The organism is Lysobacter soli, assembly GCF_003382285.1.
In the GTDB taxonomy this organism is placed as follows: Bacteria; Pseudomonadota; Gammaproteobacteria; order Xanthomonadales; family Xanthomonadaceae; genus Lysobacter_J; species Lysobacter_J soli.
On the sequence record NZ_QTJR01000016.1, the window covers coordinates 1 to 55,448 of the forward strand.

General features: G+C 68.2%; 52 protein-coding genes and 2 pseudogenes (1 of these 54 running past the window's edge). 21 read left to right on the forward strand and 33 right to left on the reverse strand.

The window, feature by feature from the left end:
• Window positions 1–181: 181 nt before the first annotated feature.
• Entirely contained in the window at window positions 182–1,408 is a 1,227-nt protein-coding gene (tyrS, locus tag DX912_RS16440; RefSeq protein WP_233433629.1) for a tyrosine--tRNA ligase, read from the reverse strand.
• A 192-nt stretch (window positions 1,409–1,600) separates the two neighbouring features.
• Here tyrS and DX912_RS16445 point away from each other — a divergent pair, with 192 nt between their 5' ends.
• Window positions 1,601–3,043 carry a peptidoglycan DD-metalloendopeptidase family protein gene (locus tag DX912_RS16445; protein ID WP_115844294.1) on the forward strand — a complete coding sequence of 481 codons (1,443 nt, stop codon included), beginning with the start codon at window positions 1,601–1,603 and terminating at the stop codon, window positions 3,041–3,043.
• A 1-nt stretch (window position 3,044) separates the two neighbouring features.
• A complete protein-coding gene (locus DX912_RS16450) occupies window positions 3,045–4,214 on the forward strand; it encodes an anhydro-N-acetylmuramic acid kinase (protein WP_115844296.1) in 1,170 nt (389 codons plus the stop codon).
• Window positions 4,215–4,241: 27 nt separating this feature from the next.
• Here DX912_RS16450 and DX912_RS16455 read toward each other — a convergent pair whose 3' ends face one another.
• From DX912_RS16455 to DX912_RS16465, 3 genes are read right to left on the reverse strand one after another with little or no spacing between them, the layout of a single operon-like run.
• Window positions 4,242–4,577, reverse strand: a complete 336-nt coding sequence (locus DX912_RS16455; protein ID WP_181902872.1) for a hypothetical protein — start codon at window positions 4,575–4,577, stop codon at window positions 4,242–4,244.
• 28 nt (window positions 4,578–4,605) lie between these two features.
• Window positions 4,606–5,997 carry an AmpG family muropeptide MFS transporter gene (locus DX912_RS16460; protein WP_115844298.1) on the reverse strand — a complete coding sequence of 464 codons (1,392 nt, stop codon included), beginning with the start codon at window positions 5,995–5,997 and terminating at the stop codon, window positions 4,606–4,608.
• Window positions 5,987–6,760 (reverse strand): exodeoxyribonuclease III, encoded by a 774-nt coding sequence (locus tag DX912_RS16465; protein ID WP_115844300.1) that lies wholly within the window; start codon window positions 6,758–6,760, stop codon window positions 5,987–5,989. Before DX912_RS16465 ends, DX912_RS16460 begins: the two co-directional genes overlap by 11 nt.
• Window positions 6,761–6,876: 116 nt before the next feature.
• Here DX912_RS16465 and DX912_RS16470 point away from each other — a divergent pair, with 116 nt between their 5' ends.
• The 3 genes from DX912_RS16470 (at window position 6,877) to DX912_RS16480 (ending at window position 8,834) form a co-directional block, all read left to right on the forward strand.
• Complete coding sequence (locus DX912_RS16470) at window positions 6,877–7,398, forward strand: GNAT family N-acetyltransferase (protein ID WP_115844302.1); 522 nt, start codon at window positions 6,877–6,879, stop codon at window positions 7,396–7,398.
• Window positions 7,395–8,060, forward strand: a complete 666-nt coding sequence (gene pyrE, locus DX912_RS16475) for an orotate phosphoribosyltransferase (RefSeq protein WP_115844304.1) — start codon at window positions 7,395–7,397, stop codon at window positions 8,058–8,060. Before DX912_RS16470 ends, pyrE begins: the two co-directional genes overlap by 4 nt.
• A 102-nt stretch (window positions 8,061–8,162) precedes the next feature.
• The gene (locus DX912_RS16480) at window positions 8,163–8,834 is read left to right on the forward strand and encodes a hypothetical protein (RefSeq protein ID WP_181902873.1); all 672 of its coding nucleotides are present in this window, start codon (window positions 8,163–8,165) and stop codon (window positions 8,832–8,834) included.
• A 100-nt stretch (window positions 8,835–8,934) separates the two neighbouring features.
• On the opposite strand, the gene DX912_RS18740 is transcribed toward DX912_RS16480, so the two are convergent.
• The 3 genes and pseudogenes from DX912_RS18740 to coaBC all read right to left on the reverse strand — a co-directional run bounded on the left by DX912_RS18740 (window position 8,935) and on the right by coaBC (window position 13,031).
• Entirely contained in the window at window positions 8,935–11,253 is a 2,319-nt protein-coding gene (locus tag DX912_RS18740) for a phosphomannomutase/phosphoglucomutase (RefSeq protein WP_115844308.1), read from the reverse strand.
• Window positions 11,254–11,267: 14 nt separating this feature from the next.
• On the reverse strand, window positions 11,268–11,726 hold the full coding sequence (gene dut / locus DX912_RS16490; protein ID WP_115844310.1) for a dUTP diphosphatase: 459 nt from the start codon (window positions 11,724–11,726) through the stop codon (window positions 11,268–11,270).
• 82 nt (window positions 11,727–11,808) lie between these two features.
• A pseudogene (gene coaBC / locus DX912_RS16495) lies at window positions 11,809–13,031 on the reverse strand (bifunctional phosphopantothenoylcysteine decarboxylase/phosphopantothenate--cysteine ligase CoaBC).
• Window positions 13,032–13,277: 246 nt separating this feature from the next.
• On the opposite strand from coaBC, the gene radC reads away from it, so the two are divergent.
• The 4 genes from radC (at window position 13,278) to DX912_RS16515 (ending at window position 17,370) form a co-directional block, all read left to right on the forward strand.
• On the forward strand, window positions 13,278–13,973 hold the full coding sequence (gene radC / locus DX912_RS16500; protein WP_115844312.1) for a RadC family protein: 696 nt from the start codon (window positions 13,278–13,280) through the stop codon (window positions 13,971–13,973).
• 63 nt (window positions 13,974–14,036) lie between these two features.
• Complete coding sequence (argS, locus tag DX912_RS16505) at window positions 14,037–15,725, forward strand: arginine--tRNA ligase (protein ID WP_115844314.1); 1,689 nt, start codon at window positions 14,037–14,039, stop codon at window positions 15,723–15,725.
• Window positions 15,726–16,586 carry an SPOR domain-containing protein gene (locus DX912_RS16510; RefSeq protein ID WP_115844316.1) on the forward strand — a complete coding sequence of 287 codons (861 nt, stop codon included), beginning with the start codon at window positions 15,726–15,728 and terminating at the stop codon, window positions 16,584–16,586.
• A gap of 388 nt (window positions 16,587–16,974) precedes the next feature.
• Entirely contained in the window at window positions 16,975–17,370 is a 396-nt protein-coding gene (locus DX912_RS16515; RefSeq protein WP_115844318.1) for a hypothetical protein, read from the forward strand.
• 9 nt (window positions 17,371–17,379) lie between these two features.
• On the opposite strand, the gene DX912_RS16520 is transcribed toward DX912_RS16515, so the two are convergent.
• The 3 genes from DX912_RS16520 to speA are packed head-to-tail and all read right to left on the reverse strand — an operon-like array spanning window position 17,380 to window position 20,448.
• Window positions 17,380–18,255, reverse strand: coding sequence for an NAD(P)-dependent oxidoreductase (locus DX912_RS16520; RefSeq protein WP_267896528.1), 876 nt, complete (start codon window positions 18,253–18,255; stop codon window positions 17,380–17,382).
• A gap of 19 nt (window positions 18,256–18,274) precedes the next feature.
• Complete coding sequence (locus DX912_RS16525; protein WP_115844322.1) at window positions 18,275–18,544, reverse strand: YciI family protein; 270 nt, start codon at window positions 18,542–18,544, stop codon at window positions 18,275–18,277.
• Window positions 18,541–20,448: an arginine decarboxylase gene (gene speA / locus DX912_RS16530; RefSeq protein ID WP_115844325.1), complete on the reverse strand. Its 1,908-nt coding sequence runs from the start codon at window positions 20,446–20,448 to the stop codon at window positions 18,541–18,543. Before speA ends, DX912_RS16525 begins: the two co-directional genes overlap by 4 nt.
• Window positions 20,449–20,635: 187 nt before the next feature.
• On the opposite strand from speA, the gene speE reads away from it, so the two are divergent.
• Together speE and DX912_RS16540 are read left to right on the forward strand one after the other, a co-directional pair.
• Window positions 20,636–21,490, forward strand: a complete 855-nt coding sequence (gene speE, locus DX912_RS16535) for a polyamine aminopropyltransferase (RefSeq protein ID WP_115844327.1) — start codon at window positions 20,636–20,638, stop codon at window positions 21,488–21,490.
• A gap of 229 nt (window positions 21,491–21,719) precedes the next feature.
• A complete protein-coding gene (locus tag DX912_RS16540) occupies window positions 21,720–22,379 on the forward strand; it encodes a phosphotransferase (protein ID WP_115844329.1) in 660 nt (219 codons plus the stop codon).
• Between the two features lies 1 nt (window position 22,380).
• Here the strand turns inward: DX912_RS16540 and DX912_RS16545 are convergent, their stop codons facing one another.
• Window positions 22,381–23,493, reverse strand: a complete 1,113-nt coding sequence (locus tag DX912_RS16545; RefSeq protein WP_115844331.1) for an acyltransferase family protein — start codon at window positions 23,491–23,493, stop codon at window positions 22,381–22,383.
• A 55-nt stretch (window positions 23,494–23,548) separates the two neighbouring features.
• Entirely contained in the window at window positions 23,549–23,887 is a 339-nt protein-coding gene (locus DX912_RS16550) for a P-II family nitrogen regulator (protein WP_115844333.1), read from the reverse strand.
• 190 nt (window positions 23,888–24,077) lie between these two features.
• On the opposite strand from DX912_RS16550, the gene ubiK reads away from it, so the two are divergent.
• Together ubiK and DX912_RS16560 are read left to right on the forward strand one after the other, a co-directional pair.
• Window positions 24,078–24,374, forward strand: coding sequence for a ubiquinone biosynthesis accessory factor UbiK (ubiK, locus tag DX912_RS16555; RefSeq protein WP_115844335.1), 297 nt, complete (start codon window positions 24,078–24,080; stop codon window positions 24,372–24,374).
• Window positions 24,375–24,386: 12 nt separating this feature from the next.
• Complete coding sequence (locus DX912_RS16560; protein WP_115844337.1) at window positions 24,387–25,901, forward strand: YifB family Mg chelatase-like AAA ATPase; 1,515 nt, start codon at window positions 24,387–24,389, stop codon at window positions 25,899–25,901.
• Window positions 25,902–26,023: 122 nt separating this feature from the next.
• Here DX912_RS16560 and DX912_RS16565 read toward each other — a convergent pair whose 3' ends face one another.
• The 3 genes from DX912_RS16565 to DX912_RS16575 form a co-directional block, all read right to left on the reverse strand.
• Window positions 26,024–26,503 (reverse strand): hypothetical protein, encoded by a 480-nt coding sequence (locus DX912_RS16565; protein ID WP_115844339.1) that lies wholly within the window; start codon window positions 26,501–26,503, stop codon window positions 26,024–26,026.
• Between the two features lie 68 nt (window positions 26,504–26,571).
• Window positions 26,572–27,045, reverse strand: coding sequence for a hypothetical protein (locus DX912_RS16570; RefSeq protein WP_115844341.1), 474 nt, complete (start codon window positions 27,043–27,045; stop codon window positions 26,572–26,574).
• Window positions 27,046–27,182: 137 nt separating this feature from the next.
• Window positions 27,183–28,355 carry a putative peptide maturation dehydrogenase gene (locus DX912_RS16575; protein WP_115844344.1) on the reverse strand — a complete coding sequence of 391 codons (1,173 nt, stop codon included), beginning with the start codon at window positions 28,353–28,355 and terminating at the stop codon, window positions 27,183–27,185.
• Between the two features lie 133 nt (window positions 28,356–28,488).
• Between DX912_RS16575 and DX912_RS16580 the strand changes: the two genes are divergently transcribed.
• The 4 genes from DX912_RS16580 to DX912_RS16595 all read left to right on the forward strand — a co-directional run bounded on the left by DX912_RS16580 (window position 28,489) and on the right by DX912_RS16595 (window position 30,251).
• Window positions 28,489–28,842, forward strand: a complete 354-nt coding sequence (locus DX912_RS16580) for an NHLP-related RiPP peptide (protein WP_181902874.1) — start codon at window positions 28,489–28,491, stop codon at window positions 28,840–28,842.
• 105 nt (window positions 28,843–28,947) lie between these two features.
• A complete protein-coding gene (locus DX912_RS16585) occupies window positions 28,948–29,298 on the forward strand; it encodes an NHLP-related RiPP peptide (RefSeq protein WP_115844346.1) in 351 nt (116 codons plus the stop codon).
• 99 nt (window positions 29,299–29,397) lie between these two features.
• Complete coding sequence (locus tag DX912_RS16590; protein ID WP_115844348.1) at window positions 29,398–29,748, forward strand: NHLP-related RiPP peptide; 351 nt, start codon at window positions 29,398–29,400, stop codon at window positions 29,746–29,748.
• 155 nt (window positions 29,749–29,903) lie between these two features.
• Window positions 29,904–30,251 (forward strand): NHLP-related RiPP peptide, encoded by a 348-nt coding sequence (locus DX912_RS16595; RefSeq protein ID WP_115844350.1) that lies wholly within the window; start codon window positions 29,904–29,906, stop codon window positions 30,249–30,251.
• Between the two features lie 37 nt (window positions 30,252–30,288).
• On the opposite strand, the gene DX912_RS16600 is transcribed toward DX912_RS16595, so the two are convergent.
• The 4 genes from DX912_RS16600 to aceB form a co-directional block, all read right to left on the reverse strand.
• Window positions 30,289–32,772, reverse strand: a complete 2,484-nt coding sequence (locus tag DX912_RS16600) for a putative peptide modification system cyclase (protein ID WP_115844352.1) — start codon at window positions 32,770–32,772, stop codon at window positions 30,289–30,291.
• A gap of 22 nt (window positions 32,773–32,794) precedes the next feature.
• Window positions 32,795–33,847, reverse strand: a complete 1,053-nt coding sequence (locus DX912_RS16605) for a GGDEF domain-containing protein (RefSeq protein WP_115844355.1) — start codon at window positions 33,845–33,847, stop codon at window positions 32,795–32,797.
• A gap of 234 nt (window positions 33,848–34,081) precedes the next feature.
• Entirely contained in the window at window positions 34,082–35,383 is a 1,302-nt protein-coding gene (gene aceA / locus DX912_RS16610; RefSeq protein ID WP_115844358.1) for an isocitrate lyase, read from the reverse strand.
• Between the two features lie 66 nt (window positions 35,384–35,449).
• Window positions 35,450–37,069, reverse strand: coding sequence for a malate synthase A (gene aceB, locus DX912_RS16615; protein ID WP_115844360.1), 1,620 nt, complete (start codon window positions 37,067–37,069; stop codon window positions 35,450–35,452).
• A 110-nt stretch (window positions 37,070–37,179) separates the two neighbouring features.
• On the opposite strand from aceB, the gene DX912_RS16620 reads away from it, so the two are divergent.
• Window positions 37,180–38,148 (forward strand): LysR family transcriptional regulator, encoded by a 969-nt coding sequence (locus tag DX912_RS16620; RefSeq protein WP_115844362.1) that lies wholly within the window; start codon window positions 37,180–37,182, stop codon window positions 38,146–38,148.
• A 40-nt stretch (window positions 38,149–38,188) separates the two neighbouring features.
• On the opposite strand, the gene DX912_RS16625 is transcribed toward DX912_RS16620, so the two are convergent.
• The 8 genes from DX912_RS16625 to oleD form a co-directional block, all read right to left on the reverse strand.
• Window positions 38,189–38,794: a lysophospholipid acyltransferase family protein gene (locus DX912_RS16625; RefSeq protein WP_115844364.1), complete on the reverse strand. Its 606-nt coding sequence runs from the start codon at window positions 38,792–38,794 to the stop codon at window positions 38,189–38,191.
• 38 nt (window positions 38,795–38,832) lie between these two features.
• Window positions 38,833–39,252: an alternative ribosome rescue aminoacyl-tRNA hydrolase ArfB gene (gene arfB, locus DX912_RS16630; RefSeq protein ID WP_115844366.1), complete on the reverse strand. Its 420-nt coding sequence runs from the start codon at window positions 39,250–39,252 to the stop codon at window positions 38,833–38,835.
• A gap of 48 nt (window positions 39,253–39,300) precedes the next feature.
• Window positions 39,301–39,981, reverse strand: a complete 681-nt coding sequence (locus DX912_RS16635) for a pseudouridine synthase (protein ID WP_425477962.1) — start codon at window positions 39,979–39,981, stop codon at window positions 39,301–39,303.
• Between the two features lie 98 nt (window positions 39,982–40,079).
• Complete coding sequence (locus tag DX912_RS16640; RefSeq protein ID WP_115844369.1) at window positions 40,080–40,424, reverse strand: endonuclease domain-containing protein; 345 nt, start codon at window positions 40,422–40,424, stop codon at window positions 40,080–40,082.
• 112 nt (window positions 40,425–40,536) lie between these two features.
• A complete protein-coding gene (ubiB, locus tag DX912_RS16645) occupies window positions 40,537–42,213 on the reverse strand; it encodes a ubiquinone biosynthesis regulatory protein kinase UbiB (RefSeq protein ID WP_115844371.1) in 1,677 nt (558 codons plus the stop codon).
• On the reverse strand, window positions 42,210–42,857 hold the full coding sequence (locus DX912_RS16650; RefSeq protein WP_115844373.1) for a ubiquinone biosynthesis accessory factor UbiJ: 648 nt from the start codon (window positions 42,855–42,857) through the stop codon (window positions 42,210–42,212). Before DX912_RS16650 ends, ubiB begins: the two co-directional genes overlap by 4 nt.
• Before the next feature lie 147 nt (window positions 42,858–43,004).
• The gene (locus tag DX912_RS16655; RefSeq protein WP_115844375.1) at window positions 43,005–43,163 is read right to left on the reverse strand and encodes a DUF1328 domain-containing protein; all 159 of its coding nucleotides are present in this window, start codon (window positions 43,161–43,163) and stop codon (window positions 43,005–43,007) included.
• A 96-nt stretch (window positions 43,164–43,259) separates the two neighbouring features.
• Window positions 43,260–44,258 (reverse strand): 2-alkyl-3-oxoalkanoate reductase, encoded by a 999-nt coding sequence (gene oleD, locus DX912_RS16660; RefSeq protein ID WP_115844377.1) that lies wholly within the window; start codon window positions 44,256–44,258, stop codon window positions 43,260–43,262.
• Window positions 44,259–44,574: 316 nt separating this feature from the next.
• On the opposite strand from oleD, the gene DX912_RS16665 reads away from it, so the two are divergent.
• Window positions 44,575–45,537, forward strand: coding sequence for a serine hydrolase domain-containing protein (locus DX912_RS16665; protein WP_115844446.1), 963 nt, complete (start codon window positions 44,575–44,577; stop codon window positions 45,535–45,537).
• Here the strand turns inward: DX912_RS16665 and DX912_RS16670 are convergent.
• Window positions 45,521–47,071, reverse strand: a complete 1,551-nt coding sequence (locus DX912_RS16670; RefSeq protein ID WP_115844379.1) for a tetratricopeptide repeat protein — start codon at window positions 47,069–47,071, stop codon at window positions 45,521–45,523. The genes DX912_RS16665 and DX912_RS16670 overlap by 17 nt on opposite strands.
• A gap of 3 nt (window positions 47,072–47,074) precedes the next feature.
• Window positions 47,075–48,727 (reverse strand): olefin beta-lactone synthetase, encoded by a 1,653-nt coding sequence (oleC, locus tag DX912_RS16675; RefSeq protein WP_115844381.1) that lies wholly within the window; start codon window positions 48,725–48,727, stop codon window positions 47,075–47,077.
• Between the two features lie 114 nt (window positions 48,728–48,841).
• Between oleC and DX912_RS16680 the strand changes: the two genes are divergently transcribed.
• A complete protein-coding gene (locus tag DX912_RS16680; protein ID WP_115844383.1) occupies window positions 48,842–49,225 on the forward strand; it encodes a YkgJ family cysteine cluster protein in 384 nt (127 codons plus the stop codon).
• A gap of 101 nt (window positions 49,226–49,326) precedes the next feature.
• Here DX912_RS16680 and DX912_RS16685 read toward each other — a convergent pair whose 3' ends face one another.
• From DX912_RS16685 to DX912_RS16700, 4 genes and pseudogenes are all read right to left on the reverse strand, one after another.
• Window positions 49,327–50,226: an alpha/beta fold hydrolase gene (locus DX912_RS16685; RefSeq protein WP_115844385.1), complete on the reverse strand. Its 900-nt coding sequence runs from the start codon at window positions 50,224–50,226 to the stop codon at window positions 49,327–49,329.
• Window positions 50,227–50,423: 197 nt separating this feature from the next.
• Window positions 50,424–51,446 carry a 3-oxoacyl-ACP synthase III gene (locus DX912_RS16690; protein ID WP_115844387.1) on the reverse strand — a complete coding sequence of 341 codons (1,023 nt, stop codon included), beginning with the start codon at window positions 51,444–51,446 and terminating at the stop codon, window positions 50,424–50,426.
• Between the two features lie 197 nt (window positions 51,447–51,643).
• Window positions 51,644–51,952: pseudogene (locus DX912_RS16695) on the reverse strand (DUF4156 domain-containing protein); the annotation flags it as partial.
• A gap of 223 nt (window positions 51,953–52,175) precedes the next feature.
• Complete coding sequence (locus DX912_RS16700) at window positions 52,176–55,031, reverse strand: M16 family metallopeptidase (RefSeq protein ID WP_115844389.1); 2,856 nt, start codon at window positions 55,029–55,031, stop codon at window positions 52,176–52,178.
• A gap of 173 nt (window positions 55,032–55,204) precedes the next feature.
• Between DX912_RS16700 and DX912_RS16705 the strand changes: the two genes are divergently transcribed.
• Window positions 55,205–55,448: the 5' portion of an SDR family oxidoreductase gene (locus DX912_RS16705; RefSeq protein WP_115844391.1), read on the forward strand. The gene runs 467 nt beyond the window's last position; 244 of the gene's 711 nt are visible here — the first part of the coding sequence; it begins with the start codon at window positions 55,205–55,207; the stop codon falls past the right edge of the window.

Below are 55,448 nucleotides of genomic sequence, written 5' to 3' on the forward strand. Positions count from 1 at the left end.
AACCGCCCTTCGAAAACCGCCGCTTCAACCGCGTCCCGCGTCAGTGATTCACCTCGGCGGGGCGCGCATTGTGCACACGCACAATCGGAATTGGAAGAGGTTTGCGAAGAAATTTTTTGAAGCTTCATGAACGACGCGCGCAACATCAATGCGTGCGTTCAACAACGCACGCAGTACGACGTCAGGCCGCGATCAGGCGAACGCGCGCAAACGTGCGCTTGCCCACCGCAAGCACGCCTTCGAAGCCCGGCACGAACACACGCTGCACGTCTTCGATGACTTCGCCGTCGAGTCGCACCGCACGTTCCTTCAGCTTGCGGTTCGCCTCCGAATTGCTCGGCGTCAGGCCCGCCGCCGTCAGCAACGCCGCGATGCGCACGCCTTCTGCGGGCACGGCGACGTCGTTGATGGGCAGCGACGCGATATCGCCCTCGCCGCGCACCGCGGCATTCCACCCGGCGATCGCCAGCTCCGCAGCCGATTCCCCGTGGAAACGCGCAGCAAGCTCGCGCGCCAGGCGCAGCTTCAGGTCGCGCGGATTGAGCTGTCCACCCTCGATATCGCGCTTGAGCTGCGCGGCTTCGGCGATGCCGATCTCGAAGCTGAGCAGGTCGATCCAGCGCCACATGAGCACGTCGTCGATCTTCATCGTCTTGGTGACCATGTCGATGGCCGGCTCGTTGATGCCGATGTAGTTGCCCAGCGACTTGGACATCTTGTTGACGCCGTCCAGGCCTTCGAGCAACGGCATCGTCAGCACGATCTGCGGCGCCTGGCCGTAATGCTCCTGCAGGCCGCGCCCCATGAGCAGATTGAACTTCTGGTCGGTACCGCCGAGTTCGACGTCGGCCTTCAGCGCGACCGAGTCGTAACCCTGCACCAGCGGATACAGGAACTCGTGGATGGCGATGGACTGCTGCGCCGCGTAGCGCTTGGCGAAATCGTCGCGTTCGAGCATGCGCGCGACCGTGTGCTGCGCGGCGAGCTTGATCATGTCGGCCGCGCCCATCTGGCCGAACCATTCGGAGTTGAAGCGCACTTCCGTGCGCTCCTTGTCCAGCACCTTGAAGACCTGGTCGGCGTAGGTCTGCGCGTTGGCGAGCACGTCTTCGCGGGTGAGCGGCTTGCGGGTGACGTTCTTGCCGGTCGGGTCGCCGATCATTCCGGTGAAGTCGCCGATCAGGAAGATCACCTGGTGCCCGAGGTCCTGGAACTGGCGCATCTTGTTCAGCAGCACCGTGTGGCCCAGATGCAGGTCGGGCGCGGTCGGGTCGAAGCCGGCCTTGATTCGCAGCGGGCGGCCGAGCTTGAGGCGGGCCTCCAGCTCCTCGCGCTTGAGGATCTCGTCGGCGCCGCGGCCGATGAGGTCGAGGGCATCTTGGACAGGGGCGGAAATCTGGGGGGACAAAGTGAGACTCGCTGGTGAATGGTGAACGCGCAATGCGATCACGATCATGGATTCGGGTTAAATCATGGTTAAACATAACCGCCGGGGCACGTGAAGAAAAACCCTATTCAGTTCAAGGGTTTGACGCACACTGCTCGCGCCTCTATGGTAACGCCGCTACATCGCCTTCACACCTGCGCGCGGGACACACACATGACGACTTCCGAGACCGGTACGGATCGGCGCCAACGACTTAAGGCGCTGCGTGAAGCCGCTCTGCACCGTCCGGTCGCCGCAAGCCAGGTGTCCCGGGGTTTCAATGGCCGCTGGACGCGCCGCCACTGGGCGCACGCAAGCCTGTTTGCGACCCTTGGCGTGCTTGTTGCCGCGATCGTGCCCGGCTTCGGTCCCACTTCCAATGTCCCGGCGCCGGCCCATGCCCAGCGCAGCTCGCTGGCGCTGGCGCTGCCGCCGCTCCCGCTGTCGCGCCTGAAGGGCCACAGCGGCGACAGCTGGCAGATCGTGCGCGTGGAGCGCGGCCAGACGCTCGGCGCGGTCTTCGAGGACATGGACCTCCCGGCTTCGACGATGCACCAGATCCTGGAGGCCGTTCCCGGCGACAAGTCCGTCCTGACGCGCCTGAAGCCCGGCACCGAGCTCGCCTTCGACCTGCCGGTCAGCGGTGAACTGCGCACCTTCCGTTACGACCGCGACGACAGCCACCGCGTCGAGCTGGCGATCGCCGGCGACAAGGTCACCGAGAAGGTCACCGTCCGCCCGACCGAGACCCGCACCGTGGTGATCAGTGGCAAGGTCGGCAAGTCGCTGTTCCGTTCGGCCCGCAAGCTGGGCCTGTCGGGCAACAACATCAACACCCTGACCGACGACATCTTCAAGTACGACATCGACTTCAACGAAGACGTCGGCGCCGACGACCGCTTCAGCGTGGTCGTCGAGCAGACCTGGCGCGAAGGCGAACTGCTGCGCACCGGTCCGGTGCTGGCGGCGACCTTCACCACCGGTGGCAAGCTGCACACCGGTTTCCGCTTCGAGCGCGACGGCAAGGCCGAGTACTTCACCGGCGACGGCCGTCCGCTGAAGAAGAGCTTCATCCGCATGCCGATCCCGTATGCGCGCCTGACCTCGAACTTCGGCACGCGCAAACACCCGGTCCTGGGCCGCACGCGCATGCACAAGGGCGTGGACTACGCGGCCCGCACCGGTACGCCGATCATGGCCGCCGGCGACGCGCGCGTCGTCTCGGCCGGCTGGCAGGGCGGCTACGGCAACGCCGTCGTGCTGGACCACGGCCGCGGCTACAGCACGCTGTACGGCCACATGTCGCGCATCGGCAAGATCCGCCCGGGCCAGCGCATCGCGCAGGGCACGGTGATCGGCTACGTCGGCAGCACCGGCATGTCGACCGGTCCGCACCTGCATTACGAATTCCGCGTCAACGGCGTGCACCGCAACCCGCTGTCGATCACCATGCCGCCGCCGGAGCCGCTGTCGGGCAACGCGCTGGCGCAGTTCCGCGCGCAGACGTCCGTCGCGCTGGCGCGGATCCAGAAGGTCGAGAACATCATCTACGCCGACGCGTCCGAGCCCTCGCCGGCCGCGCGCAAGCCGGCCAAGACCGCGAAGACCAAGGCCTGACGTGCCGGCTTCCGCGGCCGGGTCTTCGGGCCCGCCGGTCGACGGACTCTTCGTCGGCCTGATCTCCGGCACCAGCGCGGACGGCATCGACGCCGCGCTCGTCCGCTTCGAACGACACCCCGACGGCCGCGACGCCGTCGAACTGCTGCTGGGCCGCACCTACGCCTGGGACGACGCGCTGCGCGAGCGCCTGGTCGCGCTGGGCCAGGGGTCCGATGCGCAGTCGCTGGACGAACTGGGCACGCTGGACGTGCAGATCGCCGAGTCCTTTGCCGACGCGACGCAGCGCCTGCTGGCCGAAGCCGGCGTGCCGGCCGGCGACGTGCGCGCCATCGGCTCGCACGGCCAGACGGTTCGCCACCGCCCGGAAGGGGCGCGCTTCGACGGCCGCCATCCCTTCACTTGGCAGATGGGCGACGGCGGGCTGATCGCCGAACGCACCGGCATCGCCACCGCGGCCGATTTCCGCCGCCGCGACGTCGCCGCTGGCGGCCACGGCGCGCCGCTGCTGCCCGCGCTGCACGCGGCGCTGCTGGCCGACGCGGACGAAGACCGCGCGGTGCTGAACCTCGGCGGCATCGCCAATTTCACCCTGCTGCCGGTTGACGGCCCCGTGCGCGGCTTCGATACCGGCCCGGCGAACTGCCTGCTCGACGCGTGGTGCCTGCGCCACACGGGCGCCGCGTACGACGCCGGTGGCGCCTTCGCGGCGCAAGGCGAACTCGATGCCGAGCTGCTGGCGCGCCTGCTGGATGAGCCCTGGTTCATGCTGCCGCCGCCCAAAAGCACCGGCCGCGAGCAGTTCCACCTGCGCTGGGTCGAACGCCGCCTCGATGGCGACGAGTCGCCTGCGGACGTGCAGGCCACGCTGCTGGAACTGAGCGCCATCACCATCGCCGACGCGTTGCGCGCGCACCAGCCGACTACGCGTCGCGTGCTCGCCTGTGGCGGGGGCGTGCATAACCCGCGCCTGCTGGAGCGTATCGGCGCGCATCTGCCGGAGGCGGTCGTCGAATCCACGGCGCGTCATGGCGTGGATCCGGACTTCGTCGAGGCGATGGGGTTCGCGTGGCTGGCGCGGCAGACGCTGTCGGGCCTGCCCGGCAACCTGCCCAGCGTGACCGGCGCGCGCGGCCTGCGCGTGCTCGGCGTGGTGCATCCGGTCGCCTGAGGCGGTGGCCCCGCAGTTCCGCGGGGATCAGCTCTTCTGCGCGTAGGCCATCAGGTCGCGGTCGACGTCGGTCAAGCCGGCACTGTCGAGCGGGGCGACGCTGACGTCCGACGGCCGCTCCATGCGGCCGATCTTCGAGAAACCCGGATCGCTCGGAATGTGCTCCAGTGCGGCGATGGCGGCCTGCAGCGCCATCGCATCGGAGTCGGTGAAGCGCGCGGCGAGCTCGGCCTCGCACGCGAACAGGCCATGTTCGAGCAGATGCATCAGCGCTTCCTGCAACGGCCAGCTGCGTGCCTGCGCGACGCGCTTGACGCGGTCGAGCAGCAGCGGGTCGATGTCGTGAAGGATGATGTCGGTCATTCGGATTTCCTTCCAGGCCGGTGCCTGGTCATTCCACCGCAGGTGCGCGGGCGCCCGTGCGGCGAGCGGCCAGGACCAGGCACAGTAGCAGTGCGGGTATCCCGATCAGGGCCGTTCCGGCGAAGAATAGCGAATACGCCTCGAGCAAACTGCGGCCCACTTCCAGTTGTTCGATCGTCCAGCCGGACATTCCCTTCAGTACCTTGCCCGGCAGCGCGTAGAACGAGCTGAGCAGGGCGTACTGCGTGGCCGTGTAGCCAGCGCTGGTCAGGCTGGACATGTAGCCGATCAGCGCGACGCCGGCGAAGCCCGAGCAGAAGTTGTCGATCACCATCACCGCCGTGAAGACGCCGGCATCGGCGCCGTGCAGCGCCAGGTACGAGAAGGCCAGGTTCGATCCCGGACCGAGCACCGCGCCCGCCATCAGGGTCGTGAAGAAGCCGAAGCGCACCGCGCACAGGCCGGCGGCGGCGATGCCCAGCGTGGTCGCCAGCAGGCCGAAGCTGCCGCGGACGGCGCCGACGGTTTCCTTGTCCATTCCGAGATCGGCGTAAAAGGGATTTGCCATCGGGCCGAGCACGAAATCCGGCAGGCGATACAGGCTGATCGCCAGCAGCATCACCAGCGCCCACTTGCCGTGCTCGCGGAAGAACACGACGAACGGGGCAACGATCGCGTCGTAGATCCCCTGCGCCGACAGCATCGAACCATGCGATGCAGCGGCGGCCTGCACGCTGGCGGCGGGCTCGCGCGCCAGGAAGGTGGCGAGGATGCCTACGCCCATCAGCGCCGCCATCACCTCGTACGACAGCGACCAGCCGATGTGCGCGGCGAAGATCAGGATCAGCGAGTCGGTGACCAGCAGCGCGCCGCGGTACCCGAGCGCGGACGTCGCCGTCAGCAGGCCCTGCTGCTCGTTGCTGGAGGCGATCTCGATGCGCCAGGCGTCGATCACGATGTCCTGCGTTGCCGATGCGAAGGCCACCACCAGCGCCAGCACGCCGAATACCACCAGCTGGTCCAGCGTCTGGGCCCACAGCACCAGCTGGCCTTCCTGCGGCTGCACGTTCGCCATGCCGAACAGCGCGATCGCCACGATGACCTGCGACAACAGCATCCAGCCGCGACGACGCCCCAGCCACTTCCCGAGCACCGGCGCGTCGAGCTTGTCGATGAGCGGCGCCCACAGGAATTTCAGCGAATACGCGAGGCCGACCCACGAGAGGAAGCCGATCGTCGACAGCTCGATCGCGTTCTCGCGCATCCAGTAGCCGAGCGTGTTGCCGACCAGGTAGATCGGGATGCCCGAGCTGAAGCCCAGCAGCAGCATCACCAGCACTTTCGGCTCGCGCAGGTTCGCGGCGACCAGGCGCCAGCCCTTCAGTTTCGGCTCGGCAGCCGGCGCCGCTTCAGAAGTCATAGTCGACGCTGAAAGGCGCGTGGTCGGAGAAACGCGGCTCGCGCAGGATCGAACACGCCTTCAGCTTCGAGGCGAGCGACGGCGTGCACAGCTGGTAGTCGATGCGCCATCCGACGTTATTTGCGCGCGCGGCGCCGCGGTTACTCCACCAGGTGTAGTCCTGGCCCTCGGCGTGCAGCGCGCGGTAGGCATCGATCCAGCCCGAGGTGTCCACGCACAGCCCGTTGAGCCACTCGCGCTCGGGCGGCAGGCAACCGGAATTCTTCTGGTTGCTCGTCCAGTTCTTGATGTCGAGCTTCGAGCGCACGATGTTCCAGTCACCGCACAGCACGTAGTCGCGGCCGCTGGCGAGCCACTGGTCGAGATGCGGCTTCAGCCATTCCATCACCTCGAACTTGAAGCCCTGCCGCAGTTCGCCCGACGAGCCCGACGGGATGTAGAACGACACTACGCTCAGGTTGCCGAAGCGCGCCTCGATGTAGCGGCCTTCGTCGTCGAACGGCGCCCAGCCCATGCTCGTGCGGACTTCATCGGGCTCGCGCCGGCTGTAGATCGCCACGCCGCTGTAGCCCTTCTTCGTGATCGCGTCCTTGAACCACGCGCGATACCCCTCGGGCAGGAACTGCGGGCCAGCGAGCTGGTGCTCCTGCGCCTTGGTTTCCTGAACGCACAACACGTCGGCGTCCTGCGTGCGGAACCAGTCGAAGAAGCCCTTGTTGGCGGCCGAACGCAGGCCGTTGGCGTTGAAGCTGATGATGCGCATGCGCACTCCACGACGATGTGCCGGCGATCATAGCCCCTCGCGCGTCGGCGTCGGCCCGGCGTGCGGTAACGGCGCGGCGGGGCGGTTCAAATGGCCCCGGGGCTATCATTCCCGCCATGTCCGCCGTCACCGCCCGCGTCCGCGTCGAACCGATCGTGGATCCCGACTCCACCGCAGCGCGCGCCGTGCGTGCGCTGCGCGTGGCGCCGGACCAGTACCGCTACGTCGGCGACACGGCCTTCAATCTCGGCGACACGCTGCGCGACCCGATGAGCGAGGCGATCGCCGTGATCGCCGACGACGCGATCGTCGGCTTCTACCGGCTCGATTTCGCGCCCAATGCCGTCGTCGGCCGTTCGCTCGGCATGCCGAGCGTCGGCCTGCGTGCGTTCGTGATCGATCACCGCCAGCAGGGCCGCGGCTACGGCCGCATGGCGATGAACGCCTGCTGCGACGACCTGCGCGCGCGCCATCCCGGCCGCGAGGTGCTGGTGCTCACGGTCAACTGCATCAACGCGCCGGCGATCTCGGCATACCTGAAGTCCGGTTTCATCGACACCGGCGAGCTTTTCCACGGCGGCAGCGCCGGCCCGCAGCACGTGATGCTGCAGTTCCTCCACCCGCACACGACGACATGACCCAAGACCACCGCGCCCGTTTCCTCGACCTCGCCCTGCGCGCCGACGCCCTGCGTTTCGGGGACTTCACGCTGAAGTCCGGGCGCCAAAGCCCGTACTTCTTCAACGCGGGACGCTTCGATTCCGGCGCCGCGCTGGCCGGCCTGGCCGCGTGCTACGCCGATGCGATCGATGCGCACGGCGTCGGGTTCGACCTGCTCTTCGGCCCGGCCTACAAGGGCATTCCGCTGGCGACCGCGCTGGCGTGCGAGTACGCGCGTCGCGGCCGCGACCTGCCGGTGGCGTTCAACCGCAAGGAAGCCAAGACCCATGGCGAGGGCGGCAACCTGATCGGTGCACCGCTCCAGGGCCGCCGCGTGCTGATCGTCGACGACGTGATCACCGCCGGCACCGCGATCCGCGAGGCGCTCGGACTGATTCGTGACGCAGGTGGCGAAACCGCCGGCATTGTCATTGCACTCGATCGGCAGGAAGCCATCGACCCGGCCAAAACCCGACGCTCAGCGGCACAATCGGTCGCGGCCGACCATGGCTTGCCGGTCATCGCGGTCGCAACGCTGTCCGACCTGCTGGACTTCGCCGGCGGCAACGCGGAGCTGTCGGCGCAACGCGAGCGCCTGCTGGCCTATCGGCAGGCCTACGGCAGCGACTCGGCCGGCTGATGCCGGGCGCCGTCGTTGCGGCTGATGCTGGCGTGACTCTTGCATGATTCTGGGGGAATCCCGACAGATCCTTCGGACTTTGCTGACGTGACGAACCGCAACGTGATCCATCGCACCCTGCTGAGCCGCACCGTGCCGCTGTTCGTCTGCACGCTGATGTTCGCCACTGCAGGCGCAGCCGTCGCCCAGAAGAAGCCCGCTGCGGCAGGCGGCGCCAAGAAGCTCTACTGCTGGAACGAGAACGGCGCCCGCGTATGCGGCGATGCGCTGCCCGCGCACGCGGTGGACAACGCACGCACCGAGATCAATGCCAAGAGCGGCCTGGCTACCAAGCAGATCGCCCGGGCGCTGACGCCCGAGGAGCGCGCCGCCGCCGAGGCGCAGGCGAAGCTCGACAAGGAGAGCGCCGCGGTCGCCGAAGCGAACAGCCGCCGAGAGCAGGCGATGGTCGAGTCCTACGCCACCGAGGACGACCTGCGCCGCGCATTCGGCGAACGCCAGGCGGTGATGGACGAGGCGATCAAGGCCTCGCGTCTGGGCGTCGTGGGCCGCCGCGACACGCTCGTCGCCCTGCTTCGTCGCGCCGGCGAGAACGAGCTGTCCGGCAAGCCGGTGCCCAAGCCCGCGCAGCAGAACGTGCGCATCCAGCACGACCAGCTGATCCGCCAGCAGGAACTGCTCGTCCAGCAGCTCGCCGAACGCGAGATGATCGACGAGGAACTCGCCGCGGCGCTGGAGCGCTACCACGCGCTCAAGCAGCCCTCCAAGGGCTGAGTCCGGACGGTCCGCATCGGGATCGTTCAAACCAGCGCGGAAAGAAAAAGGCCGGCGGTTCGCACCGTCGGCCTCTTCGTTCCGGGGTGGCGCAGCCACCTTAGAACGGCAGCGCCAGATCCGGCCGCAGCGCCAGCAGCTGGGTGCGGAAGTCGGCCTTGATGCGCGCGAGCGCTTCGGGCGAATCCGCATCGAAGCGCATCACCAGCACGGGCGTGGTGTTGGACGCGCGCACCAGGCCCCAGCCGTCCGGGAAGTCCACGCGCAGGCCGTCGATCGTCGACAGGCGCGCGCCCTCGAACTTGGCCTCATCGCGGAACCATTCCACGAAGCTGTGCGGGTCGCCATCGGGCGCGTCGACCTTGATCTCCGGCGTCGAGATGCCGTTGGGCAGCGCGCCGAGGGTCTCGCTCGGACTGCGCGGCGACGCCGCCAGGATCTCCAGCAGGCGCGCCGCGGCGTAGATGCCGTCGTCGAAGCCGTACCAGCGTTCCTTGAAGAAGAAGTGGCCGCTCATCTCGCCGGCCAGCTCCGCGTCGGTCTCGCGCATCTTGGCCTTGATCAGCGAATGGCCCGTCTTCCACATCAGCGGGCTGCCGCCGTGGCGCAGGATGTGGCCCGGCAGGCGACCGGTGCACTTCACGTCGAACAGGATGACCGCGCCCGGGTTGCGTTCGAGCACGTCGGCGGCGAACAGCATCAGCAGGCGGTCCGGGAAAATGTTCTCGCCCTCGCGCGTCACCACGCCCAGACGGTCGCCGTCGCCGTCGAAGGCGATGCCGACGTCCGCTTCCAGGCGCTGCACCATGCGGATCAGGTCGGTGAGGTTGTGGGGCTCGCTCGGGTCCGGATGGTGGTTCGGGAACGTGCCGTCGATGTCGCAGTACAGCGGCGTCACGTCGGCGCCGATGGCGGCCAGCACGCGCGGGCCGATCTCGCCGGCCACGCCGTTGCCGGCATCGACGACCACGCGCAGCGGGCGGTCGATCTGCACGTCCGACGCGATGCGCTGGACGTAGTCCTCGGAAATGTCGCGCTGGACGAGCGAGCCGAGGTCGCCCAGGTGCAGGCGGTCGTCGGCGATGCGCGCGTAAAGGTCGGTGATGGTGTCGCCGGAGAGCGTCTCGCCGCCGACCACGATCTTGAAGCCGTTGTAGTCCGGCGGATTGTGGCTGCCGGTCACCGACACGCAGGAGCCCGCGCGGAGGTGGTAGGCACCGAAGTACACGACCGGCGTCGGCGCCAGGCCGATGTCGATGACGTTGCGGCCGGCCTTGCGCAGGCCGGCGATCAGGCCTTCAACCAGCGCCGGACCGGACAGGCGGCCGTCGCGGCCGACGACGATGTCGGTCAGGCCCTTCTCGTGCATCAGCGAACCGATCGCATGGCCGATGAGCTCGGCGACGCCCGCATCCAGCGTCTGCCCGACCACGCCGCGGATGTCGTAGGCGCGGAAGATGCCGCGGTCGATGGCGATGGAGGGAACGGGTGCGGCGGGCTTGGGCGGAGTCACGGGTGCGGTGGCCTGGACAGGGGGATTGGCCTCAATGCTCTCCGCCAGCGTCTGAACGGCTCCTTCATCTTCCTCGCCAGCCCCCTTGCCCTTGGCGGCGAACTTCGGCGCGCGCCACGCCAGGAAGGCCAACAGCACGAAGACCGCCGCGGCGATGAAGCATGCCAGCGCCTCCATGCCGAACGGGCCCCCAGCGACGTCAGGCACCGCTGCGGCCACGCGCAGGTCACTGCCCGGGACCTTGGCCGCCAGCGCCTCGGCCCCGCCGGCCAGGGCCTTGTCGCCGCGCTCGATCGCGCTGTAGCCGCCCTGGCGCAACGCGAGATAGCTGTCATCGGAGACGTCGACCTGCGAGAGGCCGACACCGATGCGGCTGATGGGCAGGCGCACGTACGCGACACCAACGGCCTTGTCGCCGACGTGCGCCGGCGCCGCCAGCGCCAGCTGCGGGCCGCCGTTGTGCTGGACCAAGCCGGAGACCGGACGGGCAGCGGCGACCGCGGCTTCGATGACGCCCAGCCGACCGTAGCCGCCCTTCGGCAGCGCCGCGTACTCGCCGGCGAGGTCCAGCGGCAGCACGGCGGCATCGCTCGCCCCGGTCCAGCCCTTGCCGAGTTCCTGCGAAGCCGCGGTCAGATCGCCGGCAGCGAGCGCCGCCTGCAGCGTCGGCGACGCCAGGCGATCGGTGAGCTGTTTCTGTTCGACGCCGAGGGCGCTCACCGCGCTTTCGACGGCGGCGTTGCGCGCCTCGGTGATCGCCAGCCGACGCGAGCCATCCCGGTGAAGCTGGTAGCCGCTCCACGCGAAGAACGCCGCCAGCAGCGCGAACAGCGCGACCACCGCCGGGATCAGCACCTTGAGCTGCGCTGCGCCGGCGGCCAGTTGTCCCTTTTCCAGACCCTTCATTCCCATCCCCTTTGTCAGCGCACGCCCGTGTGGCCAAAGCCACCCGTGCCGCGGGCGCTGGTTTCGAATTCGTCCACCACCGCAAGCTCGGCCCGCACGATCGGCAGGATCACCAGCTGCGCGATACGGTCCCCCGGCTGGATCGTAAAAGCCTCACGGCCCCGGTTCCAAACGCTGATCAGCAGCGGCCCCTGGTAGTCGGCATCGATCAGCCCCGTGCCGTTGCCGAGCACGATGCCGTGCTTATGCCCCAGGCCCGAACGCGGCAGGATCACCGCGCACATCGTCGGATCGCCCAGGTGGATCGCCAGGCCCGACGGCACCAGCGCCGCATCGCCCGGCTGAAGCGCCAGCGGTTCCTCCAGCGCGGCGCGCAGGTCGAGCCCGGCGCTCGCCGGCGTGGCGTAGGTCGGCAGCGGCCATTCCCCGCCGAAGCGTGGGTCGAGGATCTTCAGTTCGAGCGTGTGGTTCATGCGGTCCGTCGTGAAGGTGCGCGCGGTATCGTACCGACGCGATGTCGTGTTGGAGACGCAAGCATCGTGCCAACGGCACGCGTCAGGCGGGCATTCGCGCGGCGATGAGTTCCAGCAGGTCGTCGGCGAGCGACGTCTTCGGCGCGGGGCCGAGCACGTGGCTGGCGCCGTCGACGGCGAAGACCGACAGCGTGTTGTCGTCGCTCTCGAAACCGCTGCCCGATACGCCGACGCGATTGGCGGCGATCAGGTCCAGGCGCTTGTTCTCGAGCTTGCCGCGCGCGTAGGCCTCGACGTGATCGGTTTCGGCCGCGAAGCCCACCACCAGCCGCGGCCGCTGCGCGTGCGAGGCGATGTCGGCCAGGATGTCGCGCGTACGCACCAGCGTCAGGTTCAGCGTGTCCTGCCCCGCGGTCTTCTTGATCTTGTTCGATGCAGCCTGCGCGGGTGCGAAATCCGCGACCGCCGCGGCGCCGATGTAGATGTCGGCCGGCAACTGCGAAAGCACCGCCTCGTGCATCTGCGCGGCCGAACGCACGTCGATGCGCGTCACGCCCGCGGGCGTCGGCAGCGACACGGGGCCGGCGAGCAGCACGACGTTGGCACCGAGCCGCGCGGCCGATTGCGCCACGGCGAAGCCCATCTTCCCGCTGCTGCGGTTGCCGATGAAGCGGACCGGATCGATGTCCTCGTAGGTCGGACCGGCGCTGACGACGATGCGCAGCCCGCGCAGGCGTTCGGCCGCGCTCATGCGAGGGCCTGCCCGAGTGCAATCAGGATTTCCGCCGGCTCGCTCATGCGTCCCGGCCCGGATTCGCCTTCGGCGAGCGGCCCGTCGTTCGGTCCGACGATCTGCACGCCGCGCTCGCGCAATGTCGCGATGTTCGCCTGCGTGGCCGGATGCAGCCACATGCGGTGGTTCATCGCCGGCGCTACGGTGATGGGCGCGGTCGTCGCCAGGCACAGCGTGGTGACCAGGTCGTCGGCGAATCCGTGCGTGAGCTTGGCGAGCGTGTTCGCGGTTGCGGGGGCGATGACGACGCGGTCGGCCCAGCGCGCCAGTTCGATGTGGCCCATTGCAGCTTCGGCCGCGGCATCCCACAGCGAGGTGCGCACCGGCACGCCCGAGAGCGCCTGGAAGGTCGTCGTGCCGACGAACTGCTGTGCGTTCTGCGTCATCGCAACGGTCACCTCGCAGCCGGCGTCGCGAAGGCGGCGTACCAGTTCGGCCGACTTGTAGGCGGCGATCCCGCCGCACACGCACAGCAGGATCTTGGTTCCGCGCAGGGAGCGAGGCTCGACCATCTGGAAAATACCTACCGCCGAATCAGCGTTTAGCTTACCCGAACGACCTGCCCAGCCCGCCTGTGCGCGCGGCGGCGACGCGATGGAATACGCATACGGCGGGCGGCCGTCACACGAACGCGGTGGTGCGGGTTCGGCGTGCGGCGCCGCGGTGGTGCTCAGTGGTGCATCGCCTGCAGCGGCGCAACGGCGGCCGCCCGCCCACTTCCGCGCAGCACTGCCGGTCTTTCCCAGCATTCGGTCACCATGGACGCATCGATCCGCCCCCTCCACATCCGCGAATGGCCGACGGACGAACGTCCGCGCGAACGGCTGCTCGCCTATGGCGCCAAGGCGTTGTCCGACGCCCAACTGCTGGCGATCTTCCTGGGCTCCGGGCTGCGCGGCCGAGATGCGGTGACCACCGCACGCGACCTGCTGCACGCGCATGGGCCGCTGCGCACGTTGCTGGAACAACCGGCCGATGTCTTGTCGAAACTGCCGGGGCTGGGGCCTGCACGTGCGTGCCGGCTCGCCGCGGCGCTGGAGCTCGGGCATCGCTTCCTCGGCGCGGAGCTCGAACGGGGCGCGCTGCTGAGCGATCCCCATGCAGCAGGCCGCTATTTCGCGCAGCGCCTTCGCGGCCGGCCACATGAGGTCTTTGCCGTCCTGTTCCTGGATACCCGCCATCGGGCGATCGCGTTCGAGGAGCTGTTCCAGGGCACCATCGACGGCGCCCAGGTTCATCCGCGCGAAGTCGTGCGTCGCGCGCTTTCCCTCAACGCGGCCGCCGCGATCTGCGGGCACAACCATCCCAGCGGCAATCCCGAGCCCAGCGCGGCGGACCGCACCATCACCGCGCGCCTGAAAGAGTCGCTGGCGCTGGTCGACGTGCGGCTCCTTGATCACATCGTGGTCGGCGACGGGACGCCCGTCTCGCTGGCTGCGCGAGGCTGGGTGTGAACGGCCGGCCCCACGGGCCCGCTCGCGTACAATGCCCGGTCCCGCAGCACCCCGCAGAATCCCGTGAAATCCACTCTCCGCGCCCTCGTGGCGCAGGCGATCGACGCCCTCCGCGCCGCCGGCACCCTGCCGGCCGACCTCGTCACGCCCGAGTTCGTCATCGAGCGTCCGAAGAACGCAGGTCAAGGCGATTTCTCCACCAACGCCGCCATGCTGCTCGCCAAGCCCGCGCGCTCGAATCCGCGCGCGATCGCGCAGGCGCTGGTCGATGCGCTGCCGGCCAGCGCCGACCTGGCCAAGGTCGAGATCGCCGGCCCCGGCTTCATCAACTTCCACGTCGACGAAGCCGCATGGCGGCGCCAGATCGGCCAGGTGCTCGAACAGGGCGCCGCCTACGGTCGCAACGAGAGCGGCAAGGGCCATCGTGCCGGCGTGGAATACGTGTCGGCCAATCCGACCGGTCCGCTGCACGTGGGCCACGGTCGCGCGGCGGTGATCGGCGACTGCATCGCGCGCGTGCTCGATGCCAACGGCTGGAACGTGGCGCGCGAGTTCTACTACAACGACGCCGGCGCGCAGATCAACAACCTCGCCATTTCGGTGCAGGCACGCGCGCAGGGCCACGGTCCGGAACATCCAGACTGGCCGGAAGACGGCTATCGCGGCGACTACATCAAGGACGTCGCGGCGGCCTACCTGCGCGGCGACAGCGTCGAGGTGGAAGGCTACGTCGTGACGGGAGCGAAGGACGCGAACGATCTCGACGCGATCCGCCAGTTCGCCGTCGCGTACCTGCGTCGCGAGCAGAACCTGGACCTGGAAGCCTATGGCGTTTCGTTCGACGTCTACTTCCTGGAGTCCTCGCTCTACACCGACGGCAAGGTCGAGGAGACCGTGCGCGAGCTCGTCGCCCACGGCCACACCTACGAGGAAGGCGGTGCGCTGTGGCTGCGCACCACCGACTTCGGCGACGACAAGGACCGCGTGATGCGCAAGTCCGACGGCACGTACACCTACTTCCTGCCGGACGTCGCCTATCACCTCAGCAAGTGGCAGCGCGGCTACGAGCGCGCGATCACCGAGCTGGGCGCCGACCACCACGGCTCGCTCGCCCGCGTGCGCGCCGGCCTGCAGGCGCTGGATTGCGGCATCCCGACCGGCTGGCCGGAATACGTGCTGCACCAGATGGTCACCGTCATGCGCGGCGGCGAGGAAGTGAAGCTGTCCAAGCGCGCCGGCAGCTACGTCACGCTGCGCGATCTGATCGACGAAGTCGGCCGCGATGCGACGCGCTGGTTCCTGATCGCCCGCAAGCCCGATTCGCAGCTGACTTTCGACATCGACTTCGCGCGCAGCCAGTCGCTCGACAACCCGGTGTACTACGTGCAGGTCTCGCATGCGCGCATGTACGGCCTGATGCGCCAGCTGAAGGAGCGCGGCCTGTCGTTCGACGCGGCCAACGGCCTCGCCCAGCCCCTGGATCTGGACGACGTCGCAGCGCGCGAACTCATCGCCACGCTGCTGCGCTATTCCGACGTCGTCGAGACCGCCGGCCGCGACCTGGAACCGCACCAGATCGCTGCCTACCTGCTCGAACTGGCGCAGACGTTCCAGACGTACTACAACGACCACCAGTTCCTGGTCGACGACGCCAACACCCGCGATGCGCGTCTCGTGCTCGCGATGGCGACGCGGCAGGTACTGGCCAACGGTCTCGAACTGCTGGGCGTCAGCGCCCCCGAGGTGATGTAAGTGGCGGCGAAACGAGGCAAGTCCCAGGCACGACGCAATTCCGGCGGCGACAACGGCCTGCCCGGCTGGGCCTGGATGGTGCTGGGCATCCTGCTGGCGGTGGTCGCGATCCTGGTCGCGCCGAAGTACTTCAAGTCCGGCGGTGACGGCTTCTTCCGCCCGCAGCCCAACCCCGACGCGCAGCCGGCCACGGCCAGTGGCGCGGACGAGGAGGCCATCGCGCAGGACGCCGCGCCTGCTCCTGCCAAGGGGAAGGGCAAGGGCGCGCAGGACGAAGCGGCGAAGAAGGACACCGACTACGACTTCTACACGCTGCTTCCTGGCAAGGAAGTGCCGATGACGGATGCCGAGCTCGCCGCGAGCGAGAAGGCCGAAGCCAAGCGTGCCGCGGAGCGCGAGAAGCAGGCGCGCCCGTCGGCCGATGACGCCGACGCCGCGGCCACGCCGGCAACGACCGCACAGACCGCTCCGCTGCCGCGCCCGGTCGAGACCGACACCGTCCCGTCGCGGACGCCGACCACGGGCAGCGCCGCCACGCCGGCGGCCACGGCGTCGAGCGCGCCGTCCGAGGCGAAGGCCGCGACGACCGCCGCCACGCCGGCCACGTCCTCAGCGGCTACCGACGACGGCACCCGCTACCTGCTGCAGGCCGGTGCGTTCCAGGCGTCGGGCCAGGCAGAGGAAATGAAGGCGCGCATCGCGATGCTCGGCCTCAGCGCGCGCGTCGAATCGGCGGCCATCAACGGCAGCACGGTGTACCGCGTTCGCATGGGACCGTACGGCACGGCGAGCGATCTCGCGGATGCCAAACGCAAGCTCGCCGGCGGTGGCCTGCAGGCGATGGCCATCAAGGTGAAGTAGCACCTGCCATCGGCCGCGGCCCATCCGCGCCAATGACGAATCGGGGGCCCGCGCACGCGGGCCCTTTTTTTCTCCAGGAGCTTGCCGTTGACGGAAGTGGCGGCGCCTTCCCGCGCGGGCGAGGGGTTGGGGTTTAAGGGCTGGGGCGTTCGCGCTGCTCTCCACGCTCGCGCGGATGGCAGAAGCAAAATGGATTCCAGCGTTCGCTGGACTGACGCTGATGTTTCGGCTGGGCGAACAGACGGCGCGGGAACCGATCAGCCGCCACAAACCACCGTTGATCCGGTCAACGCGCCCACGAACCGGCGAGGCGCGACCGCGGTCACCGCTGCGGCGTCATTCCGCGGCTAGACTGCCGCGGTCCCGCAACGGGATCTCTGGGGAACGGATGGACAAGCGCACTCTGTCGGGCTGCATCGCCGCGTTGGTCGGCTTGATGCTGTTCACGCTCATCGGCTTCGTGTTCGGCGCGAAACTGCAGCACGTGCAGGCCACGCCGTGGGGCCAGCTGCCGCTGCTCGACCTGATCGGCATATTCGTCTCGATGGTCGCCGGCGGCGCGCTGGCCGGCCGTCGCTTCACGTGGTTCGCGGCCGGCCTGGTCGCGCTGATGTGGTTCGCGATCGTGTTCGTACTGGTGTCGGTGCAGCCCGAAATGACGCTCGCGAAGGTGCTGCGCTTCAACCGGCTGGCGATCGGATCGAGCCTGCTGCTCGCGTGGCTCGGCGCCTTCGTGGGCGCGCGCCTGAAGGAACGGCCCAGCGCCCGGCGCGGGACCGCGTAATCGAGCGCCTCAGCCGCCGCGCTTGAGCGTGATCAGCGCGGACGTATCCGATTCGCCCTGTCCGCGTTCGATCAGTTCGGCGTAATCGGCCAGTGCCTGTTCGACCGTGCTCATGCGAACGCCGGTATCGCGGGCGATCGCCGCGACGATGCGCAGGTCCTTCAGCATGTGCGCGCACTTGAAGCCCGGGTTGAACTCGTCGCGCAGCATCGTCGCGCCGCGCTTGTCGAGGAACCAGTTGTTCGCCGCGCCAGCCAGCAGCGTCGGCAGCAGCTTTTCCGGATCCAGGCCCAGCTTTTCGCCCAATGCCAGGCCTTCGCAGACGGCTTCGTTGATACCCGCCACGAGCACCTGGTTCACGGCCTTCGTCGCCTGGCCGGCGCCGGTCGCGCCCATGTGGCTGATGCGCGCCGCGTAGCTTTCGATCACCGGGCGCGCGACTTCCAGCACGTCCGCATCGCCCCCGACCATCACCGACAGCTTGCCGTTGCGCGCGCCTTCCACGCCGCCGGACACCGGCGCGTCGAGGAAACCGATGTTGTGCTGCGCCAGCTGCGCGGCGCAGCGGCGTGCGGTATCCACCGCGACGGTGGAATGGTCGATCACGATCGCGCCCGGCTTCAGCACGTCCGCCAGTGCGGCGACGTTTTCCAGCACGTCGGCATCGAGCGACACGCACAGCACCACGACATCGCAGTCGGCGAAGTTCGCGCCAGAGCGCGCCGCGCGCACGTTCAGCTCCGCGGCGAGCGCGTCGGCCTTGGCCTGTGTGCGGTTGCCCACCGCGGTGAGCAGGCCCTTGGCGTGCACGTAGCGGGCCATCGGGGCGCCCATCGCACCGAGGCCAATGAAGCCAACTTTCATCTGCTTGTTCCGTTGATTGATTGAGAAGAGCGCCGGCCGTTCAGGGCGCGGCGTTCCATTCGTGCACGGTCACTTCCGAGGGACCGCGGACGTGGAGCGGGTCGGCGAACGCGATGGCTTCAGCCTCCGCCAGACTACCCGCCCGGACGATGTACGCGCCGCCACTCCTGTCGGAAAACGGACCGGCCAGCTCCAGCCGGCCTTGCCCGCGCAGCGCGTCCAGGTGCGCGTGGTGCGGGCCGATCACCGCCTCGTCGAAGGCCGCCGTGCGGCGCGCCAGGACGAGGTACCGCCTTCGTTCTCCGCTCATGCCAGCGGCACGTCGTCGAGGTAGGTGTAACCGGTGAGGCCGCTTTCCAGTGCAGCGTCCAGACGCGCCATCTCGTCGGCCGGCAAGCCGGCGGCGGCGACCTTCTCGCGATACGCCGCGCGCAGGTCGTCGAGCCGGTAGCCGACGTAGTCGAGCATCACGTCGGTCGTGTCGCCGCGGCGCTGCTGCGTCAGCCTGTAGCCCTTGCCCTGCGTGTCGCCGCCGCCTTCGATGCGCACTTCCACCGCGTCGGTGTCGCCGAACAGGTTGTGGATGTCGCCGAGGATTTCCTGGTACGCGCCGACCAGGAAAAACCCGATGCGGTACGTCTCGCCCGGACGCTGCGCGTGCAGCGGCAGCGAGGTGTCCAGGCCCTCGTTCTCGACGTAGGTCTTCACCGTGCCGTCGGAATCGCAGGTCATGTCGGCCAGCACGCCGCGGCGCGTGGGTTCCTCGTCCAGGCGTTCGATCGGAACGATCGGGAACACCTGGTCGATCGCCCACACGTCCGGGATCGATTCGAACACGCTGAAGTTGACGAAGTACTTGTCGACGAGGCGGTCGTTGAGTTCGTCCAGCAGCTCGCGATGGCTCTTCTCGTCGTAGCTCAGGCGCTTACGCACCGAGTGCGCGATCGCGTAGAACAGGTCGTCGATGCGCGCGCGATGCACCAGGTCGAGCTGGCCCAGCGCGTACAGCTGCAGACCTTCGGCGTGGTGGTGCTGCGCTTCGTGGAACAACTCCACCGGCGGGCGCTGCTCCAGCTCGCTGTAGACCTCGCGCAGGTGGCGGATCACCGCCGGCTCGTCGTCGTGCACGTCGGGGATGCGGCCTTCCGGCGCTTCCTCGACTTCGGCCACGTTCGCCACCAGCACCGCATGGTGCGCGGTCATCGCGCGGCCGCACTCGGTGACGATGCGCGGCGGCACCAGCCCGTGCTCGGCGCAGGCATCCGACAGCGGCTGCACGATGGAGTTGGCGTACTGCTGCACCCCGTAATTGATCGAGCAGAAGCCGCGCGAACGCGTGCCTTCGTAATCGATGCCCAGGCCGCCGCCGACGTCCATGTAGCGCACGTTGGCGCCCAGGCGCGAGAGCTCGACGAAATAGCGCGTCGCCTCGCGCATGCCGTTGGCGATGTCGCGCACGTTGGAGATCTGCGAGCCCATGTGGAAATGCAGCAGCTGCAGCGAATCGGTCATGTCCGAATCGCGCAGCTTCTTCCACAGATCCAGCACCTGGCGCGGCGAGAGGCCGAACTTCGCCTTGTCGCCGCCGCTGTTCTGCCACTTGCCCGCGCCGAGCGAGGCCAGGCGCATGCGCACGCCGAGGCCCGGCTTCACGCCTAGCGCGGCCGCTTCGTCCATCACGAGTGCGAGTTCCGAGGGCTTCTCGATGACGATGAAGGTCTCCAGCCCGAGCTTGCGGCCGATCAGCGCCAGGCGGATGTATTCGCGGTCCTTGTAACCGTTGCAGACGATCAGGCCGCCCGGCCGCGACAGCGCGAGCACCGCCATCAATTCAGGCTTGCTGCCCGCTTCCAGGCCGAAGCCTTCGCCGGTGTGCGACGCCAGCGTGCCGGCAACGCCGCGATGCTGGTTCACCTTGATCGGATATACCGCCGTGTAGCCGCCGGCGTAGCCCCAGTCGGCCTGCGCCTGCGCGAAGGCGGCCTGCAGCTTGCCGAGGCGGTCGCCGAGGATGTCCGGGAAGCGCACCAGCAGCGGCAGCTTGGCGCCGTTGGCCTTGGCGGCGTCCACGACCTGCGGCAGCGAGATCGCCGGGCCCTTCTCGCCGCGCGGCCGCACGACGACCTGCCCGTTCGCGCCCACGTCGAAATAGCCTTCCGACCAGTGCGGGATCGAGTAGGTCTTGCGGGCCTGATCGAGCGACCAGTGGGACATCGGCGCGGTTCCGGGGGAGGCGGGGGGACGCGCATTCTACAGCCCGGGGGCGGACGGTCCCGTCCCCTGGGTCGATCGGCGACGAATCCGGCCCGTAACACGCTCTCCGCTACAATGCCGCCCCTTTTCCCGCCGCCCCGAGCCGTCGACGACGGCGTCCGGACGGCCTTTCCCCTGGGACGCGCGCATGAGCACCAACACTTCCTGGCATTACGAGAACTTCGACCCGACCGGTTCGGCGATCGGCTACCGCATCACCCGGAAGCTGGACGAAGTGCAGTCGCCGTTCCAGAAGATCGAGATCTTCGAGAGCACCGACTGGGGCAACCTGATGCTCATCGACGGCGCGATGATGCTGACCACGAAGGACAACTTCTTCTATCACGAGATGATGTCCCACCCGGCGCTGTTCACCCATGCCAGGCCCGAGAACGTGGTGATCATCGGCGGCGGCGACTGCGGCACGCTGCGCGAGGTGCTCAAGCACAAGGGCGTGAAGAAGGCCGTCCAGTGCGACATCGACGAGCAGGTCACGCGCATGGCCGAGAAGTGGTTCCCGGAACTGTGCGACGCCAACGACGACCCGCGCGCGACGCTGCTGTTCGACGACGGCATCGCCTACATGAAGAACTGCGAGCCGGGCTCGCTGGACGTGGTGATCGTGGACTCCACCGACCCGGTCGGCCCGGCCGAGGGCCTGTTCAACAAGGCCTTCTTTGAAAGCTGCTTCCGCGCGCTGAAGGACGACGGCATCCTGGTCCAGCAGTCCGAATCGCCGCTGATGCTGCTCTCGCTCATCAAGGAAATGCGCGCCGAGATGGGCAAGGCCGGCTTCACCACGTTCCAGACGCTGCCCTTCCCGCAGCCGTGCTACCCGACCGGCTGGTGGAGCTGCACGTTGGCGCGCAAGGGACAGGGTTTCGATTTCCGCGTGGCCGACGCCCGCGCGAAGGACTTCGACACCAAGTACTACACCGCCGACGCGCACCAGGGCGGCGCAGTGTTGCCGCCGTTCGTGGCCGCGGAGCTGGACGGCCGCTGAGGTCCCCGCTTCGACCTGTCCAAGGCCCCGCTCCGGCGGGGCTTTTTTATTGGCGTGAACCGATGCGTGCCTTGTGCCGAATGTGGTGCGGCCGCGGAACGGTGAGTGCCGCAGGGGCGCGTCGACGACTTCGTTCGCGACATTAAAATTTCAATAACTGAACCGTCCGGTTCAGAGAACCGCCGCGCCGCCCTCCCCCGAGCACGACGCGCGTCGCCGGATCCCCCCGATGAACGCCTCCACCCTGCCGCGCGACCCCCGGTCGCTGCCGCCCGATGTTCGCCTGCTCAAGCGTGGCGAACGTTTCCTCGAACCCGACGTCTACGTGCTTGACGTTGACGGACGCCCCGCCGTGGTCAAGGACTACGGGCGGTATCGCCGCACGCCGCTGTCGCTGCCCGCGCGGCTGCTCGTGCGGCGCGAGGCGCGCGTCCTCGACCGGCTGCGCGGCTGGCGCCATGCGCCGGCGCTGCTGGGCACGATCGGTGGCCTGGCACTGGGCATCGAGTTCATTCCCGGCCAGACGCTGGGCGAGGTCGCCCTCGACGCCGGTTCGCACGTGTTTCAGCAGCTGCGCGGCGCGGTGGCCTCGCTGCATGCGGCGGGGATCACGCACAACGACCTGCATCCGGCGAACGTGCTGGTCGCCGGCTCGACACCGGTGCTGATCGATTTCGCCTCCGCCATGCGCACCCCGCGCTGGCTGCGCTGGTTGCCGCTCGCGCGCGAGCTGCGCCGCAGCGACCTGGCGAACGTCGCGAAGATGCGCCAGCGCCTGACCGGGCAGGGCCCCAGCGCGCGCGAGGCCGAACTGCTCGCGCCGCCGCGCTGGGTCGATGCGATCCGCCTGGGGTGGAAGCGCGTCTACCGGCGGCTCAAGCGCGGCTGAGTCACGCGCCAGCTTCGGCTAGCCGCGGGCGGGCGGCATCGCGGCGACGTTCGCGCAGTCGCAGGAACGGCCGCTCGACGGCGTAGTGCAATGCCGCGCCACCGGCGAGCGTCGCCACCGCGTACACGGCGAACGTCGGGAGCCCGTGCCCCGCCAACGCTTCGCCCCAGGTGCGATCCACCGCGGCGAAGACCAGCTTGTGGCTGAGGTAGAGGCTGTAGGAGATCGCCGCGATCCAGCCCGCGCCCGGCATCGCGCGGCGTCCGATCCAGCTTTGCGAGCTCGCACCGGCGACCACGAGGCATGCAATCGACCACGACAGCACCGGCCAGCCGACCGCGTTGCCAATCAGGCCGGTGCGCTGCTCGAACAGCCAGAACGCCAGCGCCATGCCGGCGACGCCGACCGCGAGGAACGCGTTGCCGCGACGCGTCATGCGTTCCCATGTCGCCGGACGGAATACAACGATGACCGCCAGCACGACGCCCGCGAGCAGCCCGTCGAGGCGGCACCACGTCGGGTAATACAGGTCCTCGACGAACCACGGCCGGTCGGGCTGCACGGCGTCGTAGTGGAGCCACGTGCCGGCACGCACCGCGACGCCGCCGACCACGACGAACGCGCACAGGCCGACGAACTTCGCGACCGAAGGCCGCTTCGCCATGAACACGGCAAGCGCGGGGAACACGAGGTAGAAGTGCTCCTCCACGCACAGCGACCACGCGTGCGAGAACGCCTGCTGCGTGCCGTAGTCGATCAGCAGGTTGAAGGTGAAGGTCGCGAACATCCACCACGGCGCCAGGCCTTCGGCTTCACGCCATTGCGGAAACGCCACGTAGATCGCGAGCACCACGACGAACGCCGGCAGGATCCGCCAGGCGCGCCGCGCGTAGAAGTCGCCGAAGGAAAGGCGTTCGCCGCGCGCGAGCGGCGCCAGCACCTGGCGGCCGATGAGAAAGCCGCTCAGCACGAAGAAGATGTCCACGCCCATCCAGCCGTAGCGCTCGAGCCACTTGAAGTCCTGCCCGAGTCCGCCGACGAGGAAGGAATGGAACAGCATCACCCACACCACCGCGATCGCGCGGAGCAGGTCAAGTCCGGGAAGGCGCGTCATGACGTCCTTTTCGATGGATGGCCTGCCGGCGTCGCCGGCCAACGGCGGAGTGGAGTTACAGCGCGTCGCCGTCCAGCTCGCCGGTGCGGATGCGCACGGCGCGTTCCAGGTCCCAGACGAAGATCTTGCCGTCGCCGATCTTGCCCGTGCCGGCGGCCTTCATGATCGCCTCGACGACGCCGTCGACCTGCTCGTCGGTCACGGCGACTTCCAGCTTGATCTTGGGCAGGAAGTCGACCACGTACTCGGCGCCGCGGTAGAGCTCGGTATGACCCTTCTGGCGCCCGAAGCCCTTCACCTCGGTCGCGGTGATGCCCGCCACGCCGGCCTCGGCGAGCGCTTCGCGCACGTCGTCGAGCTTGAACGGCTTGATCACCGCCATGACCATCTTCATCGCTACGTTCTCCTGCGATCGCCTTCGATCGTGGCGGGAGGATAACGAAGACGGTGCCGCCCCGGGTGGGCTCTCGGTTAGAGTGACGCCACTTTCGGACTTCCCCCACATTCCGCCGCGGCCCACGCCGACGGCGTCCTCACGGCCGACCCCCCACTCTGGCGGGAACACCCGAGGACCATCCCTCACCATGATCGACCTGAATCCCATCGACGATCTCGCCCGCCGCCTGAGCACCCTGGTTCCCCCGAGCGTCCGCGAAGGGCGCGAGGAACTGCAGCAGAACTTCAAGGCCGTGCTGCAGTCCGGGCTGGCCAAGCTCGATCTGGTGACGCGCGAGGAGTTCGAAGTCCAGCGCGCGGTCCTGCTGCGCACGCGCGAGAAGCTCGAAGAACTGCAGCGCACCGTCGCCGAACTGGAGACGCAGCTCTCGCAGTCCGAGCCGCCGTCCTCGCAGTCCGGAACGCTGTCGCAGCCGCACCACTAAGCGGTCAATCCCATGAACCTGGCACTCGTGCACAGCCGTGCACGATCGGGCGTCCGTGCGCCCGCGGTACGCGTTGAAGTGCATCTGGCGGGCGGATTGCCCGCGATGTCCATCGTCGGTTTGCCCGAAGCGGCGGTACGCGAATCGAAGGATCGCGTGCGGGCGGCGATCCTCTGCGCGCAGTTCGAGTTCCCGGCACGCCGCATCACGGTCAACCTCGCGCCCGCCGACCTGCCCAAGGACGGAGGCCGCTTCGACCTGCCCATCGCGCTGGGCATCCTCGCAGCCAGCGGGCAGATCCCGCTGGAGGCGCTGGCCGACGGCGAATTCCTTGGCGAGCTCGGACTCACGGGCGAACTGCGCGCGGTCGACGGCGTGCTGCCGGCCGCGCTGGCCGCCGGCGATGCCGGACGCAAACTGATCGTCCCGGCCGGAAACGGCCCCGAGGCCGCGCTGGCCAGCCGCGTCGAAGTCCGCACGGCGCGCACGTTGCTGGAAGTCTGCGCACACCTCACGGGGCGCAAGCCGCTCCCGTTCGCCGAAGCGCCCGCACTTGAACGCACGCCCGGACCGGACCTCGCCGACGTGCGCGGCCAGTCCCAGGCGCGACGCGCGCTGGAGATCGCCGCGGCCGGCGGTCACCACCTTCTTCTGATCGGCCCGCCGGGTTGCGGCAAGACGCTGCTGGCGTCTCGCCTCCCGGGTCTGTTGCCGGAGGCGACCGAGAGCGAGGCGCTGGAAGCGGCGGCGATCGCGTCGGTCAGCGGGCGCGGGCTCGATCCGGCGCGTTGGCGCGAGCGGCCCTTCCGATCGCCGCATCACACCGCCAGTGCGGTCGCGCTGGTCGGCGGTGGCGCGCAGCCGCGGCCGGGCGAGATCTCGCTTGCGCACCAAGGCGTGCTCTTCCTGGACGAATTGCCCGAATGGGATCGACGCGCGCTGGAAGTCCTGCGCGAACCGTTGGAGTCCGGCGTCATCACCGTGTCGCGCGCGGCGCGCAGTGCGGAGTTTCCGGCGCGATTCCAGCTCGTGGCGGCAATGAATCCCTGCCCGTGCGGTTGGGCCGGCGACCCGTCCGGGCGATGCCGCTGCAGTCCGGACGCGGTGCGACGCTATCGAGGCCGCGTGTCGGGGCCACTGCTCGATCGCATCGACCTGCATGTCGAAGTCGCGCGACTGCCGCCCGCCGCGCTGCGACCCGACGCGCCCGCCGGCGAATCCACCGGCACCGTCCGCGCACGCGTCGTCGAAGCCCGCGGGCGGCAGCATGCGCGCGCCGGGAAGACGAACGCGGTGCTCGACCAGCCCGAGACCGCAGCCGCGTGTCGGCTCGCCGACGCCGACCGGCTGCTGCTCGAACGCGCCGTGGACGCCCTGCAGCTGTCGGCACGCTCGATGCACCGGATCATGCGTGTCGCACGAACGATCGCCGATCTCGATGGCGCGGACGCCATCGGTACGGCGCACCTGACGGAAGCCATTTCGTTACGGCGCGCAACGCGCGGGATCGAAGCCGCGGTGGCGTGAGCCACCATCGCTCTGGAGTTGTTGTCGATCGCACCGCGGCTGGCAAACCGGCGGGCAACAGCGCCTACCCGAACCTGCTCATCGACGCATCGCACAGCGTCGGCTAGAACCCCTGGCGGTGATCAGCCGCAGCGATCGCCGCACACCTTCGGCCGTTCGAGGAAATCGCGCGCACCTTCGCGCGCTTCGCGCATCTCGGCTTCGGTCCCGCAGCGCGTGACCTTCGTGTTGCTGCCGGACATGCGCTCGCGCCAGCAGACCTGCTTGTCGTCGTGACCGCCGCGCGTGTTCTTTACTTCGGCGTTGATCCGCTCCAGTGCGTTCTCGAGCCGGACCTTGTCGTCCATCGACAGTTGATCGAGCGAGGTTTTGCCTTCCGTTACCGTGAAGACATCCACCTGCGCCTTGCGGATCGCATTGACCTGGCGCGTCGTCAGGCCATCGGTCTTTCCCGCGTCGAGATCGCGCTTGAGTTCCTGCTGCTGCGCGAGGATGCGCTCGAGCTTCTGCGGCGGTGCTTCGTCCTGTGCGATCGCTGCGAGCGGCGCCGAGCACGCGATCGCCAGGGCCAGCCACACTCCCCAATGCGCTTGCTTGTTCATGCAATCCCCCCGTCGATGCCGTAGGAGCCGGCGGGCCGGCTCCGGTTACGACGCCAGACGCGTCGCGATCAGTTGCTCTTGCAGTCCATGCAGCTGCCGCGGGAGTCCATCATGTTGCGCGCTGCTTCGCGCTCCTCGCGCCACTGCGAGGCGGTCTTGCACACGCGCTCCTTCCGGGTGCTGCCGAGCACCGCACGGCGTTCGCAGACCATGCGGTCTTCGCCATCGCTGTTCACTACCGCTTCGATCCACTCCAGCGTGTTGAAGACTTCGGTCTTCTGCTGGTCGTTGAGTTCGGCGGTGGAATGCTTGCCTTCGATGGTCTGCAGCATGCGCGCCTGCTTGGTCAGCAGCTCGTTGCGCTGCGAGCTCGACAGGTCCTTGTAGCGACCGGTGCGCGCTTCCACGCCGTCGCGGATCTCGGTCTGCTGGGTACGGATGTCGTCGAGCATCAGCACGCGGCTGTCGACGGACGCGAATGCGGCCGGGGCGAGAAGCGCCAGGCTCAGGAGGGCGGCGGAAACGAAGCGGATGGCACGCATTGCGACAATCCTTGTGATGGGCCTCCAAACATAGCGCGCCAGATTTGGCAATGTCGACTGCCTAGGCCCGCAAAATCGGCCATTCAGCCGCGAAGCGCCGGCTTTTGATAGTCGCCCGGCGCCGGCAGCCTTCGGCGTCAGCCGTCCGCCCGTTGCCAGACACGCTCCGCCGGGTCCAGTTCGGCCGTCTCCATCACGGGCCCACGCCAGCCGAAACCGCAGATCGCCAGGGCGCCCTGGTGGATCGGGTCGAGGCCGAAGGCCTGCTCCAGCTCGACCTCGTTGATCGCGCCGGTGATGAACGCGCCGAGTCCGGCGTCGGTCGCGGCCAGGTACAGCGTCTGCGAGAGGTGACCGCCCTCTAACGCGATGACGCGATAGCCCTTCGCGTGGTGCCGGTATTTCCAGAAGGTCCGATCGAAACGCGGCGACAGCAGCACCACGACGTGCGCATCGGCGAACCAGTGTTGCTGCGCGACCATGTCCATCACGAACTCGCGCAGCGGTTTGGCCGGCGCCGGCAACGGTTCCAGCGCGTGTTCCTGCGACTGGTAGTGGTACAGGCCGGGCGCGACGCCGTCGACGTGCTGCACGATCAGGTAGCACTCCATCGGATGCAGGCCGCCGCCGGACGGCACGTTCTTCTTCAGGAACACCGTGTCGTCGGTGACGCGCACTTCCGCCTGCGCGGCGAACACGCGTTGCAGCACCTGCGCGAACGTGTCGAACGGCAACGTGCGCGACGCATCGAAATTGCGGCAGGTCGCGCGGCGCGCGAGCAGGTCGTCGAACGAGGTCGGCGCGATGCGTGGAAGTCGCACGCGCGCGTCGTCGTCGGCTCGTCGTACGGCTTCCACCGGCGGCGCACCGAGCACCTGCCGCATCGCGACCGCGGTTTCGGTGCCGCTGTCCTTCTGGTTCTGCACGGTGTCCACGCCGCTCCATCGCGTGAACGCATGCAATGTTGCGGCGAGCGGATGCCAGTACGTGCGACGCAGCGATTCGTCACGTTCGCGCATGTCGGCGTGTTCGGGCGCGTCGCTGATCACCAGCCCTTCGCGCAGCAGGCGCGCGAGCGTATCCGCGTCGGCCTCTATGGAATCGATCTCGATCCATTGACCGGGACTAAGCACGCCGAGCAGTTCGCGCTCGTCGCCATCGACCTCGACTTCCTGGCCCAGATGCGGCGCGAGCGCGAGCCAGCGCCGCTCGCGATTGAGCCCATCGCCGCCGGTCAACAGGAGGGAAAGATCGAACTCGACCTGTTCCCGCGGCTCGAAATACACCACTCCACAACGACGGATGCGCATGCCTGGGTCCCTGTTGGCGAAGCGGCTACTTTGCTTGCGGCCGTGCCAGTTGGGAAGTAGGTTGGCGTGCCGGCGCGGGGATCGCCCGGGTCGCCGGCCAATGCCAAGCAGTCACTCAACGGAAGGAAAGGACATGCAAGCGATATTGACCGAACAGGAAGTACGGACGGAGACGTCCGGCAAGGCGCGCACCGTGCCGATGAGCCGGCCGGCGGCGATCAAGCTAGTAGATCTGCTCGCAACCAGCGACGAATTCCGCGACGTCTTCATGCGCGATGCGCGCATGGCGCTGGAGACCTGGCAGTTCGATCAGGACACGATCGATTGGTTCTGGTGGGATTGCAAGATGGGGATCAATCAGCTTGCCTCGAAGGAAGTCATCGCCGAAGCGCGCGATGAAATCGTGTCAATGCTGATGGCTGGCTTGAACCAGACCACGCCTGATCTGAATGCCAAGTCAGCGGCCCAGCGTCATCGGGCGATTTAGCGCAGGGGCTCTTGCTTCGTTGCGCAAATCTGCGAGACCGTACGGGGGTGATGCCGATGCTCGCTCCTCGCTAACGGCGACATTAACCCAAGGAGGAGGAATGACATGCAAGCTACTGCGATCGATTTGAAAGAAGACAAGAGCTCCGGCAAGCCCCGCACCGTGCCGATGAGCCGGACGGCGGCGATCAAGCTGGTGGATCTGCTCGCAACCAGCGACGAGTTCCGCGACGTCTTCATGCGCGATGCGCGCATGGCGCTGGAAACCTGGCAGTTCGACCAAGACACCATCGACTGGTTCTGGTGGGACTGCAAGATGGGCATCAACCAGTTGGCTTCGAAGGAGGTCATCTCCGAGGCGCGGGGGGAGATCATCTCGATGCTTATGAGTAAGTTGGATCAGACCGTACCCAATCTGGACAGCGGACTGGAAAGCCAGCGCCGCCTTCGCCAGTGAAGAGACGTCCTCGCCGCTGGTGAAACGGCGGCCCGCTCTGTGCGCTGGCGATCGAACGCACAAGCGTCCCCAAGTGCTCACGCAAAGGAAGAGAACGAGATGCGAGCGATAGCCGTTGAACAGAACATGCGGAAGGAAACTTCCGGACAATCCCGCACCATGCCAATGAGCCGTCAGGCTGCCATCAAGCTCATTGACCTGCTGGCGACGAGTGACGAGTTCCGCGCTGTCTTCATCCGCGATCCGCGCACGGCTTTGGAAACCTGGCAGTTCGACGATGAAACCATCCGCGGCTCCTGGTGGGAGTGCACCATGGGCATCACACAACTGGCACACAAGGAAGTCATCTCCGCCGCCAAGGAGGAAATCCTTTCCATGTTGTTGGCGGGCCTCGATCAGACTACCCCCCAGTTGGACAGCGGTCTGAAGAGCCGTCGCCTCAAGCAATAGCCGGTCGAAATGTCTGCCGACATGAGCCCCTCGCCCCCGCCGCGAAGGTGGCGGGGGCCTGCCGACCGCCGACGCGCGGTTGTGACAGCAAGCACATACCGGTTAGATTTTGCCGGATTGGCCCGCAACGGGCTCTTTGACGGGGAAGATTGGGGATGAACAAGCCGCTGACCGCACCGCTGGACCCGGCCCTGGCCGACCGGCTTCTGGACCTTCTGAGTACCGACGACCTGTTCCGCGAGCGCTTCCAGCGCGATCACCTCGCCGCACTGCGCACGATCGGCTACGAGCCGCCGGCGCCGGGGCAGATGACGGCTAGCGGTGAAGTGTCGCCCCTGGTCGCGATGGAGCCTTTCCGCGACTGCCGCGTGCAGGACCTCGCGTCGAAGGAAGACATTGCCGCCGCACGGGCGGAGATAAAGGCCATGCTGACGCAGGGCCTGGCGCAGACGACGCCGAAGCTGGACGCGCGCAACGAAGCTGCGCTCTACCGCCTGAAGTGAGTCGCGGCACGGCCGGATGCTGCCGGTCCTCCTCGCATCACGCCGACGCTGGCGTGATGCGACTGTCCATGACGTTGAGCGCCTGCAGGCAGTTACTGCACTCCAGTTCGACGTATGCCTGCCCGCGGCGCGCCTGGAGCCACTTCGCTTGTTCCTGGGCAGCATCCACATCGCCGGCATCGCGATATGCGTGGTAGAGCGCGACGCGCGTCTGGTAGCGCTCACGCCCGTTGAGATGAGGCAACAACTCGTTGATTGCATCGCGGGGCTTGCCAGCGATCCGGAGCTTCTGCGCCTTCACCACCGAACGGAATTCCGCGACGCTGGGCGCTGAAGCCAAGGCTTCGTCCGAACTCAATTCCGCTTCGACCCGATCGGCGACACGTCCGTCGCCCAGCCGCAGCGCAATCAGTCCGGCCGCCACTGCGACCTCGGCATCGTCCTGCGCGTCCGGCGTCACGCCTGCGCCGGCCTTGAGCGCCGCCAGCGCCTGATCGGCTGCCGCGCGCGCGTGCGCTAGGGCCGCCTCGGTATTGCCACTGCCCCATTCGGCCACGGCCAGGGGGAGCAGAAACGATCGGCTGTCCAAGCCACCGGCCTTTTTGGCGAGCGTGAAGCCTGCTGATGCGTACTGACGCGCCTGGTCCCATTTGCCCTGGTCGATCGCGACGGACGTCCGCTCCAGGAACCCATGTCGATCGTCCAGCGGTACCTTGGCCAGGTAATTCCATGCAGACGCGAAGTCCCGCCGCGATGCATCAACCACGGCGCGGCGACGCAATGAGCTTTCGTATCCGCGACTGATCGCATGGTCGAAGGCCTTCGCCGCCGCCGGGAGATCGCCGACCGCCAGTTGCGCGCGACCGAGCGTGTCGTAGTCGATCGAAGGCGTGGCGTTCTGCGGAACCAGGGCGGCCGTCGCGAACTGGATCGCTTCGTTGAAGCGGTTGTCGGTGAACGTCCATATGGCCGCGTTGCTCTGCGCCGCCTCATGGTCGGGATACAGCTTCGCCAGATTCAACCACTTGTCCGTCGCGCGTGCAGGTTCGTCGAATCTGGCAACCCACGCGTCGAGATACATGGCTTCCCTCGGCGCGAGCCGCGACCGCACCTCCTGTGCGCGCCTGAGTGCGGCGACACCGGCTGGAGCATCGACGTAGGCGTTGTGAACACGCATCTGGCCTATCCAACTCAAGGCGAACTGTGGGTCCAGGTCCGTGGCTTGCTTGTATAGCTCAAGCGCCTGGGCGAAGTCGCGCTTGGCATACAGTCCCTGCGCCAGGGCGTACGCGCGCAGGGCGTCCAGGTTGGAGGTGGTCACCTGCGGCAGCGGCTTGGAATCACGCTCTATTGTCTTGACGGTCTCGCCCAGTTTTTCGCGCAGTCGCGCCGTGACGGTATCGATCGACTCCAGCGCCGATGACAGGTCCGGCCCGTCCGCGGCCTCCGACAGCACGGTGGTTTGGCTGTGCGGATCGATGATCTCGGCGCTCACGCGCACCTTGCCGCCGACTTCGGCCACGGTCGGCAGGATCACCGCACGCGCTCCATCACGCAGCGCGATTTCCGACGCGATGGCGCGGTCGAGGATGGTGTCGGGCTTGAGCTGCATGCGCGCGAGCGTGTCGCGTGCCTTCAGGTCGCTCAGCACGTTGACGTAGCGCGACTGCTCCAGGCTGATGCGGAATGCCTGTTCGAGCGAGTCGTCGAGCACGCTCTGGCCGGTGAGGTTGCGAAGGTCGGCGACGACGACCCAGTCGCGCTGGTTGAAGGCGATCGCCGGCGCCGGGCGCGTGGCGAACCAGACGCCCACGCCGATGCCGGCGATGATCGCGGCCTCGGCGGCGAGCGCGGCGGGGCGACGCCACAGCGGCAGGTCGCGCCAGGCCTTGGGCGTGTTCGGCGGCATGCGCAGCGGCGCAATGCCGGGTTCGCCGACCTCGTAGATCTGCTGGCCGTCGGGCACGCCCTTGAAGCGCCAGCGGCCGTGCGATTTCCACAGCAGGTGCTGGCCGCGTTCGCCCAGTTCGCGCGCGGCGCGATGCGCCAGCGGTTCGGCGACCGCCGACAGCAGGATCTGCCCCGGGCGCGCCATCGCCATCAGGCGCGCGGCCATGGGCTTGGCGAGGCCTTCGACTTCGAGCGGCTTGGCGCCGACCTGCACCGCTTCGTCGCTGTTGCGCCAGGTGAGCACTTCGCCGACATGCAGGCCAGCGCGCGCGCGCAGTTCGAGCCGGCGCGCGTCGCCCATCTCGCGCAGTTCGCGCACGTAGTCGAGCGCGAAGCCCAGGCCGTCGATGGGGCGTTCGAACAGCAGCAGCAGGCCGTCGGACCGGTCGATCAACCGGCCGCGCCAGCGCTGCTGCAGATCCAGCACCAGTCGATCGTGGTCGCGGAACAGCGTGGCCGCCTGCACGTCGCCGATGCGCTCGACCAGCGTGGTCGAATCGCACAGGTCGGTCAGCAGCAGCGTGCGCAGCTGTGGCGCTTCGATCGAGGGGCGATGGGTCATCTCGTTCATCGCGTCCTTCCGCTCCGTCGGCTCAGGCCGAAGTCAGTTCCATGTCGTGCCAGTGCACGCGGTTGCCGCCCAGGCGCTTGGCCTGGTACAGCGCCGCGTCGGCGTGGGCGTATCCATCGTTCCAGTCGCGAGCGGGGTCGATGAGGCAGGCACCGACGCTCAGCGGGCACATCAGCGGCGTGCCGTGCGACATCTGCATCAGGCCCTGCGCGGTGGAGACGATGAAGTCGCCGAAGCGCATCACCTCCTCGCGCTGGTCCGACACCACCAGCAGGCAGAACTCGTCGCCGCCGATGCGGCAGGCGAGATCCTCGGGCCCTGCGACCGAGCGCAGGATGTTCGCCACGCCCTGCAGCACGCGATCGCCGATGAGATGGCCGTGGTCGTCGTTGACCTGCTTGAAGCGGTCGCAGTCCACCAGCAGCAGCCCCATGCTGCGCTGGGCGCCCTGTTCGCGACGTTCCTGCAGGTGCAGCGTGAGGCCGCGACGGTTGTACAAACGCGTGAGTTCGTCCGTGCGGACGAGCTCTTCGGTCTGGTTGAGCTGGTGCGTCGCGGCGTACAGGCTGTCGAGCGCGGACTGCAGTTCTTCGTTGCGACGACGCAGGCGGCGGATCAGGCTCTGCTCGTTCAGCACCACGCGCAGGATCGCGCGGCGCAGGAAATACGACACCAGCCCCGGGTCGCGATCGACCAGACGCTGGAATTCCTCGTGGCGCAGTTCGATCAGCAGGCCGTCGCTGGCGGCCACGGCGTCGGCGCTCCGGACGTGGTCGCCGATGAGCAGGCCGAGTTCGCCGAAGAATTCGCTGGGGCCCAGGCGCTTGCCGACGAGGTCGTCGCCGAAATCCAGGTCCACCACGCCGCGGGCGATGACGAACATCGTCGTGCCCAGCTCACCCCGGCGGAACAGCAACTGGCCGGCTTCGACACGGCGCGGGCGACCCAGTTCGGCGAACAGCTCGTATTCCGCTTCGGTGAGCACCGCCGTCGCCACGTCCGCAGGCGCCGAGCCGTACTTGCCGGAGTTGATGGAATCGCGCGTCCGGAGAGACGCCGCGCTGTCACGAGTCATCCAACGAGGGCCCAGTCCCTGGGGAGGCTGGAGAATAGCACCGGAATCCAGTGTGAAACGGACTGGGCCGCCGGGACCGGACGCGTGGGCCTGAATGCGCTGTAGTGCGGGGTCGACCCCTGTCTTGAAGCCCTCTCCCGCTCGCGGGAGAGGGGTTGGGGTGAGGGCGACGCCCGCCCTCATCCGCCCTGCGGGCACCTTCTCCCGCGTGCGGGAGAAGGGAAGCGTCAGGCCTTACGCCGCCGCGGCCCGCTTCTCGTGGAACTGCTCTTCCTCGGTCGAACCCTTCAGCGCGACGGTCGAGGACTGTCCGCCCTGGATGGTCTGCGTCACCGCATCGAAGTAGCCGGTGCCGACCTCGCGCTGGTGCTTCACCGCGGTGAAGCCCTTCTCGGCGGCGGCGAACTCCGCTTCCTGCAGCTCGACGAAGGCGCTCATCTGGCGGCGCGCGTAGCCGTGCGCCAGGTTGAACATGCCGTAGTTCAGGCTGTGGAAGCCGGCCAGCGTGATGAACTGGAACTTGTAGCCGTAGGACGCGATTTCCTTCTGGAACTTGGCGATCGTCGCGTCGTCCAGGTTCTTCTTCCAGTTGAAGCTCGGCGAACAGTTGTAGGCCAGCAGCTTGCCCGGGAACTGCGCGTGGATCGCCTCGGCGAACTTGCGGGCGAACTCCAGGTCCGGCTTGCCGGTCTCGCACCACACCAGGTCGGCGTACGGCGCGTAGGCGAGGCCGCGGCTGATCGCCTGGTCCAGGCCCTTGTTCGTCTTGTAGAAGCCCTCGACGGTGCGCTCGCCGGTGCAGAAGGGCTTGTCGTTGTCGTCGATGTCGGAGGTGATGAGGTCGGCGGCTTCGGCGTCGGTGCGGGCGACGATCAGGGTCGGCACGCCCATGACGTCGGCGGCCAGGCGCGCGGCGACCAGCTTTTCCACCGCCTCTCGCGTGGGCACCAGCACCTTGCCGCCCATGTGGCCGCACTTCTTCACGCTGGCGAGCTGGTCTTCGAAGTGGACGCCCGCGGCGCCGGCCTCGATCATGCCCTTCATCAGTTCGAACGCATTGAGCACGCCGCCGAAACCGGCTTCGGCGTCGGCCACGATCGGCTGCAGGAAGTCGACGTCGCCCGTGCCTTCGGCGCACTGGATCTGGTCGGCGCGCAGCAGCGTGTTGTTGATGCGGCGCACGACCTGCGGCACGGAATTGGCCGGATACAGCGACTGGTCGGGGTACATCTCGCCGGCGATGTTCGCGTCGGCCGCGACCTGCCAGCCCGATAGATAGATCGCCTTCAGCCCGGCCTTCACCTGCTGCATCGCCTGGTTGCCGGTGAGCGCGCCGAGCGCGTTGACGAACGGCTCGCTTTGCAGCGAATTCCACAGCTTCTCCGCGCCGAGCTTGGCGATCGAATGCTCGACCTGCACCGTGCCGCGCAGGCGCACGACGTCCTGCGGGCAGTACGGACGCGTGATGCCGGCCCAGCGCGGGTTGGTCGCCCAGTCGTGGCGGAGTTGTTCGGCGGTCTGCAGCGTGGTGCTCATGGCGGTGTTCCTTTCGGTATCGATGATGGAAAAGCGGAACAGCTCAGGCGTGTTGCGAATGAGGAGTCAGTCCAAGCGCGCGTACGCCGGCAACGTGAGGAAGTCCTCCAGCTCGTCGGCGTGCGTGAGGCGATCGAGCACGCCGATCGCTTCGTTGATGCGGCTTCCGCCGGGAATGCGCGTGCGATCGCCGAGGCGCGAAGGCAGGTTCAGGAAGGCGCGCTCGAGCAGCGCGAAATCGACCGGCGTGCCGTCGTCGAGGAACAAACCGTCGCTATGCAGCCACTGCCACAGCTGCGTGCGGGCGATTTCCGCCGTCGCCGCGTCTTCCATCAACCAGTGGATCGGCACGCAACCGTTGCCGTCGAGCCACGCGGCCAGATAGCGCACGCACACCTCGACGTTGCCTTCGAAACCGGCGCGCGTGATCGTGCCGAGCGAAGGCTTGATGAGGTCGTCGCGCGTAACCCACACGTCCTCGCGCAGCACGTGGCGCTGGTTCGGCGTGGGCATGCGTTCGTCGAAGATCGCCTGCGCCAGCGGAATCAGCGCCGGATGCGCGACCCACGTGCCGTCGTGACCGGCGGTGACTTCGCGCAGCTTGTCGGCGCGCACCTTCGCGAGCGCGGCTTCGTTGGCCTCTTCGTCGCCGCTGATCGGGATCTGCGCCGCCATGCCGCCCATCGCGTGCGCGCCGCGCTTGTGGCAGGTCTGGATCAGCAGTTCCGAATACGACTTCAGGAACGGCTGCGTCATCGTCACCTGCGCGCGCTCGGGCAGCACCTTGTCGCGATGCGCGCGGAAGGTTTTGATGTACGAGAACACGTAATCCCAGCGGCCGCAGTTCAGGCCGGCGATGCGCGTGCGCAGGGCATGCAGGATCTCGTCCATCTCGAACACCGCCGGCAGCGTCTCGATCAGCACGGTGACCTTGAGCTGGCCCGGCGGCAGGCGCAGTTCGCGTTCGATGTGGTCCAGCGCGTCGTTCCACAGCTGCGCCTCTTCCATCGACTGCAGCTTCGGCAGGTAGAAGTACGGGCCGCGGTCCTTCGCCATCAGCTCGCGCGCGTTGTGGAACGCGAACAGGCCCAGGTCGAACAGGCCGGCGGACATCGGCGTGCCGTCGACGAGCACGTGCTTCTCGTCCAGGTGCCAGCCGCGCGGCCGGACCATCAGCACCGCCTGCTCCTCGAACGGACGCAGCGCGTAGTGCTTGCCGGTGTCGGCTGTGAATTCGAGCGTGCCGCGCACCGCATCGAACAGCGCGCGCTGGCCGGCGATCAGGTTCGGCCACGTCGGCGAGGTGCTGTCCTCGAAGTCGGCCATGTAGACCTTCGCGCCCGAGTTCAGCGCGTTGATCACCATCTTCGGATCGACCGGTCCGGTGATCTCGACGCGGCGGTCGAGCAGCGCCTTCGGCAGCGGGGCCACCTTCCACTCGCCCGCGCGGATGGCCCTGGTGTCCTCACGGAAGTCCGGCAGCCCGCCGGCGTCGAAGAACGCCTGGCGTTCGCGGCGGGCGGCAAGCCGCGCCTGGCGGACGGGTTCGAACCGCGCGTGGAGCCCGGCGAGGAACGACAGGGCGGCCGGCGTCAGTACGTCGGTCTGGCCGGGGACCTGTGCGATGACCTCGATGCGGGCCTGCTCGAAACCCGCCTGCTGGGGCTGCGCCATGACTGCCGACATGCTGTAACTCCGTGGTAACCGTGGGGAGCCACCATGCGCTGGCGTTTGTTATTTGACAATGAAGGTTTGTCAATGCATATCATTTGCTCAGCTAATACGAGGCTGAAGAAATGGGCTCGAACGCCGCCGGCACGCCGCGCTTCGCCTACAAGGGCGATCGCCTCAAGCCCCTTCGTGCCTTCTGCCAGACGGCGCGACTGGGTTCGGTCTCCCGCGCGGCCGAGGCGCTGTACCTCAGCCAGCCGGCCGTGACGTTGCAATTGCAGGCGCTGGAACGGGAACTGGGCGTGCGGCTGCTCGAACGCACCGGCCGCCGCATCGCACTCACTCGCGAAGGGCAGGAGCTCTACGACCTCGCCCGTCCGCTGGTCGAAGGCCTGGACGGCCTCGACGCGGCCTTCCACGAGCGCATCCGCGGGCTGGACGCCGGCGAGCTGAACGTCGCCGCGGGCAGTTCGACGATCCTCTACCTTCTGCCGCGGATCGTCGAAGCCTTCCGCGCCGCGCACCCGGAGGTCCGGCTGAGCCTGCACAACGTCACCGGTGCAGGCGGCCTCGACCTGCTGCGTTCTGACGGCGTGGACCTGGCCGTGGGCTCGATGCTCGACGTCCCGGCCGACCTCAGCTACGAGCCGGTCTACCGCTTCGAGCCGATGCTGATCACGCCGCGCGACCATCCGCTGGCGCAGAAGGCGACGATCGCGCTCGACGACCTCTCGCCCTTCGGCCTGATCCTGCCGCCGCAGCGGCTCACGACGTATCGCCTGATCGACCTGGTCTTCCAGCAGAACCGCGTGCCCTACACCGTGGCGCTGGAAGTCGGCGGCTGGGAGGTCATCAAGCAGTACGTGGCGATGGGCCTGGGCATCAGCATCGTCACGGCGATCTGCCTCACGGAAGCCGATCGCGAGCGGCTCTGCGCCCGCTCGCTGGCCGAGTATTTCCCCTCGCGCACCTACGGCGTGGTGGTCCGGAAGGGGAAGTATTTGTCCCCGCAGGCGCGGGCATTTGTGGAGCTTATAAAGCCCGCGCTGTTCGAACGCGGGGATTATTACTCGACCGGCCAGTCCGAGCGCTGACGTTCAAGCAGCGATCAGCGACCTCACGCGCACGTGAGCGTCAGGCGTCGTGGTTCTTGCCGTTGGACACGCTCCGGTACCACTCGCGGATGCGGGCCACGTCGGATTCGTAATGGTCGGTCAGCTCGAATGGCGCGCCGATGCCGATGGTTCGGCGCCCGTAGTGGAAGTACGCCGGCACGACCGGCACCGCGGCGGCCTTGGCGATGCGCCAGAAGCCCGGCTTCCACTTCTCCACGACCTTGCGCGTGCCTTCCGGCGCCAGGCCGTACCAGAACTTGTCGGCGCCGCGGATCATCTGCGCGGCCTGTTCGACCACGCCCTGCGCGGCCTTGCGGTCCACCGGGATCACGCCCAGGCGCTTGAGGATCGGCCCGACCACCGGCGCCTTGAGCAGGGTGTCCTTGCCGAGCACCTTCAGGTCCAGGCCCGTGGCCATCACCACCGCGAAACCCCACACGCCATCCCAGTTGGACGAGTGCGGCGCGCCGATCAGGACCAGTTTGGGCAGGTCGGGGAACGCGCCTTCCATGCGCCAGCCGCCGAGTCGGAGGATGGTCCGCCCGATCCAGCGGACAAGGGCGTTGCGGTGGATGCGCGGCGCGCTGGGCGGCAGCGGCAGCACCGGAGAAGCGGCGTCGGACATGTCCCCTCGTTGGATCCTGCGGTGGTTCGGTGCGTCGATCAGTCCCAGTCCCGCCGGGTCCGCTCGCGCTTGATCGTACCGCGTTCGCGCTTTCCGCTGAGCCGGCGTTCCTTCGACGCGCGAGTCGGACGGGTCGCGATGCGCGGCGCCGCGACGGCCAGGCCGCCCGCGATGAACGCCGCCAGCCGCTCGCGCGCGTCCTCGCGATTTCGGTCCTGCGTACGGAAGCGCTGCGCGCTGATCACCAGCACGCCCTCGTCGGTGATGCGGCGGTCGCGCTTGGCCAGCAGCCGCGCGCGCAGCGGCTCGGGCAGCGACGGCGAGGTGGCGATGTCGAAACGCAACTCGACCGCCGTGGCGACCTTGTTGACGTTCTGCCCGCCCGGACCGGACGAACGCACGAAGCGCTCGACCAGTTCCGAGTCGGGAATCGACAGACGGGGCGTGATCTCGAGCATGGGGCGCGACTTTAGCCGAATCGGGATGACGCGGGCTTCGGCAACGCCTTATGCGGCGGTGAATCCGTCGAACAACGCCAGCGCCTTGGCGAATTCCGCATCGACCGGCGCCACCGCTTCCACGCGCGCGCCGCTGCCCGGATACACGAACGCGAGCCGCCGCGAGTGCAACAGCATCCGGTGGATTCCCATCATGCGGAAATTGCGGTTGTGGCGGCCGTCGCCGTGGCTGGTATCGCCGATCAGATGGTGCGACAGGTGCTTCAGGTGGCGCCGGATCTGACGGAAACGCCCGGTATCGAGCGTCGCGCTCAGCAGCGCATAGCGCGAGGTGTCGAAGCCCGCAGACGGCATCGACAACTCGGTGGTCGCCAGCCGCCGGAAGTGCGTGATCGCCGGCTTCTTCTGCGGCTTGCCCGGGCCGCCGTCGAGCTGATGGTCGACGGTGAACGCCTCCTCCGGCCAGCCGCGGCACACGGCCCAGTATTCCTTCTCGACCTCGCGCGACATCAGCACCTTGCCGAGCGCCGACGCGGTTTCGCGATCGAACGCCAGCAGCAGGCAGCCGCTGGTGGCGCGATCGAGGCGATGCACGAGGAAGATCGGCTTTCCGAACTGCTCACGGAGTCGGTCCGCCGCGAAGTCCGTCTCGCCGCGCGCCAGCGCACTGTCGTGCACCATCAGCCCCGCGGGCTTGTTGACGATGGCGAGCGTGTCGTCGGCGTGGATGACGTCGAGCGCTTCGAATGCATCGCTCGCGCCTTCGACGCTCGTTGCTTCTGCCTCCTCCCCTGCTTGCAGGGGAGGGTTGGGGAGGGGTGAAGTGTTCACCGGGAGCGCTCCCGCAGATGAATCAGCACTTCTTCAAGCACGAGGTTTGTCCTCAGCAGTACATCGTCGTTCCAGAAGCGCAGTACGTGATAGCCGTTGGTGTTCATGCGTTGCGTGCGCCGCTCATCGTAGTGCTGTGCTTGGAGATGCTGTCCGCCGTCCAGTTCGATGACGAGCTTGCCTTCGACACAGGCGAAGTCGGCGATGTAGCCGGCGATGGGGAACTGGCGGCGGAATCTGTGGCCATCGAGTTGCCGGCCCTTGAGGTGATACCAGAGCAAACGCTCGGCGTCGGTAGCGGCTCTACGCAGGCGGCGGGCGTTTCGCCAGATGGGTTCCACATGCGCTCTGCGGAAAGGATGCGGGTACCCACTTCACCCCTCCCCAGCCCTCCCCTGCAAGCAGGGGAGGGAGCAACAGCGTGTCGGCATTCTTCACATCTGCGCGTAAGTCTCAGCGCCCACGCGGCCACGCCGCGAGCAGCGCCCAGAGGCCGCCGAGGCCGGCGATCCACGCCGACGCCGGTACCGACCAGAAACGCGGGCCGCCGGCTTCCAGGCCGTAGAGCACCGCGGCGCAGATCAGCAGGCCGACGCCGAGCACGGCCGCCACGGTCTTTCGTTGCGCGGTGTGGATCGTGCGGTTGAGTTCGACCAGGTCGCGCGAACGCAGGTTCAACTCATGCCTGCCTTCGACCTGCTGCGTCAGCCACGCGTGCAGCAGGCGCGGCATTTCCGGCGCGTGCGTGACCAGCTCCGGCAGGCGCTTGCGGAATTCCGTCGCCAGTCGCTGCGGGCTGTAGCGCTCGACGAGGATCCGCTGAAGCACCGGACGCGCCACGGCCCAGATGTCCAGCTTCGGATCGAGCAGGCGGCCGACGCCCTCGATGTTCAGCAGCGTCTTCTGCAGCAGGATCAGCTGCGGCTGCAGCGTCAGTTCGTAACGCTGCGCGGTGCGGAACAGCTTGAGCAGCACCTCGGCCAGCGAGATCTCGCTCAGCGGCCGCGTGAAATACGGCTCGCACACCGCGCGCGCCGCGGCTTCGAGTTCGTCGATGCGGATGTACGACGGCATCCAGCCGGCGCGCACGTGCAGCTCGGCGATGCGGCGGTAATCGCGGTTGAAGATCGCCATGAAGTTCTCGGCGAGGTAGTACTGGTCCTCGTCCGAAAGCTGGCCCACGATGCCGAAATCCAGCGCGATGAAACGCGGGTTCGCGCGCCGCGCGGGATCGCTGTCGACCCAGATGTTGCCGGCGTGCGCGTCGGCGTGGAAGAAGTTGTCGCGGAAGACCTCGGTGTAGAACACGCGCACGCCCTTGGCGGCGAGCGCGCGGCGGTCGATGCCGGCCGCGTCCAGCGCGGCGATGTCGTCCGACGGAATTCCGTATACGCGCTCCAGCGTCAGCACGCGCTCGGCGGTGTGTGACCAGATCACCTCCGGCACGTAGAGGTCGTCGCTGTCCTGCCAGAAACGCCGCAGCACGCTGGCGTTGGCGCCCTCGCGCTGCAGGTCGAGTTCGGCGGCCAGCGTGTTCTCGATTTCCTCGACGATCAGGTGCGGGCGGATCTTGTCGGCCGCCGGATGCGTGCGATTGACGACGCCCGCGACCGCCTTCAGCAGCGCGATGTCGCCGGCAATCTGCTTCTCGATGTCCGGACGCAGCACCTTCACCACGATCTCGCGCGAGACGCCGTTCGCGTCCGGCGGCAACGTCGCCGCGTGCACCTGCGCGATCGACGCCGACGCCAGCGGCGTGGTGTCGAACGTCGCGAAGGCCTGGCTCACCGGCATCTGCAACGCGTTCTCGACGATCGCCCGCGCAGTCTCACCGTCGAAGGGCAGCACGCGATCCTGCAGCAGCGCGAGTTCCTCGGCGACGTCCGGCGGTACCAGGTCGCGTCGCGTCGACAGGATCTGGCCGAACTTGACGAAGATCGGCCCGAGTTCCTGCAGGGCCATGCGCAGGCGGGCGCCGCGCGAGAGGTTCGCGACCTCGGCCGATGCGCGCGGCACGAACGGGCGCGCGAGCTTCAGCCAGCCCTCGACGGGCGTGTCGTCGAGCAGGTCGTCCAGGCGGTAGCGCAGCAGCACGCGGCCGATGCGCCAGGCGCGGAAGACCGGCTTCATGCGGCGCCCCGCGCGCGCGCGCGCAGTCGCGATACGCGAGCGGCCAGGCGCTCGACGTCGTCGCGCAGTGTGTCGACGTCGTCGTGGAAGGCGTTGAGTTCCTCGCGCGGCACGACGTCGCGCGATTCCTCGGTCACGAATTCGGCGGCATTCGTCGCGAAAGCACCGGCCGCGCCGCGCGCATGGCGCAGGCCGGCGGCGACGGCATTGGCGACCTGCACGCCGACGATCTCGCCGAACACGCGCACAAAGGGCTGTTGCCAGTCGGGATCGAATCGTTCGGCGAGGCGCTGCAGGCGCCGCGCGAGGTCGGCGTCACCTTCGATGCGGAGCTTGCCGACGGGCGGCGCGTCGTCGTTGCGAAGGAACGGGAGCTGCGACAACAGCCCGCCGAGCGTAGCGCGCACGGACAGATCGGGTTCGTCTTCGGCGACGGGGCCGACTTCCAGCCGTTCGCCGGCCACACGCACCTGCAGGGCGAGCGCGGGCGCGGACAAGCGCAGCACGACGCGGCGCCCGTCGAGGGCGCGCAACTGGTCGCGGGTGTCGGGATCGAGCGCAAGGGCGCGGTTGAGGGCGGTTTCGAGGGCGCGCCCGGCCAGTGGCTTCAGAGCGGCCAGCGGCGAGGAAGTCGGGTCGGTCATGCGGTCATTGTAGCCGCGGCCCGTACCCGGTCCCCGCACGGGCCGCTCGCGCCGGACGGCCCCCTCGAGGCAGCCGTCCGGCGCGGTGTTGCAGGGTTGGATCAGCAGGTCAGATCAGCAGATTCGATCGATGGATCGATCCGCCGGTCAGACCCTGCGGCCGCGCAGCATCGAGATGACGGCCAGCACCAGGAACACGACGAACAGAATCCAGGCGATGTTGCTGGCAGCGCCGGCGATACCACTGAAGCCGAGGACCGCGGCGATGATCGCGATGACGAAGAAGATGACAGCGTAGCTAAGCATCGGTGCACTCCGTGGCGCGGTGCGCCTGACTGGGTGTAATCGATGCTAGGCACGGGGCAGTCGGCAAAAAGTGACGATCCGAACGCCTGCGCGCCTCTATGCCCGTCCCATGCAGGCCACCTTCAGTCGGGTGAGCCCCTCGTGAATGCTGACCGATGGCACGTAGCCGAAATCGCGTCGCGCCGGCGTCATGTCGTACCAGTGCGTCGTGCTGAGCTGTTCGGCGAGGAAGCGCGTCATCGGTGGCTCGCCCTTCAGCGGCAACGCATGCCACAACCCTTCGCACAACACGCCCGCCGCGTATGCGACGCCGAAGGGAATCGTCTTGTCGACCTGTGGCGCGCCGGCGGCATCGAGCAGGCCGTTGAGGATCTCGCGCACCGTGCGCGGTTCGCCGTTGCTGATGAAGTACGCCCGGCCCGCGCACGCGGCGCCGGGTGCGAGATGTTCGAACGCATCGAAGTGCGCCTGCGCGGCGTTGTCGACGTAGGTCGTGTCGATGCGGTTGTTGCCGTCGCCGACGATACGCAGCCGGCCCGCCTTCGCGCGTTCGACCAGCCGCGGCAGCAGCTGGTTGTCGCCCACGCCCCAGATCAGCCGCGGACGCAGCGACACGGTGGCGAGCGCGGTGTCGTTGGCGGCGATGACGAGCTTCTCGGCGATCTGCTTGGTCGCCGCGTACGGCGCCTTGAGGTGGTCGCCGTACGGCACGGTCTCGGCGGTGCCGCCTTCGACCGGGTGCGTCTTGCGATGCGTGACGCTGGGCGTGGACGTGTAGACCAGCCGGCCGATGCCGTGCGCGCGGCAGGCGTCGATGACGTTCTGCGTGCCGACGACGTTGGCGAGATGGTAGCTCTCGTAACCGCCCCAAGCGCCGGCCTTGGCGGCGTTGTGGAAGATCGCCTCGCAGCCCGCGGCCGCGGCGATGACGGCGTCGCGCTGGGCCAGGTCGCCCTGCACCTGCGTCACACCGAGGCGGTCGAGTGCGTCGTAGCGGCCGCGGTTGAAGCTGACGACCTCATGGCCGCGCTCTCGCAGGCCACGGCAAAGCACCTGCCCGAGGAAGCCGCCGCCGCCGGTCACCAGGATCTTCATCGGCCGTCTCCGTGCGAAAAGGGGTCACACCATAACGGGGCCGGCGGCAGCTTCCAACGCCCTGCCGGCGGGGGCAAAAGCCGCCCGATCGCGGGCTTCACAATTCTTCATTCGCATTTCAGGCACTTCATCGAGGTCCGGCCGCCAATGGTCGCTCCCACCAAGGAGCCTGCCGATGCGTCGCCTGTTCGCCCTGTCCCTGCTTGTCCTGTTCGCCACCAGCACCGTCACCGCGGCCCCGCCGGCCGCGCGCGATGACGGCTGGCCCGTCGCCGACGCTGCGAGCGCAGGCTTCGACGCCGCGACCCTCGCCGCCATGGACGCTGCCATCGCCGCCGGGCAGGTCCCCGACACGACCAGCGTGCTCATCGCCCGCGACGGCCGCCTGGTCTACGAACGCTATTTCGGCACGGGCGGGCCCGATGTGCTCAACAACACGCGCTCGGCGACCAAGTCCGTCACCGCGTTGCTGATCGGCGCGGCGGTCGACCGCAAGCTGATCGACGGCGCGCAGGCGCCAATCTACGGTTATTTCGCCGACCGGACGTGGCTTCATCCCGATCCCCGCAAGGCGCGCTTCACCGTCGAGGACCTGCTGACGATGAGCTCGCAATGGGAATGCGACGACGACAACACGTTCTCCGCCGGCAACGAAGAGCGCATGTACCTGGCCGAAAACTGGACGCAGTTCGCGCTGGACCTGCCGATCAAGGGCTACGCACCGTGGATGAAGCGTCCGGAGGACAGTCCGCATGGTCGCGCGTTCTCGTACTGCACCGCGGGCTCGTTCCTGCTCGGCGCTGCGGTCGAGCGCGTCAGCGGCAAGCCGCTTGCGACGTTCGCGCGTGAAACACTGGAAGCACCGCTCGGCATCCGTGAAAGCCAGTGGCAGCGTTCGTCCGAAGGCGTGGGCATGGGCGGCGGCGGCACGCGTTACCGCAGTCGCGATCTGGCGAAACTCGGACAGCTGCTGCTCGACGGCGGACGCTGGAACGGCAAACAGGTGATCGCCGCCGACTGGATCCGCGCGATGACGACGGTGCATGCGCAGGCGCGCGACGATGCGGACTACGGCTACCTGCTGTGGCGCTTCCGCTTCGACGTGCGCGGCGAGGAGGAAGCGGCCTGGGCGATGTCGGGCAACGGCGGCAACTACGTGTTCGTGGTTCCGTCGCAGCGACTCGTCGCGGTGATCACGCGCACGCGCTACAACCAGCGCGACATGCACGCGCAGTCGCAGCGGCTGATGTCGGACTACATTCTCAAGGCGCTGCCCTGATATCGAGCTTGCGCGAACGCACGGCCTCGCGTTCGCGCGCGATGGCCGTGTCGATCGCGGCCAGCACCTCGTCAAAACCCGGCGACTCGCGAAGTCCTGCGAACAACGGCGACGCACGCAGGTACGCCGCGTCCCGATAGCCCATCGCGATGGCGTCACGCAGCGCGGCGATCGCAGCGTCCCGGTCGCCCGCCGTATCGAGCAGCAAGGTGGCGTCGATACCGTCGATCGGATCGCTGCCGTCGCGCAAGCCGGCCCGCAACGATTCTGCCTGCGCGCGCAGTGTTTCTGACGGCGGCCGCACTTGCGCGAAGGCGTACTGCACGCTGCGCGGGAGACTGCTGTGCGGTCGCAGCGCCACGGCACGCGCGGCTTCCTCGCGCGCGGTGTCGCGATCATCGCGCGACCACGCGAGTTCCGCCGCCAGCACGTGCAGGCCTGCGTGGTCGGTGCCGCGCTTCATCGCTTCGTGGAGCGCCGCTTGAGCTTCGGCATGACGCCCGTGCCGCATCAGGAACGACGGCCACGCCAGGTTCGAGAACACGTTGTCCGGATACAGCTGGAAACTGCGGCGATAGCGCGATTCCGCTTCGGCCGTGTAACCGAGCAGGTCGAGATTCGCGGCGATCTGGATCTGCAGGAAGCGCACACGCGACGGATCACGCACGGCGAGGTTCGCGGCGAGCGCATCGGCCAGCCTCCCGCGCCGTTCGTACAGGTACGCCGCCGAGGCACGCGCGCCGTCGTTCGAGGGGTCCAGAGACAGCGCGCGCTCGTAATTGCGCAGCGCGTCATCGATGCGTCCGCGGCAATCGAACGAATAGCCCAGCGCCGCGTGCGCGGCAGCGTTGCGCGGATCGGCAGCGATCACGCGTTCGGCCATCGCCTGCGCACGGTCGAGTTGCGTGGCGTCGCCGTTGTACAGGCACGCGTCCGCGCTGAGTGCGCGGCTCAGCCCGACCATTGCATCGCGATCGTCCGGCGCTTCCTGCAGCCGCTGTCGATACAGCGCGATGGCGCGCTCGTTGTTGTCGCGCTGGCCGATGCCGGCGTAATACGCCGCGCGCTGCAGCAGCGGCGATTGCGACGTCTTCGTTTCGTCCGGCCGCTGCATCGACCAGGCAATGACGCCGATGGCGAGCGCGATGAGCGCCACTCCTGCAAGCGCGATATTGCGCTTGCGTCGCGCGGGCGGCGTTGCGTCGATGCGCGGTTCATCCTCGCGCTGCGGCGCCACGCACAACTGGTAACCACGCCCGCGTACCGAACGCAGGTAGCGCGAGTTGCGTCCGTCGTCGCCCAGCGCCTGTCGCAGCAGCCGCACGCGCTGCGTGACGGTTTCCTCGTTCACCACCGCCGGCGCCCACACCCGCTCGATCAACTCGTCGAAACCGACGACACGCTGGCCCTGTTCGAGCATGAATTCCAGCAGCCGGAAGCTCAGTCCGCCGACGTCGAGCGGCGCGCCCTCACGCTCCACGCGCTGGCGCGGCACGTCGATGATCAGATCGTCGAGCCGGTAGCGTGCCGTCATGCGTCAGCGCAGCCGCGTCGCCGCCCAGACGGCGAGCTTCTCGCGGCCGATCTTGGCGTTGTGGCGGATGTCGACCGGGAATTTCGGATGGCGCAGGAACGTGTCGATGCCGGACGTATGCGCGTGCGCCGATGCGATCCAGCGCAGCTCACGCTCGATGCGTAGCCATTCGCTCGCGTCGACGCCATGGGCCAGCTCGACGCACAACACCGGCCGTTGCGCGCCCATCGCGCCGATGCCGACCAGCGCGGTGCGTCGCACGTTCTCGTGCACGTTGAACACCGGCTCGACCTGTTCGGTATACAGCGGGCCCTCCGCGGTTTCGACGCGATGCGTCTTCCGCCCGCAGAACCACAGGCGACCTTGCGCATCGAGGTAGCCGACATCGCCCATGCGATGCACGACGCGTTCGCTGCCGTCGGCAACGCGTTCGCGGATCTTCGCAGCCTTCGTCTGGGCAGGACGGTTGAAGTAGGTGTCGGTCGCGGTGGGACCGGCGACGGTGATCTCGCCGACGACGCCCGCTTCCACGATGCGCGCGTCGGTCCAGTCTTCGATCGCCTCGTCCGTGATCGCGATGATGCGCACCTCGTTCGGCGCGACCGCGCGGCCGACGCAGGTGCCCGCGCCGTTTTCCGTGGCCGTGCGGGTGGATTGCAGCTCGCGGCTTTCAATGACCGCAACGGGCAGGCATTCAGTCGCGCCGTACGGCGTCCAGAAGCCGGCATCATCGGGCAGCAGCTCGCGCATCTTGGCCACGACGTCGGCCGGCACCGGCGCGCCGGCGGAGGTCACGCGCTTGACCGTCGGCAGCTTCGCGCCGAAGTTCGCCAGCACCGCCATCAGCGCGGGCGAGCCGAACAGCTGGTCCACGTCGAAGCGCGCGATGGCGTCGTGCAACTTGCGTGGATCGGCCAGCGCGGGCTTGGTCGGATCCATGTCGGGAATGATCGACGTCAGGCCCAGCGCGGGATCGAACAAGGCGAACGGCGGGAACGTCGGCAGGTCGACGCCGCCGGCCTCGATGCCCAGCGCATCGCGAAGCATCGCGATCTGCGCGACGAAATGGCGATGCCGGTACACCACGCCCTTTGGCACGCCGGTGGAGCCGCTGGTGAACAGGATTGCGGCAACCTCGTCGGGCTGCGTCGCGGCGAGCTGCGAGCCGGCGTTCGCGCCGTCGCGTTCGACCTGGGCGAGCGTCGCGTCGCTGAGCCACGCGCGCGTGCCGGTGGTGATGCGGATGCGCGCCGATCTTGCCCAGCGCAGCACGACGCGGGCGATGTGCGCCAGCGGGATGCCGATGAAGGCCTCGGGCTGCGCTTCGTCGAGGCACTGCTTCAGCGCGCGCTTGTCGATGCCCGGGTCGACGAGCACCGGCACCGCGCCGGCCTTGAACAGCGCGAACATCAGCAGGAAGAACTCCGGCGACGGCCGCACCATCACCACCGTGCGCGTGCCGCGGACGATGCCGCGACGCGCCAGGCCGGCGGCGATCGCGTCGCTGCGCGCGTCGAGGTCGCGGTAGGTCAGGGTGAGGTCGAAGCGGGCCATCCCGTCCGGCCCGCGCGTGCCGGGGCAGCGCATGGCGATGCGGTCGGGAAAGCGGGCGGCCAGCCCCGGGAGGGTCGCGGCGATGTTGCACACGTCGGTCATGCCTCATTTTCGCCTGAACGGGCGGCGCTGCGTCCGGCCTGCTTGCACGGGCCGCGCAAAGCCTCAGAATTCCGCACCCGGCGCCGTTTCGCCGGACCTCGTGATGGTCCTTCGATGCACCACCCCTGCCTGACCTGCGGCGCCTGCTGCGCCTTCTTCCGCGTGAGTTTCCACTGGTCGGAAGCCGACCCGGAACTCGGCGGGCAGGTGCCGCCCGAGCTGACCGAATCGCTGCGCACGCACGAACGCGTCATGCGCGGGACGTCGCAGTCGAACCCGCGCTGCGTCGCGCTGGACGCCGACATCGGCCGCTACAGCCGCTGCACGATCCATGATCGGCGCCCGTCGGTCTGCGCGCTGGTGCCGGCATCGTGGGAGTTCGGGCAGGCGAGCGCGCAGTGCGACAAGGCGCGCCTCGCGCACGGGTTGCCGCTGCTCACGCCGGACGACTGGATCGGCGTGGGCGAGGACGAGAAGAATCCGTTGCCGGAGGTTTGAGGGTGCGCTGCTTTCGATGCGAGGGCGCATCGCAAGTGCGAGCTTGATCGCGCGTCCCGACCCTCACCCCAACCCGCGGGAGAGGGGCCACATCCCGCGACTTAGAGCGGGTTCGCGTCGAGGAAGCCCCGCATCTTCGGCAAGAGGACATCGGCCTTGTCTTCGAGCACGTAGTGGCCCGCGTCCTCGAACGCATGCACCTGCGCGTTCGGCAGCGCGTCGGTGAAGCCCTTCAGGAAGTGCTTGTCGAAGACGAAATCGCGCAAGCCCCAGGCGATGAACGCCGGGCGGTCGGCGTACTCGGACAACTTGCGGCCCATCGCCTGCACCAGCGGCCATGCGGCGTCGCCTTCGCCCAGCGGGATGTCCTGCACGAAGCGCGAGGTCGCGATGCGGTTGGCCCAGGTGTCGTACGGCGCGACGTACGCGCGTCGCACGTCGTCGGGCATGCGGTTCTCGACGCCGACGTACGAGGCGACCGCCGAGAACGCGTTGACGCCGCGGATCAGCAGCGTGCCAAGGCCCGAATCGCGGCCGAACTTCAGCGACCTCGGCAACGGCTTGCTCGCCGGCAGCGGGAACGAACCGGTGTTGGTGACGATGAGCCGGCGGATTCGCGACGCGTGCTTCAGGCCCCATCCGAAACCGATGCCGCCGCCCCAGTCGTGCACGGCGAGCGTGACATCGCCTTCGATTCCGAGGTGGTCGAGCAGCGTCTCGACGTCGTCGATGCGCGATTGCAGCGTGTAGCGGTAGCGATCGTCGGACGGCTTGTCCGACAGGCCCATGCCGACGTGGTCGGGGACGATGCACCTGTAGCGATCGCGCAGGCCGAGCACGAGCTTGCGCCAATAGAAGCTCCACGACGGATTGCCGTGCAGCATCACCACCACTTCGCCGTCGCGCGGGCCTTCGTCGAGGTAGCTCATCGCGATGCCGGGGCGCACGTCGAAGCGCTGCGGCGTGAAGGGGTAATCAGGGAGCGGCAGGTGGATCGTCATCGTTGGTTTCCTGCTCGTCATTCCCGCCAGCGTGGGAATCCGGCGCCTTTCGCTACGTCGCTTGGAGTGGCTGGGTCCCGCTTTCGCGCGGATGACCGAGTGGGTGTGTTCGGGTCGTCGTGCCGGGCGGGCCGCATTCGCGTCGCCCAAGAAAAACCCGGCACGCGGCCGGGTTCTTCGATTGACGCGGGCGGCGCTTACCAGACCACTTCGGCCATCGAGCAGTTCAGGCCCGAGCCGATGCCCAGCAGCGCGATGCGCGTGCCCTTCTTGACGCGGCCGCCCTCGCGCAGCTTGCTCAGCACGATCGGCACCGACGCCGGGCCGATGTTGCCGTGCTCGCCGAAGATGGTGAGCACCTTCTTCGGGTCGATGCGGAACGCCTTCAGGAAGGCCTTGGTGTGCGCCTTGCTGACCTGGTGGATGACGAATTCGTCGAGCTCTTCCACCACCCAGCCAAGCGCGGCGCGCGCGGCGGCGAAGGTCTTCTGGCCGAGCTTGAGGCCTTCGATCATCAGCATGCGGCCGTCGGCGATCATGCGGTCGTGCACGAGGTCGCCGCGGCAGAGCTGGTTCCACTCGGTCGCCGAGCGGGTGACGCTACCGCGGTAACGCGGCGCGCCCGGGGCGAGTTCGCTGCGCGCCAGGACCATCGCGGCGGCGCCGCTGCCCAGCGTCAGCGTGGCCATTTCGTCGCGGAACTGTTCTTCGGTCACGTCGTCGCGGCTGAGGCGGTCGAGCGTCTTCTCGTAGGCCAGCTCGGCGGTCTCGCCGTTGACGACCAGCGCATAGTCGATCTCGCCGCGCTCGATCATCCGGCTGGCGATGTCCATGCCGTTGAGGAACGCGAGGCACGCGTTGGCGACGTCGAAGTTCTGGCAGGTGTCGGGCAGGCGCAGGTTGCCGGACACGATGGAGGCCGTGGACGGCTCCAGGTAGTCGCGGCTGACGGATGTGTTGACCAGCAGGCCGACGCGGTCGGCATCGATGCCGGCATCGGCCAAGGCCTTGACGCCCGCCAGCGTGGCGGCGTCGGAGGCCTTGACCTCGCCGTCCCACAAGCGGCGTTCGCGAACGCCGGCGACTTCCTCAAGCACGTTGTACTTGATGCCGAGGCGATCGAGCGTGGGCTTGAGACGGGCGTGGATTTCGTCCGAGGTCAGCCGGCGGGGTGCATCGATATGAGCAAGACCGGCGATGGCGACGTGCTGGAACAACATGGGCGGCTGACCGGAAACGGAAAAGAACACGCCATGTTAACGCTTAAATCCCGCCCTCCGCCATCCGGCCCCGTATGGTTGGGGCGTTCGGACGACGGACGGCGCGAATCGATTAAGCGCTGTGAAGCTCAGCCGCCGATCGGATAGGTCTGGGCGCTGCCGGTGGCCGGCTGGACCGCCGGCGCAGTCGCGCCACGACGTGCCCCGCAACGCCAGGCGGCGAAGCGCTGCGAGCCGTTCATCGGCCCACCCATCGGCTGGACGGTGTCGGCCTGCAGGCCGATGGCCTCGTTGCGGGCGAGGGTTTCCAGCTCTTCACGGACGCGCAGCTGGTTGCGCTCGTAGAAGGCCACCTTGTTCTTGACCGTCACCTCGACCTCGCCGCGCTTCTCGCAGCCGGCCGGCGGACCGCTGCCGTCGATCACGCGCACCGACGACGCGCCCGGCGCCATGTCGACCCACGTGCAGCCGCCAGCGACCAGCGCCGAGACCATAACCATCCCCACCATCGACTTGCGCATCGTGACCCCTGATTCGCGCGACGCCGTCGCCGCGCATGAATGGACGGGCGCGATTGTCGCCGCACCCGCCATCGTTGTGAACGCCGGGCGGTGAACCACGACTGAGGCGGTTGTCGCGGTTTGCCGCTTCTGTCGGACAGCGCGTTCTGACAGAGGCGGCGTCACGAGCGGGCGATGGCGGCGGGTACCGGGGTCAATGGCGTGCGCTTCAAGGCGTGCCCGTCACCGCGTTGCCGTCGGCGTCGAGCACCTGCACGTCGCCCAGCTTGAGCGCGCGCACCGGCTTCTCGATCTGCTTGAGGTCGCCGACGACCACCCAGGTCAGCGCATTGGGGTCGATCGTCGACGCGGCGGCCTTCACCTGTTCGGGCGTGAGCGCTTCGATCTGCGCCTTGCGCTTGAACACGTAGTCGTCCGGACGGTCGTAGCGGACGATGCCGCTGATGGCGCCCATCACCGACGAGGCCGTCTCGAACGCGCCCGGCAGGCTCAGGATTTCGGTCGCCTGGATCTTCGCCACTTCTTCCGGCTTCGGCGGCGCCTTGCCGGTGGCGTAGTCGGTGATCTCGCGGTTCAGTTCCTTGAGCGAATCGGCCGTCTTGTCGATCTGCACCGGCGCGAACGCCATCCACGGGCGCTGGCCCAGCGCGTTGGCCGAGAAGCTGTAGGCACCGTAGGCCCAGTGCTTGTTCTCGCGCAGGTTCATGTTGAGGCGCGAGGAGAACTCGCCGCCCAGGACGGAGTTGGCGATGTCGAAGCGGACCGAGTCGGCGTCCTTCGTCGAGGGCACGACTTCGCCCGCGAAGATGTTGGCCTGCACCGCGCCGGGCTGGTCGATCAGGTACACGCGCGGCTTGGCCGGGCGCGCGACCTCGCCGATCTGCGGACGCGCCGGCGCATTGCCGGCTGGCTTCCAGTCTCCCAGGTGCTTGTCGAGCAATGGGACGATCTCCTTCAGCGTCGTGTCGCCCACGACGATCAACGTGGCGCCTTCCGGGCGCACCCAGTCGCGATGGAAGGCGAGCAGGTCATCGCGCGTCAAAGACGCGATGGAGGCCTCGGTGCCGCTGCCACTGAAGGGAATCGCGTACGCGTGGCCGGCGCCGTACAGCAGCGGCGGCAGCACGCGCATGGCGGCGCCATTCGGACGCGCCTTCTCCTGCTTGATGCCGGCGACCCAGCTCGCCTTTACCCGGTCGATTTCCTTCTGGTCGAAGCGCGGCTCGCGCAGCATCTTGGCGAACAGCGCGACCGACGGATCGAGGTTCTGCTTCAACGCTGAGAGATAGGCCTTGCCGCCGTCGAGCGACGCACCGGCGCCGAGATTCGCACCCAGCGATTCGGCGCGATCGCCGAACGCGAGCGAATCCAGCTCGCCCGCGCCCTCGTCCATCATGCCCATCGCGAAGCTTGACGTACCCAGCTTGCGGCCCTGGTCGGCGCTGAAGCCGCCGGCGAACTCGTAGCTCATCTGCACGACGGGAACGTCATGGCGCTCGGCAAGGATCACCGTCGTGCCGTTCTTCAGCGTCGCACGCTGCAGCGAAGGGAAGCGAAGGTCCGGGAACTGGCTGGTCTTCGGCGGGCCCGCACTGCGGTCGACGGTGCTCGCCGTAGTTGTGAACCTGGGATCGACCGCCGGCAGCTTCATCGGTGCCGGCGTGACCGAGGGATCCTCGGCAACGAGGGTGCGATCGCCCGGCACGACGACGAGCGTGTGGCTGCCCTTGGTCAGCCAGTTGTTCGCAACGGCCGTGAGGTCGCGCGCGCTGGCGGTGTCGATGATCTTCAGGCTGTCGCGGAAGCACCCCGGATCGCCGGTGTAGACCGTGCACTCGGCGAGCGCGTCGGCCTTGCCGCCGGAGCCGCCGATGCGTTCGATGCCGCGCACGAAGCCGGCCTTGAAGACGGTACGGGCCTGTTCCAGTTCGGCCTTCGTCGGGCCGTCCTTCAGCAGCTTCTGCAGCTCCTCGTCGATGATCGCCTCGACCTTCGCCGGGTCCACGCCCTGCTTCACGTCGGCGGTGATGACGAAGTTTGAACTGAGCTGCATCGAGTACGCCGCGGCGGAGACGTTGTCGACCAGCTTCTCCTCATGCAGCAGGCGCTTGTCCAGGCGCGAGGACTTGCTGCCGCCCAGCACCTGCGCGAACAGCTGCAGCTTGTCGAGGTCCGGCGTGCCGGCCTGCGCGACGTTCCACACGCGATGCACGCGTGCCTGCGGCACCTTGTCGGTCATCGTGCTGCGCGTGGACTTGGCCAGCGGCGCGACGTCGACCTGCGGCTGCGCCATGGTCGGGGTGGCGGGAATGTCGCCGAAGTACTTCGTCACCTTTTCCTTCGCCGTCGCGACATCGATGTCGCCGGCCAGCACGAGCACGGCGTTGTTCGGCCCGTACCACGTGCGGAACCAGCCCTTCACGTCGTCGAGCGAGGCGGCGTCGAGGTCGGCCATCGAGCCGATGGTGCTGTGGTGGTACGGGTGCGTCTTCGGATACAGCGCCTTGCCCAGCGCGTCCCAGACCTGGCCGTAAGGCTGGTTCTCGCCCTCGCGCTTTTCGTTCTGGACGACGCCGCGCTGCTCGTCGAGCGTCTTCTGGTCGATCGCGCCGAGCAGGTGGCCCATGCGGTCGGATTCCATCCACAGCGCCATGTCCAGCGCGGTGGTCGGCACGTTCTGGAAGTAGTTGGTGCGGTCGGAATTGGTGGTGCCGTTCATGTCGGTGGCGCCGACCAGTTCGAACGGTTCGAAGTACTCGCCGCGGTGGTTTTCCGAACCGTTGAACATCAGGTGTTCGAACAGGTGCGCGAAGCCGGTGCGGCCGGCCGGCTCGTCCTTGCTGCCCACGTGGTACCAGAGGTTCACCGCGACGATCGGCGCCTTGCGGTCCGTGTGCACCACCACCCGCAGCCCGTTGGGCAGGGTGAATTCCTCGAAGGGGATGTCGACCGTCGTCTTGGGTGCGGCCATCGCGGCCACCGGCGTGAGCGCGGCGACCCCGCCGAAGGTGGCAGCCAGGGCCAGGGCGAGCGCGGCCAGGCGCGGGCGGGACGAAGCGGACATGACGGACTCCTGTGATTCGAACAGGCATCCTAGCCGTCGCCCGCGAGGCGGAGCACTAGGCCACAAGTCCCATCGGGCGTAGGAGTTTGGCTCGTGTTCGGGTCGGGCGGCCGTCGTCGGACGCTCACATGAACGCCCCTACACTGCCCGCCCGACCTTCCGGAACTCGTGCGATGACGTCCCGACAGCCGCCACGTCGCAGTCTGGTCACCGGCGCCAACCGCGGGCTGGGCCTGGAATTCGCGCGACAACTGCTCGCGCACGGCGACCACGTCGTCGCCACCTGTCGCCATCCCGGGCGCGCGAATGCGCTCAACCAGCTGGTCGGCGAACACCCCGGCCGCCTGCACGTATTGCCGCTGGATGTCGGCGATCCGAAGTCGCACGCCGAACTGGCGCGCGAGCTGCCGCTGGTGA

Bases quoted from the DNA above. Each gene is read 5' to 3' on its own strand.
- DX912_RS16550 (WP_115844333.1), bottom strand. From the start codon at position 23,887: ATGAAGATGGTCATGGCGGTGATCAAGCCGTTCAAGCTCGACGACGTG.
- DX912_RS16605 (WP_115844355.1), bottom strand. From the start codon at position 33,847: ATGACTCGTGACAGCGCGGCGTCTCTCCGGACGCGCGATTCCATCAAC.
- DX912_RS16680 (WP_115844383.1), top strand. From the start codon at position 48,842: ATGCACCACCCCTGCCTGACCTGCGGCGCCTGCTGCGCCTTCTTCCGC.
- ubiK (WP_115844335.1), top strand. From the start codon at position 24,078: ATGATCGACCTGAATCCCATCGACGATCTCGCCCGCCGCCTGAGCACC.
- DX912_RS16575 (WP_115844344.1), bottom strand. From the start codon at position 28,355: ATGCGCATCCGTCGTTGTGGAGTGGTGTATTTCGAGCCGCGGGAACAG.
- speE (WP_115844327.1), top strand. From the start codon at position 20,636: ATGAGCACCAACACTTCCTGGCATTACGAGAACTTCGACCCGACCGGT.
- DX912_RS16455 (WP_181902872.1), bottom strand. From the start codon at position 4,577: ATGACCGACATCATCCTTCACGACATCGACCCGCTGCTGCTCGACCGC.
- DX912_RS16585 (WP_115844346.1), top strand. From the start codon at position 28,948: ATGCAAGCTACTGCGATCGATTTGAAAGAAGACAAGAGCTCCGGCAAG.
- oleD (WP_115844377.1), bottom strand. From the start codon at position 44,258: ATGAAGATCCTGGTGACCGGCGGCGGCGGCTTCCTCGGGCAGGTGCTT.
- DX912_RS16665 (WP_115844446.1), top strand. From the start codon at position 44,575: ATGGACGCTGCCATCGCCGCCGGGCAGGTCCCCGACACGACCAGCGTG.
- DX912_RS16595 (WP_115844350.1), top strand. From the start codon at position 29,904: ATGAACAAGCCGCTGACCGCACCGCTGGACCCGGCCCTGGCCGACCGG.
- arfB (WP_115844366.1), bottom strand. From the start codon at position 39,252: ATGCTCGAGATCACGCCCCGTCTGTCGATTCCCGACTCGGAACTGGTC.
- DX912_RS16540 (WP_115844329.1), top strand. From the start codon at position 21,720: ATGAACGCCTCCACCCTGCCGCGCGACCCCCGGTCGCTGCCGCCCGAT.
- DX912_RS16515 (WP_115844318.1), top strand. From the start codon at position 16,975: ATGGACAAGCGCACTCTGTCGGGCTGCATCGCCGCGTTGGTCGGCTTG.
- DX912_RS16620 (WP_115844362.1), top strand. From the start codon at position 37,180: ATGGGCTCGAACGCCGCCGGCACGCCGCGCTTCGCCTACAAGGGCGAT.
- DX912_RS16460 (WP_115844298.1), bottom strand. From the start codon at position 5,997: ATGACTTCTGAAGCGGCGCCGGCTGCCGAGCCGAAACTGAAGGGCTGG.
- DX912_RS16525 (WP_115844322.1), bottom strand. From the start codon at position 18,544: ATGAGCGGAGAACGAAGGCGGTACCTCGTCCTGGCGCGCCGCACGGCG.
- ubiB (WP_115844371.1), bottom strand. From the start codon at position 42,213: ATGAAGCCGGTCTTCCGCGCCTGGCGCATCGGCCGCGTGCTGCTGCGC.
- DX912_RS16590 (WP_115844348.1), top strand. From the start codon at position 29,398: ATGCGAGCGATAGCCGTTGAACAGAACATGCGGAAGGAAACTTCCGGA.
- pyrE (WP_115844304.1), top strand. From the start codon at position 7,395: ATGACCCAAGACCACCGCGCCCGTTTCCTCGACCTCGCCCTGCGCGCC.
- DX912_RS16685 (WP_115844385.1), bottom strand. From the start codon at position 50,226: ATGACGATCCACCTGCCGCTCCCTGATTACCCCTTCACGCCGCAGCGC.
- DX912_RS16625 (WP_115844364.1), bottom strand. From the start codon at position 38,794: ATGTCCGACGCCGCTTCTCCGGTGCTGCCGCTGCCGCCCAGCGCGCCG.
- oleC (WP_115844381.1), bottom strand. From the start codon at position 48,727: ATGACCGACGTGTGCAACATCGCCGCGACCCTCCCGGGGCTGGCCGCC.
- DX912_RS16470 (WP_115844302.1), top strand. From the start codon at position 6,877: ATGTCCGCCGTCACCGCCCGCGTCCGCGTCGAACCGATCGTGGATCCC.
- speA (WP_115844325.1), bottom strand. From the start codon at position 20,448: ATGTCCCACTGGTCGCTCGATCAGGCCCGCAAGACCTACTCGATCCCG.
- DX912_RS16580 (WP_181902874.1), top strand. From the start codon at position 28,489: ATGCAAGCGATATTGACCGAACAGGAAGTACGGACGGAGACGTCCGGC.
- DX912_RS16650 (WP_115844373.1), bottom strand. From the start codon at position 42,857: ATGACCGACCCGACTTCCTCGCCGCTGGCCGCTCTGAAGCCACTGGCC.
- DX912_RS16545 (WP_115844331.1), bottom strand. From the start codon at position 23,493: ATGACGCGCCTTCCCGGACTTGACCTGCTCCGCGCGATCGCGGTGGTG.
- DX912_RS16655 (WP_115844375.1), bottom strand. From the start codon at position 43,163: ATGCTTAGCTACGCTGTCATCTTCTTCGTCATCGCGATCATCGCCGCG.
- radC (WP_115844312.1), top strand. From the start codon at position 13,278: ATGGACGCATCGATCCGCCCCCTCCACATCCGCGAATGGCCGACGGAC.
- DX912_RS18740 (WP_115844308.1), bottom strand. From the start codon at position 11,253: ATGAAGGGTCTGGAAAAGGGACAACTGGCCGCCGGCGCAGCGCAGCTC.
- DX912_RS16700 (WP_115844389.1), bottom strand. From the start codon at position 55,031: ATGTCCGCTTCGTCCCGCCCGCGCCTGGCCGCGCTCGCCCTGGCCCTG.
- dut (WP_115844310.1), bottom strand. From the start codon at position 11,726: ATGAACCACACGCTCGAACTGAAGATCCTCGACCCACGCTTCGGCGGG.
- DX912_RS16445 (WP_115844294.1), top strand. From the start codon at position 1,601: ATGACGACTTCCGAGACCGGTACGGATCGGCGCCAACGACTTAAGGCG.
- DX912_RS16670 (WP_115844379.1), bottom strand. From the start codon at position 47,071: ATGACGGCACGCTACCGGCTCGACGATCTGATCATCGACGTGCCGCGC.
- aceA (WP_115844358.1), bottom strand. From the start codon at position 35,383: ATGAGCACCACGCTGCAGACCGCCGAACAACTCCGCCACGACTGGGCG.
- DX912_RS16690 (WP_115844387.1), bottom strand. From the start codon at position 51,446: ATGTTGTTCCAGCACGTCGCCATCGCCGGTCTTGCTCATATCGATGCA.
- DX912_RS16600 (WP_115844352.1), bottom strand. From the start codon at position 32,772: ATGAACGAGATGACCCATCGCCCCTCGATCGAAGCGCCACAGCTGCGC.
- aceB (WP_115844360.1), bottom strand. From the start codon at position 37,069: ATGTCGGCAGTCATGGCGCAGCCCCAGCAGGCGGGTTTCGAGCAGGCC.
- DX912_RS16565 (WP_115844339.1), bottom strand. From the start codon at position 26,503: ATGAACAAGCAAGCGCATTGGGGAGTGTGGCTGGCCCTGGCGATCGCG.
- DX912_RS16560 (WP_115844337.1), top strand. From the start codon at position 24,387: ATGAACCTGGCACTCGTGCACAGCCGTGCACGATCGGGCGTCCGTGCG.
- DX912_RS16465 (WP_115844300.1), bottom strand. From the start codon at position 6,760: ATGCGCATCATCAGCTTCAACGCCAACGGCCTGCGTTCGGCCGCCAAC.
- DX912_RS16570 (WP_115844341.1), bottom strand. From the start codon at position 27,045: ATGCGTGCCATCCGCTTCGTTTCCGCCGCCCTCCTGAGCCTGGCGCTT.